Origin of the sequence: Dyella halodurans, from assembly GCF_026283925.1 — a bacterium.
Classification (GTDB): domain Bacteria; phylum Pseudomonadota; class Gammaproteobacteria; order Xanthomonadales; family Rhodanobacteraceae; genus Dyella; species Dyella halodurans.
Genome location: NZ_JAPDPF010000007.1, coordinates 162911 through 217998 on the forward strand (window position 1 = coordinate 162911; position 55088 = coordinate 217998).

At 63.9% G+C, this 55088-nt stretch carries 54 protein-coding genes, 3 tRNA genes, 1 other RNA gene and 1 riboswitch (2 of these 59 running past the window's edge); of the genes, 36 read left to right on the forward strand and 22 right to left on the reverse strand.

What is annotated here, in order from left to right:
* Positions 1–87 carry the final stretch of a cysteine synthase A gene (cysK, locus tag OUZ49_RS14985; protein ID WP_266151296.1) on the forward strand. Its footprint begins 855 nt before the window's first position, so the window shows 87 of its 942 coding nt (coding positions 856–942); the start codon falls outside the window, past its left edge; its stop codon occupies positions 85–87.
* 173 nt (positions 88–260) lie between these two features.
* On the opposite strand, the gene purB is transcribed toward cysK, so the two are convergent.
* Positions 261–1628, reverse strand: coding sequence for an adenylosuccinate lyase (gene purB / locus OUZ49_RS14990; RefSeq protein WP_266151297.1), 1368 nt, complete (start codon positions 1626–1628; stop codon positions 261–263).
* A 405-nt stretch (positions 1629–2033) separates the two neighbouring features.
* Between purB and OUZ49_RS14995 the strand changes: the two genes are divergently transcribed.
* Entirely contained in the window at positions 2034–3431 is a 1398-nt protein-coding gene (locus tag OUZ49_RS14995) for a class II fumarate hydratase (RefSeq protein WP_266151298.1), read from the forward strand.
* Between the two features lie 26 nt (positions 3432–3457).
* On the opposite strand, the gene OUZ49_RS15000 is transcribed toward OUZ49_RS14995, so the two are convergent.
* Complete coding sequence (locus OUZ49_RS15000; RefSeq protein WP_266151300.1) at positions 3458–4024, reverse strand: DUF2884 family protein; 567 nt, start codon at positions 4022–4024, stop codon at positions 3458–3460.
* 560 nt (positions 4025–4584) lie between these two features.
* On the opposite strand from OUZ49_RS15000, the gene OUZ49_RS15005 reads away from it, so the two are divergent.
* Complete coding sequence (locus OUZ49_RS15005) at positions 4585–4944, forward strand: outer membrane lipoprotein (protein ID WP_266151301.1); 360 nt, start codon at positions 4585–4587, stop codon at positions 4942–4944.
* Positions 4945–5043: 99 nt separating this feature from the next.
* On the opposite strand, the gene OUZ49_RS15010 is transcribed toward OUZ49_RS15005, so the two are convergent.
* From OUZ49_RS15010 to OUZ49_RS15025, 4 genes are read right to left on the reverse strand one after another with little or no spacing between them, the layout of a single operon-like run.
* Positions 5044–6012, reverse strand: coding sequence for a hypothetical protein (locus OUZ49_RS15010; RefSeq protein ID WP_266151302.1), 969 nt, complete (start codon positions 6010–6012; stop codon positions 5044–5046).
* On the reverse strand, positions 6009–6866 hold the full coding sequence (locus OUZ49_RS15015; RefSeq protein ID WP_266151303.1) for an ABC transporter ATP-binding protein: 858 nt from the start codon (positions 6864–6866) through the stop codon (positions 6009–6011). The genes OUZ49_RS15010 and OUZ49_RS15015 overlap by 4 nt, the downstream gene beginning before the upstream one ends.
* Positions 6863–7249, reverse strand: a complete 387-nt coding sequence (locus OUZ49_RS15020; RefSeq protein WP_266151304.1) for a GntR family transcriptional regulator — start codon at positions 7247–7249, stop codon at positions 6863–6865. Before OUZ49_RS15020 ends, OUZ49_RS15015 begins: the two co-directional genes overlap by 4 nt.
* Before the next feature lie 6 nt (positions 7250–7255).
* A complete protein-coding gene (locus tag OUZ49_RS15025) occupies positions 7256–7573 on the reverse strand; it encodes a hypothetical protein (protein ID WP_266151305.1) in 318 nt (105 codons plus the stop codon).
* A 288-nt stretch (positions 7574–7861) separates the two neighbouring features.
* Between OUZ49_RS15025 and OUZ49_RS15030 the strand changes: the two genes are divergently transcribed.
* Positions 7862–8647, forward strand: coding sequence for an SDR family NAD(P)-dependent oxidoreductase (locus OUZ49_RS15030; RefSeq protein WP_266151306.1), 786 nt, complete (start codon positions 7862–7864; stop codon positions 8645–8647).
* Between the two features lie 208 nt (positions 8648–8855).
* Here the strand turns inward: OUZ49_RS15030 and OUZ49_RS15035 are convergent, their stop codons facing one another.
* The 3 genes from OUZ49_RS15035 to ssrA form a co-directional block, all read right to left on the reverse strand.
* The gene (locus OUZ49_RS15035) at positions 8856–9194 is read right to left on the reverse strand and encodes a hypothetical protein (RefSeq protein WP_266151307.1); all 339 of its coding nucleotides are present in this window, start codon (positions 9192–9194) and stop codon (positions 8856–8858) included.
* A gap of 520 nt (positions 9195–9714) precedes the next feature.
* Positions 9715–9936, reverse strand: coding sequence for a TonB-dependent receptor (locus OUZ49_RS15040; protein WP_266151308.1), 222 nt, complete (start codon positions 9934–9936; stop codon positions 9715–9717).
* A 215-nt stretch (positions 9937–10151) separates the two neighbouring features.
* Positions 10152–10542: a transfer-messenger RNA gene (ssrA, locus tag OUZ49_RS15045) on the reverse strand.
* Between the two features lie 120 nt (positions 10543–10662).
* Here ssrA and OUZ49_RS15050 point away from each other — a divergent pair.
* Positions 10663–11115 carry a GNAT family N-acetyltransferase gene (locus OUZ49_RS15050; RefSeq protein WP_266151310.1) on the forward strand — a complete coding sequence of 151 codons (453 nt, stop codon included), beginning with the start codon at positions 10663–10665 and terminating at the stop codon, positions 11113–11115.
* Positions 11116–11130: 15 nt separating this feature from the next.
* On the opposite strand, the gene smpB is transcribed toward OUZ49_RS15050, so the two are convergent.
* Entirely contained in the window at positions 11131–11619 is a 489-nt protein-coding gene (gene smpB / locus OUZ49_RS15055; protein ID WP_266151311.1) for an SsrA-binding protein SmpB, read from the reverse strand.
* 81 nt (positions 11620–11700) lie between these two features.
* Here smpB and OUZ49_RS15060 point away from each other — a divergent pair, with 81 nt between their 5' ends.
* Together OUZ49_RS15060 and OUZ49_RS15065 are read left to right on the forward strand one after the other, a co-directional pair.
* A complete protein-coding gene (locus OUZ49_RS15060; RefSeq protein WP_266151436.1) occupies positions 11701–12132 on the forward strand; it encodes a type II toxin-antitoxin system RatA family toxin in 432 nt (143 codons plus the stop codon).
* Positions 12125–12406, forward strand: a complete 282-nt coding sequence (locus tag OUZ49_RS15065; RefSeq protein ID WP_266151313.1) for an RnfH family protein — start codon at positions 12125–12127, stop codon at positions 12404–12406. The genes OUZ49_RS15060 and OUZ49_RS15065 overlap by 8 nt, the downstream gene beginning before the upstream one ends.
* Positions 12407–12427: 21 nt before the next feature.
* On the opposite strand, the gene OUZ49_RS15070 is transcribed toward OUZ49_RS15065, so the two are convergent.
* Positions 12428–12877, reverse strand: a complete 450-nt coding sequence (locus tag OUZ49_RS15070; RefSeq protein ID WP_266151315.1) for an outer membrane protein assembly factor BamE — start codon at positions 12875–12877, stop codon at positions 12428–12430.
* A gap of 76 nt (positions 12878–12953) precedes the next feature.
* Between OUZ49_RS15070 and fur the strand changes: the two genes are divergently transcribed.
* A complete protein-coding gene (fur, locus tag OUZ49_RS15075) occupies positions 12954–13370 on the forward strand; it encodes a ferric iron uptake transcriptional regulator (RefSeq protein ID WP_266151316.1) in 417 nt (138 codons plus the stop codon).
* 342 nt (positions 13371–13712) lie between these two features.
* On the opposite strand, the gene OUZ49_RS15080 is transcribed toward fur, so the two are convergent.
* Positions 13713–15308 (reverse strand): MASE1 domain-containing sensor histidine kinase, encoded by a 1596-nt coding sequence (locus OUZ49_RS15080; protein WP_266151437.1) that lies wholly within the window; start codon positions 15306–15308, stop codon positions 13713–13715.
* 82 nt (positions 15309–15390) lie between these two features.
* Here OUZ49_RS15080 and OUZ49_RS15085 point away from each other — a divergent pair, with 82 nt between their 5' ends.
* Positions 15391–16026 (forward strand): response regulator transcription factor, encoded by a 636-nt coding sequence (locus OUZ49_RS15085; protein WP_266151317.1) that lies wholly within the window; start codon positions 15391–15393, stop codon positions 16024–16026.
* A gap of 168 nt (positions 16027–16194) precedes the next feature.
* Here OUZ49_RS15085 and recN read toward each other — a convergent pair whose 3' ends face one another.
* Entirely contained in the window at positions 16195–17865 is a 1671-nt protein-coding gene (recN, locus tag OUZ49_RS15090) for a DNA repair protein RecN (protein WP_266151318.1), read from the reverse strand.
* A gap of 120 nt (positions 17866–17985) precedes the next feature.
* On the opposite strand from recN, the gene hrcA reads away from it, so the two are divergent.
* The 6 genes from hrcA (at position 17986) to OUZ49_RS15120 (ending at position 25316) form a co-directional block, all read left to right on the forward strand.
* Positions 17986–19047 (forward strand): heat-inducible transcriptional repressor HrcA, encoded by a 1062-nt coding sequence (gene hrcA, locus OUZ49_RS15095; protein ID WP_266151319.1) that lies wholly within the window; start codon positions 17986–17988, stop codon positions 19045–19047.
* A gap of 88 nt (positions 19048–19135) precedes the next feature.
* Positions 19136–19654, forward strand: coding sequence for a nucleotide exchange factor GrpE (gene grpE, locus OUZ49_RS15100; protein ID WP_266151321.1), 519 nt, complete (start codon positions 19136–19138; stop codon positions 19652–19654).
* 157 nt (positions 19655–19811) lie between these two features.
* Positions 19812–21740 carry a molecular chaperone DnaK gene (gene dnaK / locus OUZ49_RS15105; RefSeq protein WP_266151322.1) on the forward strand — a complete coding sequence of 643 codons (1929 nt, stop codon included), beginning with the start codon at positions 19812–19814 and terminating at the stop codon, positions 21738–21740.
* A gap of 128 nt (positions 21741–21868) precedes the next feature.
* Complete coding sequence (gene dnaJ, locus OUZ49_RS15110) at positions 21869–22996, forward strand: molecular chaperone DnaJ (protein ID WP_266151323.1); 1128 nt, start codon at positions 21869–21871, stop codon at positions 22994–22996.
* A 124-nt stretch (positions 22997–23120) separates the two neighbouring features.
* On the forward strand, positions 23121–23924 hold the full coding sequence (gene dapB / locus OUZ49_RS15115; RefSeq protein WP_266151324.1) for a 4-hydroxy-tetrahydrodipicolinate reductase: 804 nt from the start codon (positions 23121–23123) through the stop codon (positions 23922–23924).
* 143 nt (positions 23925–24067) lie between these two features.
* Positions 24068–24260: riboswitch (yybP-ykoY riboswitch) on the forward strand.
* 48 nt (positions 24261–24308) lie between these two features.
* Positions 24309–25316 carry a sodium:calcium antiporter gene (locus tag OUZ49_RS15120; RefSeq protein WP_266151325.1) on the forward strand — a complete coding sequence of 336 codons (1008 nt, stop codon included), beginning with the start codon at positions 24309–24311 and terminating at the stop codon, positions 25314–25316.
* A gap of 24 nt (positions 25317–25340) precedes the next feature.
* Here OUZ49_RS15120 and OUZ49_RS15125 read toward each other — a convergent pair whose 3' ends face one another.
* Entirely contained in the window at positions 25341–26036 is a 696-nt protein-coding gene (locus tag OUZ49_RS15125; protein WP_266151326.1) for a 2OG-Fe(II) oxygenase, read from the reverse strand.
* A 212-nt stretch (positions 26037–26248) separates the two neighbouring features.
* Here OUZ49_RS15125 and carA point away from each other — a divergent pair, with 212 nt between their 5' ends.
* The 3 genes from carA to greA are packed head-to-tail and all read left to right on the forward strand — an operon-like array spanning position 26249 to position 31078.
* A complete protein-coding gene (gene carA / locus OUZ49_RS15130) occupies positions 26249–27376 on the forward strand; it encodes a glutamine-hydrolyzing carbamoyl-phosphate synthase small subunit (RefSeq protein WP_266151327.1) in 1128 nt (375 codons plus the stop codon).
* 1 nt (position 27377) lies between these two features.
* Positions 27378–30605: a carbamoyl-phosphate synthase large subunit gene (gene carB, locus OUZ49_RS15135; protein WP_266151328.1), complete on the forward strand. Its 3228-nt coding sequence runs from the start codon at positions 27378–27380 to the stop codon at positions 30603–30605.
* Positions 30602–31078: a transcription elongation factor GreA gene (greA, locus tag OUZ49_RS15140; protein WP_266151329.1), complete on the forward strand. Its 477-nt coding sequence runs from the start codon at positions 30602–30604 to the stop codon at positions 31076–31078. Before carB ends, greA begins: the two co-directional genes overlap by 4 nt.
* A 283-nt stretch (positions 31079–31361) precedes the next feature.
* Here the strand turns inward: greA and OUZ49_RS15145 are convergent, their stop codons facing one another.
* Positions 31362–32135: a CPBP family intramembrane glutamic endopeptidase gene (locus tag OUZ49_RS15145; protein WP_266151330.1), complete on the reverse strand. Its 774-nt coding sequence runs from the start codon at positions 32133–32135 to the stop codon at positions 31362–31364.
* Positions 32136–32203: 68 nt separating this feature from the next.
* Between OUZ49_RS15145 and OUZ49_RS15150 the strand changes: the two genes are divergently transcribed.
* Complete coding sequence (locus tag OUZ49_RS15150; protein ID WP_266151331.1) at positions 32204–32845, forward strand: TetR/AcrR family transcriptional regulator; 642 nt, start codon at positions 32204–32206, stop codon at positions 32843–32845.
* A 75-nt stretch (positions 32846–32920) separates the two neighbouring features.
* Here the strand turns inward: OUZ49_RS15150 and ykgO are convergent, their stop codons facing one another.
* From ykgO to OUZ49_RS15170, 4 genes are all read right to left on the reverse strand, one after another.
* A complete protein-coding gene (gene ykgO / locus OUZ49_RS15155; protein ID WP_029213509.1) occupies positions 32921–33046 on the reverse strand; it encodes a type B 50S ribosomal protein L36 in 126 nt (41 codons plus the stop codon).
* Between the two features lie 80 nt (positions 33047–33126).
* Positions 33127–34023: a LysR family transcriptional regulator gene (locus tag OUZ49_RS15160; RefSeq protein WP_266151338.1), complete on the reverse strand. Its 897-nt coding sequence runs from the start codon at positions 34021–34023 to the stop codon at positions 33127–33129.
* A gap of 239 nt (positions 34024–34262) precedes the next feature.
* Complete coding sequence (locus tag OUZ49_RS15165) at positions 34263–36281, reverse strand: NADPH-dependent 2,4-dienoyl-CoA reductase (protein ID WP_266151339.1); 2019 nt, start codon at positions 36279–36281, stop codon at positions 34263–34265.
* Positions 36282–36495: 214 nt separating this feature from the next.
* Positions 36496–36753, reverse strand: coding sequence for an acyl-CoA-binding protein (locus tag OUZ49_RS15170; protein WP_266151340.1), 258 nt, complete (start codon positions 36751–36753; stop codon positions 36496–36498).
* A 114-nt stretch (positions 36754–36867) separates the two neighbouring features.
* On the opposite strand from OUZ49_RS15170, the gene cmk reads away from it, so the two are divergent.
* From cmk to OUZ49_RS15220, 10 genes are all read left to right on the forward strand, one after another.
* Positions 36868–37548: a (d)CMP kinase gene (gene cmk, locus OUZ49_RS15175; protein ID WP_266151342.1), complete on the forward strand. Its 681-nt coding sequence runs from the start codon at positions 36868–36870 to the stop codon at positions 37546–37548.
* Positions 37549–37713: 165 nt separating this feature from the next.
* Positions 37714–39390 (forward strand): 30S ribosomal protein S1, encoded by a 1677-nt coding sequence (gene rpsA / locus OUZ49_RS15180; RefSeq protein ID WP_266151343.1) that lies wholly within the window; start codon positions 37714–37716, stop codon positions 39388–39390.
* A gap of 76 nt (positions 39391–39466) precedes the next feature.
* Positions 39467–39754 (forward strand): integration host factor subunit beta, encoded by a 288-nt coding sequence (locus OUZ49_RS15185; RefSeq protein ID WP_266151344.1) that lies wholly within the window; start codon positions 39467–39469, stop codon positions 39752–39754.
* A gap of 180 nt (positions 39755–39934) precedes the next feature.
* On the forward strand, positions 39935–40201 hold the full coding sequence (locus OUZ49_RS15190; RefSeq protein WP_266151345.1) for a LapA family protein: 267 nt from the start codon (positions 39935–39937) through the stop codon (positions 40199–40201).
* Positions 40198–41373: a lipopolysaccharide assembly protein LapB gene (gene lapB / locus OUZ49_RS15195; RefSeq protein ID WP_266151346.1), complete on the forward strand. Its 1176-nt coding sequence runs from the start codon at positions 40198–40200 to the stop codon at positions 41371–41373. The genes OUZ49_RS15190 and lapB overlap by 4 nt, the downstream gene beginning before the upstream one ends.
* Before the next feature lie 7 nt (positions 41374–41380).
* The gene (locus tag OUZ49_RS15200) at positions 41381–42409 is read left to right on the forward strand and encodes an MraY family glycosyltransferase (protein ID WP_266151347.1); all 1029 of its coding nucleotides are present in this window, start codon (positions 41381–41383) and stop codon (positions 42407–42409) included.
* Complete coding sequence (locus OUZ49_RS15205; protein ID WP_266151348.1) at positions 42399–44294, forward strand: polysaccharide biosynthesis protein; 1896 nt, start codon at positions 42399–42401, stop codon at positions 44292–44294. The genes OUZ49_RS15200 and OUZ49_RS15205 overlap by 11 nt, the downstream gene beginning before the upstream one ends.
* Positions 44295–45167, forward strand: a complete 873-nt coding sequence (gene galU / locus OUZ49_RS15210) for a UTP--glucose-1-phosphate uridylyltransferase GalU (RefSeq protein WP_266151349.1) — start codon at positions 44295–44297, stop codon at positions 45165–45167.
* Between the two features lie 329 nt (positions 45168–45496).
* Complete coding sequence (locus OUZ49_RS15215; RefSeq protein ID WP_266151350.1) at positions 45497–46786, forward strand: NAD(P)/FAD-dependent oxidoreductase; 1290 nt, start codon at positions 45497–45499, stop codon at positions 46784–46786.
* Entirely contained in the window at positions 46783–47139 is a 357-nt protein-coding gene (locus OUZ49_RS15220) for a tRNA-binding protein (protein WP_343214930.1), read from the forward strand. Before OUZ49_RS15215 ends, OUZ49_RS15220 begins: the two co-directional genes overlap by 4 nt.
* 18 nt (positions 47140–47157) lie before the next feature.
* Here OUZ49_RS15220 and OUZ49_RS15225 read toward each other — a convergent pair whose 3' ends face one another.
* Together OUZ49_RS15225 and OUZ49_RS15230 are read right to left on the reverse strand one after the other, a co-directional pair.
* On the reverse strand, positions 47158–48105 hold the full coding sequence (locus OUZ49_RS15225) for an MBL fold metallo-hydrolase (RefSeq protein WP_266151351.1): 948 nt from the start codon (positions 48103–48105) through the stop codon (positions 47158–47160).
* A 116-nt stretch (positions 48106–48221) separates the two neighbouring features.
* Positions 48222–48923, reverse strand: coding sequence for a pirin family protein (locus OUZ49_RS15230; protein WP_266151352.1), 702 nt, complete (start codon positions 48921–48923; stop codon positions 48222–48224).
* Between the two features lie 284 nt (positions 48924–49207).
* Between OUZ49_RS15230 and OUZ49_RS15235 the strand changes: the two genes are divergently transcribed.
* The 6 genes from OUZ49_RS15235 (at position 49208) to OUZ49_RS15260 (ending at position 51297) form a co-directional block, all read left to right on the forward strand.
* Positions 49208–49283 (forward strand) — tRNA-Gly (locus OUZ49_RS15235).
* Positions 49284–49367: 84 nt separating this feature from the next.
* Positions 49368–49441 (forward strand) — tRNA-Cys (locus OUZ49_RS15240).
* A 114-nt stretch (positions 49442–49555) separates the two neighbouring features.
* Positions 49556–49642 (forward strand) — tRNA-Leu (locus OUZ49_RS15245).
* Positions 49643–49657: 15 nt separating this feature from the next.
* Positions 49658–50005 carry a hypothetical protein gene (locus OUZ49_RS15250; RefSeq protein ID WP_266151353.1) on the forward strand — a complete coding sequence of 116 codons (348 nt, stop codon included), beginning with the start codon at positions 49658–49660 and terminating at the stop codon, positions 50003–50005.
* Positions 50006–50162: 157 nt separating this feature from the next.
* Positions 50163–50408: a hypothetical protein gene (locus OUZ49_RS15255; protein WP_266151355.1), complete on the forward strand. Its 246-nt coding sequence runs from the start codon at positions 50163–50165 to the stop codon at positions 50406–50408.
* Positions 50409–50643: 235 nt separating this feature from the next.
* A complete protein-coding gene (locus OUZ49_RS15260) occupies positions 50644–51297 on the forward strand; it encodes a response regulator (RefSeq protein ID WP_266151357.1) in 654 nt (217 codons plus the stop codon).
* Positions 51298–51376: 79 nt separating this feature from the next.
* Here the strand turns inward: OUZ49_RS15260 and OUZ49_RS15265 are convergent, their stop codons facing one another.
* Positions 51377–54541, reverse strand: a complete 3165-nt coding sequence (locus OUZ49_RS15265; RefSeq protein WP_266151358.1) for an Rne/Rng family ribonuclease — start codon at positions 54539–54541, stop codon at positions 51377–51379.
* Positions 54542–54894: 353 nt separating this feature from the next.
* On the opposite strand from OUZ49_RS15265, the gene OUZ49_RS15270 reads away from it, so the two are divergent.
* A protein-coding gene (locus tag OUZ49_RS15270; RefSeq protein WP_266151359.1) for an RluA family pseudouridine synthase crosses the window boundary here: on the forward strand, positions 54895–55088 show its beginning. Its footprint extends 820 nt past the window's final position; the window shows 194 of its 1014 coding nt (coding positions 1–194); the start codon lies at positions 54895–54897; its stop codon lies beyond the right edge, outside the window.

Sequence of the window (55088 nt, forward strand, 5' to 3'; positions counted from 1 at the left end):
CTGGCCATGCTGCCCGATACGGGCGAGCGTTATCTGTCGACGTTCCTGTTCGAAGGCGTCAACGAAGGATCAGACGAAGTGGAGTAGTGCTCCAGCTTCCTCTCCCCGTTGGGGAGAGGACTGAGGTGAGCCCCTAAAAGGGGGTAAAGGGAGGGTGCTCGCGGGAAGGTCTCAATAGAGCGCGCTTCGAGCATCTTCTGTTGCAAGATTGTCCCCTCACCCCAGCCCTCTCCCCGGAAGGGAGAGGGAGCAGTGCGGTTTCAGATATCCCGCGCCAACGGCTCCGCCAGGCCGATATAGCCACCTGGCGTGAGATCGAGCAGACGCTGCTTCGCATCGGCCGGCAGATCCAGGCCGGTGATGAAGGTGCGCATCGAATCCCTGGTGATGCCCTGGCCGCGCGTCAGTGCCTTGAGCTGCTCGTACGGCTCCGGCAGGCCATAGCGGCGCATCACGGTCTGCACGGCTTCGGCCAGCACTTCCCAGCTCGCGTCGAGGTCGGCAGCGAGGCGGTCGGCGTTGACGGTGAGCTTGCCCAGGCCCTTCTTCAGCGATTCCAGCGCCACCATGGTGTGACCGAACGCGGTGCCGAGCGCGCGCAGCACGGTGGAGTCGGTGAGGTCACGCTGCCAGCGGCTGATCGGCAGCTTCTCGGCGAAGTGGCCGAGCAGGGCATTGGCGAGGCCGAAGTTGCCTTCGGCGTTTTCGAAGTCGATCGGGTTGACCTTGTGCGGCATGGTCGAGGAACCGACTTCGCCGGCCTTCAGCGCCTGCTTGAAGTAGCCCAGCGAGATGTAACCCCACACGTCGCGCGCCAGGTCGATCAGGATGATGTTGGCGCGGCGCACGGCATCGCAGTACTCGGCGACGCCGTCATGCGGTTCGATCTGGGTGGTGTAGGCGTTGTAGTCCAGTCCCAGGCTTTCCACGAAGCGCTGCGAGAAGCCGCGCCAGTCCAGTTCCGGATAGGTGATCGCATGGGCGTTGTAGTTGCCCACGGCGCCGTTGATCTTGCCGGGCACTTCCAGCGCGGCGAGCTGCTTGCGCTGGCGTTCCAGGCGCGCGACCACGTTGGCGAGCTCCTTGCCCAGCGTGCTCGGCGAAGCGGTCTGGCCGTGCGTGCGCGACAGCATCGGCAGCGCGGCATTCGCATGCGACAGCTCGCGCAGCTTGGCGATGATGCCGTCGAAGGCCGGCAGCAGCACCTGCTCGCGTGCATCGCGCAGCATCAGCGCGTAGGACAGGTTGTTGATGTCCTCGCTGGTGCAGGCGAAATGCACGAATTCCTTGGCCTGGGCCAGCGACGCATCGTTGCCGATGCGCTCCTTGATGAAGTACTCCACCGCCTTGACGTCGTGGTTGGTGGTCGCCTCGATGGTCTTGATGCGCGCACCGTCATCCACGCTGAAATCCGCCGCGATCGCCTTGAGCTTGGCGATCTGCGCCGCTGAGAACGCCGGCAGCTCGACGATGCCCGGGTCGGCGGCCAGGGCCAGCAGCCACTCGATCTCCACGTGCACGCGGCGGTGCATGAGTCCGAATTCGCTGAAGATCGGGCGCAGCGTTTCGACCTTGCTGGCGTAGCGGCCGTCCAGCGGCGACAGGGCGGTCAGGGCATGGGAGGACATCGGGGGGTGTTCCAAAGGCGGGAAAGCGCTCATTTTACAACAGACTCCCGAAGCCCCGTCCGGGCCGCTCTTGGCGGCGCGCTAACGGCGCCGGGCCTATAGTGCCCCCAACTAAGGGTGCTCTGATCTATTCAACGAGGGTGGCATGATGTCCAGAAAGGCCGCAGGGTGTGGGGCGTGGCGCCGCGCAGGCTGGCTGCCTGGGCAAGCCGCGCACCGCACCCTGCGGCCTTTCTGGACATCACCCGCAGGGCCGGTTCTGTCTGCCCGCAGCTGCGCGCCGCGCCGCCTCGACAGGCAGCCAGCCTGCCTTCGCCGACGCAGCACACATCTGCGGGCAGACAGAACCGGTGACACCCTCGTTGAATAGATCAGAGCACCCTTAACGCCAGGAATCGCAAGGATATGAGTCAGTTCCGCATCGAACACGACAGCATGGGCGAATTGAAGGTGCCGACGAAGGCGCTGTATGGCGCCCAGACCCAGCGCGCCGTGGACAATTTCCCCATCTCTGGTCTGCACCTGCCGCGCAGCTTTATCCGCGCGCTGGGCCTGATCAAGGCCGCCGCGGCCGACGCCAACCTGGCGCTGGGCTACCTGAAGAAGACCCAGGCCACGGCGATACGGCGGGCCGCGCTGGCGGTGGCCGAGGGTGAGCACGACGAGCAGTTCCCGATCGATGTATTCCAGACCGGTTCGGGCACCAGCACCAATATGAATGCCAACGAGGTGATCGCCCATCTCGCCAACAAGGCGGGTGGCAGGATCCACCCGAACGATCACGTCAACTATGGGCAAAGCTCGAACGACGTGATTCCCACCGCGATCCATGTCAGCGCCACGCTCACCACCAGCGAGCAACTGCTGCCGGCGCTCAAGCATCTCAAGCGCACCATCGACCGCCGTGCGCGCGAACTGCGCAACGTGCCGAAGACGGGACGCACGCACTTGATGGACGCGATGCCGGTGACGTTTGGCCAGGAGTTGTCCGGCTGGGCCGCACAGATCGGCACGGCCATCGAACGCATCGACGACAGCCTCAAGCGCATGCGCCGGCTGCCGCTGGGTGGTACGGCCGTCGGCACCGGCATCAACGCCGATCCCAGGTTCGGCGCGGCGGTAGCGCGCGAGTTGAAGAAGCTCACCGGCATACGTTTCGAATCCGCCGAGAACTACTTCGAAGGCATGGCGGCACAGGACGCCGCGGTGGAACTGTCCGGCCAGCTGAAAACGCTGGCGGTGGCCTTGATGAAGATCGCCAACGACCTGCGCTGGATGAACTCGGGCCCGCTGGCCGGCCTGGGCGAAATCGAATTGCCGGCGCTGCAGCCGGGTTCGTCGATCATGCCGGGCAAGGTCAATCCGGTGATACCCGAAGCCACCGCGATGGTGGCCGCCCAGGTCATCGGCAACGATGCGGCGATTACCATTGCCGGCCAGTCGGGCAATTTCCAGCTCAACGTGATGTTGCCGCTGGTGGCGTATAACCTGCTGGAGTCGATCGGCATTCTCTCCAACGTCAGCGTCCTGCTGGCCGACAAGGCGATCGCCGGCTTCAAGGTCAACACGGCGCGGGTGAAGGAAGCCCTGGACAAGAACCCGATCCTGGTCACCGCGCTCAATCCGGTGATCGGTTACGAGAAGGGCGCCGCGACGGCCAAGCAGGCTTACAAGGAAAAGCGCCCGATCCTCGATGTGGCATTGGAAACCACAGGCTTGTCGAAGAGCGAGCTACAGAAACTGCTCGACCCGATGACGCTCACGCGCGGTGGCATCCATGGCGGAGGCGGTGGCGGCGGTTGAGTTACCCGCCGCGGTGCCGTGCGCCCTCAGTTCGAAGCATGCTCGCGGCACTTCTCGACATTCGCTTCGCCCAGTGCCGAGGCGTAGGGCTTGAACGCGTCGAGCTGGGTCGCCAATTGGTCCTGCGCCGCCTTCATGCTGGCCACGTCGTCGCAAATCTTCGCGGCGGCCAGCTTCACGTCGTTCGCTGCCGCCTCGATCTGATCGTGGGCGGTGGCTTTGTCTTCGTCGTTGCCGGCAAGCTTGCTCGCCACCGAGCCGACCGCCTTGGCCGCCGTTGCCGCGCCGGCTTTGCCGGTGGCGATGGCGTCCGCACGCATGGCCTGCGCCGATGCGTTGTAGCGCTGCAGCAAGGCGCGCTGCGCGTCGTTCACGGGCACCTCACGGCCGTCGATGCTGAGCTTGCCGCTGCCATCGACAACGGCATCCGGTACGCCTTCAGCGTGGACGGTGACCTGGCCGTCCTGCAGGGTGATGCGGTGGTTGATGATGTCGGTATGACCGCCGAACACCTGGGTATCGTTGGACGAGTTGCTGCAGGCGGCGATCACGCCGGCCATCGCCAACAAGCAGGGAAGACGTCGAAGGATCATGTGATGGCACTCCTTATCCGGGGTTCAAAACCTGAGCTCGGTGCAAGGTGGCTGCCGCTCCGGCCGATCATACGAGGTGTGGTTCAGCCCCTGCCACGGAAGGCGGGGCGAATGGGGTGTCGCAGGAACCATCGGCTATCGATCATGGCATGGCCATCCACCTTCGCGCCAACCAAATTTCGAGCGCAGGACATCGCTGAACGGGCGCCGGCGCGGGCATCCGCAGCCCAGGGCAACGCGCTTCGATAAACCGGAGGCAACCCGGCCATGGACCCGGCAGGAACGACCGCTCGCACACACCTTTTATGCACATTCGGTGTGCTCACTTAGCGCAGCACACTTGGCGTGCACGCATGTCCCGAACGGTTGACGCACCGAGGTTGCACCGCGAGCCGAAGCTTTACTTGCCGTCCATTTCACCTGCAGAAAGTGAGGAGATGACTTTTATGAATGCCAGTCTCAATGCGCTTCGCACCCTTTCGTTCGCGCTCTGTGTTGGACTGCTCGTTTCCGCTTGTGAGACGCAACCTAGCGCCAACAGGTTCAGTTCAAATCAGGCCATGACGGCGCAGAGCGTCGAGCTGGGCGTGGTGGAGACCGTGCGTGATGTGACGATTCAGCCGGGTAACTCCACCTTGGGTGCGGCGACGGGTGCCGTGCTGGGTGGCATCGTAGGTAGCAACATCGGCAGCGGCACCCGCGCCAATACGGCTGGTGCGGTGGCTGGCGCCGTCGGTGGCGGCCTGGCGGGCAATGCCATCGGTCGTGGCTCGAGTACGGCCGGTGTGGAAGTGGGCGTACTGCTGGATTCCGGTCGACGGTTGAACATCGTGCAACCGGGGACGTCGAATGATTTCCGCCCGGGTGACCGCGCGCGCGTCAGCTCCGGCGGTGGTACCACCCGCGTCGTCCGCGGGTGAGCTCTGGCGGTCGTACCACTCAGGCCATACGTCGATCTCAAAAGCTTGCCCCACCGGCACTCCGCATCCATGCGGAAGGTGCCGGTGGGGCAAAACACATCAGCTGTCGTCACGAACCCGGCGGAACCAGATGGCACCGGCGATGAGTGCGGCACCGGCCACCACGCCCAGCCACAGATTCGGGGTGGCCAGCAGGCCGTAGGTGTGACCGGGGGACAGCACGCTAAGCGGATCGTTGGAGTCCATGTCCGACATGGAGCTCAGGTTGTGGTCGCTGAACACGATGCTCGAACCGGGGAACACGCTGAGCAGTACGCGCTGTACGACATGGGTCCAGAACCAGGCCGTCGGCAGGTTGAACAAGCCCATGATGCCGAACCAGCTCACCATCAGGCCGACGACCACCGGCACCGCCATCGCCCACAGGAAAGGCTTGGTGCGTGACCAGGCCGAGCAGAACATCAGCCAGCCGACCGCGGGCAGGGCCCACAAGCTGTACAGCGGAACAGCGCTGAGCAAGCTGCCGATGACCCGGAACGGATGCGCCAGTGTCAGCAACTGCCAGATGTTCACGCCATGCAGCGACAGCACGACGGCGTAGATAAACAGTTGCATCACACCGCAGATGATACTCACGAACACCGCGATGACGGGTGCAATGACTGCTGCGCTGACCACTTTCGAGAGCACGGTGCTGGTGTTGGATACCGGCAGCGATTTCCAGAACAGCACGCTGCGGTCACGACGATCGTCGTACAGCGAACCCAGGCAGTAGAACAGCACCACCAGGCCCATGACGATGCCGATCAGGCTCATCGAAGAGAGCATCGCCACGTCCACGGCCGAGCCAATGTTGGCCAGGTCGCCGGCGTCCGCATGTTCGATCATCGTGCGGAAATCGTTGCCGCCGATCATCATGGCGCCATGGCGCGAGCCGAGCACTTCTGCGGTGATGATCGCCATCAGGTTGAGAATCAGGAACACCGCGCCGGTAATCACAGGGGCCCACAGCAGGCCGCCGCGATGCTCCCAGTATTCGCGTTTCATGAGCCAGTAGAAGGTCTTCATGCGTAAGTCCCCTTCATGGTGGCGACAAACAGGTCGCTGACTGTGGGGCGCCTGACTTCGCCCATGCGTTCCAGCACGGCGCGGTCGGCGCCATCGAACAGGAAGATGCTCTTGCCGAACACCTGGCGCTCATCCAGTGGTTTCAGCTGGCGCGCGGCCTCGGCCTTGTCGGCGCTGACCATGACTTCGGCGAAGCGCTCGCCCACGGCATCCATATCGGTATCCAGCACCAGCTTGCCGTCGCGAATGAACATCAGGTCGGTGAGGATGTGTTCGATTTCCTCGACCTGGTGCGTGGTGACGATGATGGTCTTGTTCTCGTCGAAGTAGTCCTCCAGCAGGCTCTGGTAGAACTGCTTGCGATAGAGAATGTCCAGGCCCAGCGTGGGTTCGTCCAGTACCAGCAGGCGCGCGTCGATGGCCATGACCAGGGCCAGGTGCAACTGCACGATCATGCCCTTGGACATCTGCTTCACGCGCTGGTCGGGCGTGAGTTTGGTGCGTGCCAGGAAAGCCTCGCACTTGGCGCGATTGAAGCGCGGGTGCACGTTGGCGACGAAATCGATGGCCTCGCGCACGCGGATCCAGCGCGGCAGCACCGCGACGTCGGCGATAAAGCACACCTGCTCCATCAGGCGGTCGCGCTGGCTGCGCGGATCGAAGCCAAGTACGTTCAGCTCGCCCCGGAAATCGGTCAGGCCGAGGATCGCCTTCAGCGCGGTGGTCTTGCCTGCGCCGTTGGGTCCGATCAACCCGACGATGCGGCCGGACTCGATCCGGAAGCTCACATCGTCCAGGGCGAGGGTGTTCTTGTATCGCTTGGTCAGACCAGTGGCCGTCACAACCGCGTTCATGACTGGTTCTCCCCGTTAGCCGGCGCGTGGTCCGGCGCTTCCCGCAGCAGGGTTTTCAGATCCAGCCCCAGGCGCTGCAGCCGGGCGAAGAGCGAGGGCCATTCCTCACGAAGGAAGCGCTCACGTTCGGACTTAAGCAGCGCTTCCCTGGCTCCATCAATGACGAACATGCCCAAACCCCTCCTTTTTTCCACCAGTTGATCATCGACCAGTTCCTGGTACGCCTTCGAAACAGTCAGCGGGTTGATTTGAAAGTCCGCTGCCACCTGGCGTACTGACGGCAGCGGGTCGCCCTCGTTCAAGGCGCCGTCCAGGATCATGGCCACTACGCGTTCGCGCAATTGGCGGTAGATCGGGACGCTGTCGTTCCAGGTGATGGTCATATGCATTTATTCCTTGCTGATACGGCCGAACGTGGTGCCAAACGAATAGTAGGGCATGGCCAACTGGGCCCCGAGCACACTGGCGTTGGCCGGGGAAGCCGGGCTCAGCAGGTGTGAGACCGTCGCGGTGGCCACGCCAGCCTCGCTCAGTGCCGCGGCGCGGAAATCTTCGGCGGTCGGGCGGACCTCGATCGGTGCCAGGGTTATAACCCGTACACCGTTGATTTCGCTGGCAGGAACGGCGTGGACATTGGAGTTGATGGCGGCCAGGCCTGCCGTGGTGAACAGGGCGGCGGCGGTCAGTGCTAGTAGGTTCGCTTTCATGGCTGTACTCCTTTAGTGACCTCGTGGACCGGTGTTGTAGTGAACTATAACACCAGATCTTTAGCTGTCAACAGGCGAGTCGGAAATTCGCAACATGACTGATGGCCTATAGGGCTGAACGAGCGATCCGGGCGGGCCATGGCGCCTGGAAGCCGGGGGAATGCTCCGCCGACCGAGCCCAGCAAGGCAGGGGCGGCCATCAGGCATCGCAGGTGACAGGCATCACCTCACGGCGCCTTGGTGAAGGTCGTGCTTCAATGGCCTTCCAGCTCCACCAGGAAGCAGTCCATGGATGTCGGTTTGAGCGGGCGTGTGGCGGTCGTCACCGGGGCCAGCAAGGGCATTGGCCTGGCGTGCGCCATGGCGTTTGCGCGCGAAGGTGCGAGAGTCGTGGGCATCTCGCGTGACCTCGCCCACCTGCATGCCGCCCAGCACGATCTGCAGCGCGAAGGACTGTCCATGGAGGTGGCAGCAGCCGACCTCACCGATAGCGTCGCCGCCCAGATGGTGACCGAGTACATCGAGAACGAGTTCGGTCCGATCGACGTCTTGGTCAATTGCGCCGGTGCAGCGAAGCGTACACCCGTCGCGGAGTTACATGCCGATGCGATGCATGCATCCATGCAGGCCAAATACTTTACCTACATGCATATCATCGACCCGGTGATCCGCCACATGTCAGCGCGCGGACGCGGAAGCATCGTCAACGTCGTGGGGCAGGGCGGACGCCAGGCGAACCCGATGCATATCGGCGGCGGTGCCGCCAACGCCGCACTTATGCTCGCTTCCGTGGGCTACGCCAGCGCTTATGCCGCGCAAGGCGTGCGCGTCAACGTGATCAATCCCGGCCTCACGCGCACCGGTCGTGCGCAGGAAGGCCTCAATGCCTCCTCACGCGCCACCGGTCGCCCAACCGATGAACTGCTCGCCGAGCAACTTGCGGAAATTCCCATGGGACGCATGGCCGAGCCTGCAGAAATCGCCAACGTCGCGGTGTTTCTCGCATCGTCGCTTTCGAGCTATGTCACGGGCGCCGTGATTCCGATGGATGGTGGCAAGACCAGCACGATTTGAATGCAGCGATACCCGGCCAAAGGTGGACCAGGCATCGGCGCGGCGGCCGGGTCAGAAGCATCCCAACCAGCTAGCGTTTTTCCTGAGCTGCCTGGCGGGCGGAGGTCGTGTTTCTTGAAGGAAAACTCTCACCGTCTGCCGTCCTTGATCGTCCAGGTGCGGCGCACCGTACTCATAACGCGGTACACCGCGGGGCGACCATAGGACTCTAGGACTCCATCATCGGCTCACGTCTGAGCAACTCGGCGTATTGATCGAGAAAGTGGATTGCGGCGGCCAGGTTTTGCGTGCAAACCTGCGGAAGCGGCCAACAGCCGGACCGCATGGATGCGCCGCGCGCGAGGGCTTTGCGCGCGGCCTCGCTTTCGATCACCAACAAAGCGATATCGTTCTTCGCCGCGTTGATGGCGTCTACGCGCAGGGCAAGCTGCTGCCGTGATTTCCCAAGCGTGTCCGCCGTACGATGCGGACGACCGAGAGATGGGATGGATTTGCCGCCATGGGGATTCAGCGGGCGAGCGAGTGCCTTATGATCCGGCATAGCCATGATCAACTCCTCCGTAGTTGGCTATGGTCAGCGGATTGCGTGAGCATGCAACTCATGCGATCCGCGCTACTTCACTACATCGCTGCAATGGTCACCGACGTAGCCCCACGAGAGACGGCGTTGATGATTGGCCGAAAGTAGCAAATAGTCTCACTCGTACCTGTAGGGCTTGGCCGCGTCGCCGTATGCGGCCATGCCGACAGGCGCTGACCGCACTTTGGCGGCAAGCGTCTTTGCTTCCCTAAAAGCGGTACCTGAAAGCGCGGCCGGATTGATTCACCACGTCCGGGTGCCCAGCGCTGAAAAGGAAGAGTGCGGAGGCAGGTGATCGGCAACCGCCAAACCGACCATGACTACATCGCCTGGCACGGACACTTTGCATATGTGTCGGCCCGATGCTTCGACGTGGCGTGGCTCCGTGCAAGTCGGTCTGGTGCCGTCTTGTCATGTCACCGAGCCGTTCGGCTTGTCGGCAGTCCAGCCCCGGAAAAGCCTCGACGTCGTGACGGAAACCACGGCCCTAATGCACGTTCACCCACACGCCTTCAATGTCATCCTTGACCGCGGTCTGCAAGTCGGCCGCCGGAAGCTTGGACGCGTCAAAGACCCTTCCGTGCCGCATGCCACGGTAGATTCCGTGAAAGCGAAACGTCGCCATCCAGCGCACGCTGCCGTTGGCCGAGGGCTCGTACTCGCCCTCATAGGCAAAGCCGTTCGAGGTCGTACCGAAAATATTAGCCATGATCCAAACCTCGCAATGCCCCAGTGCCTTGACGGTACTCCTGCGACGCGTTGGCAGTGTGAACCTTTTGGTGTGGATCCCGGCGCAAAGCCGGAGCCGGCTTGACCTGCTTTTGATCAGCTCGAATTTGCGGGCGGTGACTTCGTGGGCCGTCTCGTAGGGCATGAACGTCCAAACAAGAACGCCCGGCAATCACTTGCCGGGCGTTTTGCTATTGGTGGAGGTGGCGGGAGTCGAACCCGCGTCCGAAGGCGTTTGACGCCCGGTACTACATGCTTAGCTCACCGTTGGATCTCGCCCCGCGACAGCACGATGTGCAAAGCGCATCGAAGGGCCAGCCTGCTTGATTTAGCCCTGACCGACAGGCGGCAGTTTCGGGCGATTCCGTGATAGTGACCCAAATTGCTACGAGCACAGACACAAGTAGGTTTGGGGCTCGGTCTTAAGCGACCATGCCGTTATCGCAGCGTATTAGGCGGCGAGAGCGGTGGGAGCGTAGTTGTCGTCGTTGGCAACTATGAGTTTGCCGCTGGATTAACGAGGAAAGCTGCCCCCTCGGCATGCACCAAGCCATCTCACTACCCCCGTCGAAGCCAGGACACCCCCGGGGAAGATCGTATTGCTGGTCCGGCAGTATATGGAGGTTCGCGCGAATACATCAAGGCCGCGCACGGCGGACCGCCAGCCTCTATGGTGGGCAAGGCAACCATGCAGGGGAGGGGAAACATGTTGCGGATACGATTGGCGGGGTTGTCCGATGCGGGCTTGATGACCGACTTGCGTTGCACGTTTCTCGAGGAGCTCGGGCAGCGGCTGGAAGATGGCTTCGCGGACCACCTGCGCAGCTGGATCGACGAAGCCCTGGCCGATGGCCGCTTGCAGGTCTGGCTGGCGGAACTGGATGGCCGCGTGGCCGGTTGCGTCGCCGTCAATCCCTATCCGCGCATGCCCTCGGCTTACTACCCGCGTGGCCTCGGCTGGCACCTGCACAACGTGTACGTGAAACCGGCGCACCGCAAGGCAGGCATCGCGCTGGCCTTGTTGTCGGCCGTGGGTGCGGCGGCGCGCGAGCAGGGCGTGGATGTGTTGAGCCTGCGCACCGAGCCCCAGGCACGCGCGCTTTACGAGCGCTTCGGATTCAGCACTGCGGTCGATGCCATGAGCATGTCGCTCGTCTGAGCGACGAGCAGGCTCTTAGGCGCGATTGTGCGCGCGCATGGTGCGCTGCTTCTCGCGCTGCCAGTCGCGTTCCTTCTCGGCGTCGCGTTTGTCGTGATCCTGCTTGCCCTTGGCCAGGCCGATTTCCACCTTCACCTTGTTGCCCTTCCAGTACAGGGCCATGGGGATCAGCGTGTAGCCCTTGCGCTCGACGGCACCGATCAGCGTGTCGATCTCGGCGCGATGGAGCAGCAGTTTGCGCGTGCGGCGATCGTTCGCCACGACATGGGTGGAAGCACTGATCAGCGGCGGAATGGAGGTGCCTATAAGGAATATCTCGCCCCTGAGGACCATGGCGTAGCTGTCGCCGAAATTGATGCGACCGGCACGCAGCGACTTCACCTCCCAGCCCTGCAGCTCAAGCCCGGCCTCGAAGCGCTGGTCGATGTGATACTCGTGGCGCGCGCGCTTGTTGAGCGCGATGGTGCCGCCAGCCTTCTTGTCTTTGTCCTTAGCCTTGGCCATGTCCGTTAAACTTCGGGCTGTTTGCCCTGATGATGATCCGGCCATGTGGCCTGGATCCAGATGATTCCGAAAGAGGCTGATGTGATCGAGATCCGCCGCAGCGCCCTGGTGCGATATTCGCCAGCCCAGATGTTCGAGCTGGTCAACGAAGTCGAAGCATACCCAAAGCGTTTCCCCTGGTGTGTCGCCGCCGAGATACTCGAGCGCGGGGACGATGTGTTGGTGGCGCGGCTGGATCTCAAGTACGCCGGCTTTCGGCAGAGCTTTACCACGCGCAATACCACGGTGCGTCCGCAGCGACTGCATATGAGCCTGGTCGACGGGCCGTTCCGCAGCCTCGACGGCTTGTGGGAGTTCATCGCGCTAGGCGACGCGGGCTGCAAGGTGTCCTTTGCGCTCGACTTCGATTATGCCGGCCGTCTTGGAGGCACTGCGCTCAAGCTGGGCTTCCAGGGACTTGCCGGCCGCATGGTGGACGACTTTTGCCGCGAGGCTGAGCGCACCTATGGTTGAGCAGATCACGGTCAACGTCGTCTACGCGGAACCGGAACGCCAGTTCGTGCGTCGCCTGACCTTGCCGGCGGGCAGCACGGTGATGCAGGCGATCGAGGCTTCAGGCATCGCCCAGGCCGTACCAGGGTTGGTGATCGACCCGGCGCGCCTGGGGATTTTCTCCCGCAAGGCTGCGCCGGACCATGTGCTGGACGAGGGCGATCGGGTGGAAATCTACCGGCCGCTCACGCTCGATCCGAAGGAAGCGCGCCGGCGCCGGGCCCACGAGGGCTGATGCGGCGCCGGCAGGGCGACGTCAGTTGCCGCCGCCGTCCTTGCCGCTGTCCTTCTTGTCCGACCCGCCACCCGTGCTCTTGTCACCGGAGGTTTCATCGACCGGATAGCTGGCGTGGTACTTCTTGGTGTCGTTCACCAGCTTCTGCGCGTCTTCGGCAAAGAAGTCGCCATCGGTGCGGACCAGGGAGTCGTTATTGAAGGTCAGCGTCAGCGTGCGGATCTTGACCGGGCCGCCACGGTGCTGCTGGGTGGATACGTAGTTCCACTGGTTCTGGCTAAACGGCGAGTTCACCGACGGGGAACCCATCAACACCAGCACCTGACGCTTGGTCATGCCGGGCTGCAGCTGATCCACGGTTTTCTTGTCGAGCAGGTTGCCCTGGTACACGTCTGGGGTATAGATAAGACGGCAGCTGGCCAGAGAAAGGGCCAGCATGGCAAAACCCAGCGTGCGAATCAGCTTTTGCATGCGTGTTGCGTCCGGATCGTAAAGGTGTCGGATGATACACTAACGGCCCCGTGGCGCCGTGTGCGTGGAGTTGGCTATGGAACAGGAAACCAAAGAACTGCGCAAAGCCGGCCTCAAGGTGACGCACCCGCGCATGCGGATCCTGCAGATCTTCGAAGACGAGGAGGCTCACCACCTTACCGCCGAAGACATCTACAAACGCCTGCTGTCCCACCAGGAAGACATCGGCCTGGCCACGGTGTACCGCGTGCTGACCCAGTTCGAGGCAGCCGGTATCGTGGTCAAGCACAATTTCGAGGGTGGCCAGGCCGTCTACGAACTGGATCGCGGCAAACACCATGACCACATGATCGATGTGGACAGCGGAAAAGTGATTGAGTTCGTCAGCGAGGAGATCGAGCGGCTGCAGCACGAAATTGCGGCACGCCACGGTTACGTCATCGAGGACCACAGCCTGGTGCTCTACGTGCGTCCGAAGCATCGGACCAAGTAAGGCCCGATCAAGGCGTCGCAACGAGGGTCGGCGACGGGCGCGTTGCCGGCCTTTTTCTTTGGCGCCGCAGTCAGGCGTTCGCCCATAAAAAAAGCCGCGGGAGGACTCCTGTCCGCCCAACGGCTGATCCGTTACCGGATGGCTCCATATGAAGGCGAGTTGCTCGCTCAACCTGGCTATGCCACCGATTCCGGCGGAACGGCATCCTGCCGTCCTTCATGCCCACCGTCCCCACGGTTGACATGGCTCACCATCTTGCGATGGTGGCTCCCCCACATCGATGAACCGAGACTAACGAACCCTTCACGAAGCGGGTATCAGAAAATTTCCTATGCCTGTGCTCTAAGCCCGTGACAAATCGGCAATATTTGTGTTGCTGCGCAACAAAATACGCAGATGCACGCCCTGCGATTCGGGCCGCACGCGGAACAGGCCGCCCAGTGAGGTCACCCGGTCACGCATGCCCTGCATGCCCCTGCCACCACGCGGCATGCGCGCTGGCAGGCCAATGCCGTTATCCCTGATGTCGAGCAGGGCCATCGCCACGCCTTGTCGTTCACCGATACGCAGGCGCAGCTGGAACAGGTCCGCCTGGGCGTGCTTGACCGCGTTGGTGGCGCTCTCCTGCACCAGGCGATAGATCACCGTGCGGGTGTCGTCGTCGAGCAGGCGCGGGTCCCCGTGCAACTCGGTGTGATAGGCGACGCCAGCGGCGTTGAGCAAATCGCGGATCGGCCCTTCATCCAGGGCACGCAGCAGGCCGAACTCATCCAGTACGGCGGGGCGCAAGTCGTCCAGCAGCCGGTGCAGGGCGCGTCGCATGTGACCCAGGATGGCATTGATCGAGATGCCGATATCGTCCATGCCGGCCTGCGCCAGGCGCGATTGCGCCAGCTTGACGTGGGTCTGGATGGCGGTGAGGTTTTGGCCGAGCTCGTCGTGCAGCTCCGCGGCCATGTGGCGGCGCTGGTTTTCCTCGGCCTGCAGGTTGCCGCGTGCGGCGTCGCGTAGCTGGCGGGCGAGATGGTCCAGGCGTCGATTGACCGCCGCCAGATAAACGTTTTGTTCGGCGACACGCTCACTGCTGCGCCGCAACGCATCGGTGGCCGAGCCAAGCATCAGGGCGCCGGTGCCAGCCACGGCTAGGAACAGCTCGCCGGCGGCGCCAGGGGTACCGTGGCCCGATATGTGATCGACCACGGTCATGCCGAGGCTGGAAATCAGCATGGCCAGGCTGGCGCCGCGCCAGCCGTGCCGGAAGGCGAAGAACAGCACGGGTGCCAGCGACAGAACCCGGGCGAACTGGGGCTGCGGCGCACCGTGCGAGGACAACACCATCAGGATCGCCAACGACGGCAGCAGCACCAGCAGGCCGTCCATCAGCAGGCTGCCCAGGGCGCGTTTGCGCAGTCGCGCCCGCAGCAGCATGACCAGCAACGGCACGACCAGCAGCACGCCCACATAGTTGCCCAGCAGATCCTGGCCCATGGCCTGGACCAGCAGGTCCGAGGTGGGACTGGCGTGAACGAGGGCGAGCAGGACGGCGTCGGTAGCGGTGGTGGCCGCTACGGTGAACGCCGCCGAGAGCAGCAGGCGGGCAACGTCTTCCGGGTCGCGCAGGCTGGCGTGGAGATTGGCTCGCCGCATCAGCGACAGGCAGATCGTTACCACGATGGGTTCGGGAAACTCGCCCAAAAAGAAGCCCAGCCAGCCCAGGGGCAGGCCATTGGCGATGGCAATCAAGCCGGTAGCTGCGAACTCCGCGCCCAGCAGCCACGGCCACATGCGCATGGGCGCCAGCAACAGCGCACCGAAACGCAGGCCGTAAGGCAGCATCCAGTAGGGCTGTTCGGTCGGCCATAGCAGGAGCCAGAGCAGGAAATACGCCAGCCCGAGCATGAGGGTGGAACCGGGAATCGATAATGATTTCGATGGCATGCGCGGGATGTTACATGGCGCCCGGCGGCTGATACGCGCCGGGGTATAGGCGGCCATCACCGAGGCTGCTATACATGCGGTCATGTACAGCATTGTCCTGGTCGATGACCACGCCATCGTCCGCGAGGGGTTCAAGCGGCTGATCGAATTGGAACCGGATCTTGAGGTGGTGGCGGAGTGCCGCTGCGCCGATGATGCGGTGGAAGCGGTTGGCTTGCGGCGGCCTGATCTCGTGGCGCTCGATCTCTCACTGCCCGACGGCAGCGGGCTGCCGTTGATCGAGCACTTGCGCAGCGTCGCCGCGGACACGCGCATCGTGGTGCTGAGCATGCATGACGGTGAGCCTTACGTATCAGAGGCGCTGCGTCGCGGTGCGAGCGGCTACGTGACCAAGGGCGTGGCGCCGGAGGAACTGGTGGCCGGCCTGCGCGCCGTGATGCAGGGCGAATGCTTCCTCAGCTCCGATCTGCGCCGCCGTCGCGCCGAGCGACCGAGCGAGGGACTCGATCCGATTCATCGCCTGACCGCGCGCGAGCGCGAAGTGTTCCTGCTGCTGGCGGCCGGCCGAGCGCCCAAGCAGGTGGCTGGCGAACTCGGCATTGGCCAGAAGACGGTCTACATCCACCGCGCCAGCCTGATGGGCAAGCTGGGGGCGGGTTCGGAACTGGATCTGTACCGCATGGCGACTGAGCGGGGCATGTTGCCGCGGCGTGCCTAATGCCTTCCTCTCCCCACTGGGGAGAGGATTGAGGTGAGCCCCGAAAAGGGGGTAAAGGGCGGGTGCTCGCGATTCGGCATCTACTAGAGCCCGCTTCGAACCAGGTTTTGTCGCGAGATTGGCCCCTCACCCCAGCCCTCTCCCCGCAGGGGAGAGGGAGCACAAGCCCTAGGCCTGCGCCCGATCCAGCATCTGCTTGGCGTGCGCGCGCGTCTCACGGGTGATCTCCACGCCGCCCAGCATGCGTGCCAGCTCGTCGCGACGCCCGCCGGCATCCAGCTTCTCGATTTGCGTGCGGGTGGACTCGCCGTCGCTGGCCTTGCTGACGCGCAGATGCGCATGGCCTTGCGCGGCAACCTGCGGCAAATGGGTGACGCACAGTACCTGGCGTTGCCCGCCCAGGGCGCGCAGTTTCTGGCCGACGACTTCGGCGACGGCGCCGCCAATGCCGGTATCGACCTCGTCGAACACCATGGTGCCGACCGTGTCCTTGCCCAGCGTCGCCACTTCGATGGCCAGGCTGATGCGCGCCAGTTCGCCGCCCGACGCGACCTTGCGCAGTGGACGCGGCGGCTGGCCGGGGTTGGCGCTGACCAGGAGTTCGCAACGCTCGCGGCCCTGGGCATCGGGCTCATGCTCGTTCGATCCCTCCAGCTCGACCACGAGACGGCCGCCGCTCATGCCAAGCTCGGCCATCAGCACGCTCACTTCGCTGCCTAGCCGCGTCGCGGCATCGCGGCGCGATGCGCTGAGCCTGGAGGCGCTGGCGTCGTAGTCCTGCTGCAGCTGCTGGCGCCGGGCGGCAAGCTGCTCGAGCGCATCGCCGGCACCTTCCAGCTCCGTGAGCTCGGCCCGCAGCGACGACGCCTTGTCGTGCAATTCGACCACCGGCACGCGATGGCGCCGGGAAAGTTCGTGCAGCTTGGTGAGATGGGTGTCGACATCGGCGTAGCGCTCGGGGTCGAGGTCGACGTCCTGCGCATAACGCCCCAGCGCGTCGGCAGCTTCAGTGAGCTGGATCGAGGCGTTGTCCAGCAGCTCCAGCACCGGCGCCAATTTGTCGTCCAGGGCCGCCAGCTTGCCCAGTTCCATATGGGCCCGGCTCAACGCGCGACGCAAGGCAAACTCGCTGTCGCCATCGAGCAGCTCGACCACCCCGCTGGCGCCTTCGGCAAGGCGCCCGGCGTTGGCCAGCCGTTTGTGGCTGGCCTCCAGTTCGCTCAGTTCAGCGGCGGGCAGCGCCCATTTCTCAAGCTCACCCAACTCATGACTCAGGAGTTCGATGCGCTGTTCGCGATCGTCGCCACCGCTGAGCTTGCGGATGCGGGCACCCAGGTCGCGCCACTGCTGGGCCAGTTCGCGGATCTGCCCGACCAGCGTTTCGTTGCCGGCATAAGCGTCAAGCAGCTCCAGCTGATGGGCGCGCGACAGCAGGGCCTGATGCTCGTGCTGACCATGGATCTCGACCAGCAGGGTGGCCAGCTCGCCCAGCTGGCTGGCGTTGGCAGGACGGCCATTGATCCAGGCGCGCGAGCTGCCCTCGGCGCGGATGACCCGGCGCAGCTGGCAGGTGTCATCCTCGTCTAGTTCCTCGTTCTTTAGCCATGCGCGCGCTTCGGGCAGGTCATCGAGGCTGAACTCGGCGGTGAGCTCGGCCCGATCACTGCCGGCGCGCACCATCCCGCTGTCGGCGCGGGCGCCAGCCAGCAGCATCAATGCGTCGACCAGCAGGGATTTACCGGCACCCGTCTCGCCACTGACGACGGTAAGGCCCGGGCCGAAGGCGATCTCGGCTTCTTCAACGACGGCAAAATGGCGGACGTAGAGCGAAGTAAGCATGGGCGAGGGTATGGTGAAGTCGGTGGATTGTAGCGGTTGGTTGGACCGGTTAACCGTGTCCGGGCTTGCGCGCAGGCGCGAGAGACCTTATTTGTTCTCTATCTCACGGATTGCTACAGCATGCCTCTTTCCTTCGGCCACGAACTCGATGCCCGCGCGCGACGCCTGCTGCGCACATTGATTGCCCAGTATCTGGCCGACGGCGAGCCGGTGGGCTCGCGCACGCTGTCGCGCTCATCCGGATTGGACGTGAGTCCGGCCACCATCCGCAACATCATGGCCGATCTGGAAGAGGCCGGCCTGGTCGCCTCGCCGCATACGTCAGCGGGTCGCATACCCACACCTCGCGGCCTGCGCCTGTTCGTGGACAGCCTCATCGAGTTGCATCCGCTGCCGCTTGACGAGATGGCCCGGCTGCGCCGGGAGTTGCCCCCGGGGCCCACTACGACGCGCGACCTGCTGGGCAACGTGTCCTCGCTGCTGTCGGCGATGACGCATTTTGCGGGTGTGGTCACGGTGCCGCGGCAGGTTGATTTTCCACTGCGCCACATCGACTTTGTGCCGCTGCCGGACAGTCGCGTGCTGGTGATCCTGGTGTTTTCGGACAACCAGGTGCAGAACCGCATCGTGCAACTGGCCAAGCCCCTCGACGGCCGCGAACTGGAGCAGGCCGCCAACTACCTCAACAGCCAGTTCGCCGGCCTGCGCCTGGACGATATCCGCGCTCATTTGCTGCGCGAGCTGCGTGAGACCAGCGGGGAGCTCAACCAGTTGCTGTCTAGTGCCGTGGAGCTGGCGGCGGCTTCGTTTGCGCCACAGACCGAGAGCGACGACGTCCTGGTCAGTGGCCAGACCAACCTCATGGGCTATTCCGAGCTGGCCAACCTGGAGCGCCTGCGCGAGTTGTTCGAGGCGTTCCAGAAGAAGAATGAGCTGCTGCAGCTGATGGAGGTCTGCGCCAAGGCACCCGGCGTACGGCTTTTCATCGGCGAGGAATCGGGTTTCGCCGCGCTGGATGGCTGCAGCGTGGTGACGGCCAGTTACGGCGCGCAGGGGCGCGTGCTGGGGGCGGTCGGCGTCATTGGGCCCACCCGGATGGCCTACGAGCGGGTGATCCCGGTGGTCCAGGCGACGGCCGGTTTGCTCAGCGACGCCTTGAATCGCGCCGCCACGACCCTATAACGCGCCCGGGAGGCGGGATTTACCCGCAGTATTGATTGACGGCTGGCGCCCTGGGGGCACCGGCCACGGATAAGGCTTGGAGTTATTCATGCAGAGCAACGATCCACAGGCACCGAACGAGGCACAGGGCGAGTCGCCCCAGGCCGAACTGGAGGCACTCAAGGCGCGCATCGCCGAGCTCGAGGCCAGCAATGTCGAGCTGCGCGATACCGTGCTGCGCGAAAAGGCCGAGATTGAGAACCAGCGCCGCCGCCTGCAGCGTGATGTGGAGCAAGCCCGCCGCTTCGCCAATGAGAAGCTGTTGAACGAGCTGCTGCCGGTCTACGACGGCCTCGAGCGTGGCCTGGAAGTGGAGGGCGGCGACGTCGCCACGGTGCGCGAGGGCATCTCGCTCACGCTGAAGTCGCTGCTGAAGATTGCCGAGAACAATGGCCTGGTCCAGGTCGATCCGCTGGGCCAGCCGCTGGATCCGGAAAAGCATCACGCCGTCAGCATCGTCGATGCCCCGGGGGCTGCTCCCAATACCGTGGTGAACGTGCTGCAGAAGGGCTATGTGTTGAACGATCGACTGCTGCGCCCGGCGCTGGTGGCGGTCGCGAAGGATTGACGCCTTGCCGGGGGCGAGGACGCCTGAACCGCGTCCCCCTTCGGGCCTGGGCAGAAGCATCGGAGGTCTTGCCGGCATTGAGATGCCAGGCGTCGGGCCCCATCTGGAAACCAGTTGCGGCCGAGGGGTCGCTATAAAGCATTCGGGAGTAGACAACATGGGCAAAATCATCGGTATCGATCTGGGCACGACCAACTCGTGCGTCGCCGTGATGGATGGCACCACGGCCAAGGTCATCGAGAACTCGGAAGGCGATCGCACCACGCCGTCGATCGTGGCCTTCACCAAGGACAACGAAGTCCTGGTGGGCGCGCCGGCCAAGCGCCAGAGCGTGACCAACCCCAAGAACACCTTCTACGCGGTGAAGCGCCTGATCGGCCGCAAGTTCACCGACGCTGAAGTGCAGAAAGACCTGCACATCGTGCCCTACGGCATCGTCGCCCACGAAAACGGCGACGCCTGGGTGCAGACCGCCGACGGCAAGAAGATGGCGCCGCAGGAGATCTCGGCCAAGGTGCTGATGAAGATGAAGAAGACCGCCGAGGATTACCTCGGTGAGCCGGTCACGGAAGCCGTGATCACGGTGCCGGCCTACTTCAACGACAGCCAGCGCCAGGCCACCAAGGACGCCGGCCGCATCGCGGGCCTGGACGTCAAGCGCATCATCAACGAGCCGACCGCTGCCGCCCTGGCCTATGGCCTGGACAAGAAGGGCGGCGACCGCAAGATCGCCGTGTACGACCTTGGCGGCGGCACCTTCGACGTGTCGATCATCGAGATCGCCGAAGTCGACGGCGAGAAGCAGTTCGAAGTGCTGGCCACCAATGGCGACACCTTCCTCGGTGGCGAAGACTTCGACATGCGCGTCATCGACTACCTGGTCGAGGAGTTCAAGAAGGACCAGGGCATGGACCTGCGCAAGGATCCGCTGGCGCTGCAGCGTCTGAAGGACGCCGCCGAGCGCGCGAAGATCGAGCTCTCGTCCAGCCACCAGACCGAAGTGAACCTGCCGTACATCACGGCCGACGCCTCCGGTCCGAAGCACCTCAACATCAAGCTGACCCGCGCCAAGCTCGAGGCGCTGGTGGAAGACCTGGTCAAGCGCACCATCGATCCGTGCCGCACCGCCTTGAATGACGCCGGCCTGCGCGTGTCCGACATCAACGAGGTGATCCTCGTCGGTGGCCAGACCCGCATGCCCAAGGTGCAGGAGTCGGTGAAGGACTTCTTCGGCAAGGAGCCGCGCAAGGACGTCAACCCGGACGAGGCCGTCGCTGTCGGCGCCGCGATCCAGGGCGGCGTGCTGGGCGGTACCGTGAAGGACGTGCTGCTGCTGGACGTGACCCCGCTGTCGCTCGGTATCGAGACGATGGGCGGCGTGATGACCAAGCTGATCGAGAAGAACACCACCGTGCCGACCAAGGCTTCGCAGGTGTTCTCCACCGCCGACGACAACCAGACCGCGGTGACCGTGCACGTGCTGCAGGGTGAGCGCGAGCGCGCCAGCGCGAACAAGTCGCTGGGCAAGTTCGACCTGCAGGGTATCGACGCGGCTCCGCGCGGCATGCCGCAGATCGAGGTCACCTTCGACATCGACGCGAACGGCATCCTGCACGTGTCGGCCAAGGACAAGAAGACCGGCAAGGAGCAGAAGATCGAGATCAAGGCAGGCTCGGGCCTGTCCGAGGACGAGATCAACCGCATGGTCGCCGACGCCGAGGCGAACAAGGAAGAGGACAAGAAGTTCCACGAGCTGGTCAGCACCCGCAACAAGGCCGACCAGCTGGTGCACGCCACCCGCAGCGCGCTGAAGGAGCACGGCGGCAAGGTGCCGGCCGATCAGCTCAGCAGCATCGAAGGCGCATTGTCCGACCTGGAAAAGGTCAAGGACAGCGACGACAAGGGCGCCATCGAGTCCAAGATCGAAAAGCTCGAGCAGGTGGCCCAGGCGCTGTACGCAGCGGCCCAGGGCGGCGCCCAGGCTGACGCCGGTGCCCACCAGGCTGGCCCGCAAGGTCCGGCCGGCGGCCACCAGGACGACGTGGTCGACGCCGAGTTCACTGAAGTCAAGGACGACAAGAAGTAAGATGTCCCGGTCGGCGCTGCCGATCCAACGCAGCCCGCGCCCGGGACTCGACCCAGGCGCGGGCTGTTTGCTGAAGAGACATGGATCGCGCGATTCATGTAAGAGAGCGGTCCATGTCGGATGCAACAATGAGCAAGCGTGATTACTACGAAATCCTGAGCGTCGAACGCACGGTCACCGAGGCCGAGCTGAAGAAGTCGTTCCGCCGGCTGGCGATGAAGTTCCACCCGGACCGTTGCCCGGACGATCCGCACGCGCAGGAGAAGTTCAAGGAGGCCAAAGAGGCCTACGAAGTGCTGTCCGATCCGCAGAAGCGTGCGATGTACGACCAGCACGGCCATGCCGCCTTCGAGCACGGCATGGGCGGTGGTCGCGGTGGTGCCGGCTTCGGCGACATGGGCGACATCTTCGGCGATATTTTTGGCGACATCTTCGGCATGGGCGGCGGACGCGGTCGCGCGCGCCGTGGCTCGGACCTGCGCTACATCATGGAGCTCGACCTCGAGGAGGCCGTGTTCGGGGTCGAGCGCAAGTTCGAGATTCCCACCCAGGTCAACTGCCATCATTGCAATGGCTCGGGTTCGGCGGACGGCAAGACCGTGCAGTGCCGCACCTGCCAGGGTCATGGCCGCGTGCGCATGCAGAACGGCATCTTCTCGATCCAGCAGGCCTGCCCGCATTGCGGCGGCAGTGGCCAGGCGATCGAGAAGCCCTGCAAGGAATGCGACGGCGAAGGCCGCCTGCAGGAAACCCGCGCCTTGTCGGTGAATATTCCCGCAGGCGTGGACAATGGCGATCGCATCCGCCTGGCCGGACAGGGCGAAGCCGGCCCCGCCGGCAGCGAGGCGGGCGACCTGTATGTGGAAGTGCGCGTGCGCGAGCACGCGATCTTCCAGCGCGACGGCAACGACCTGCATTGCGAGCTGCCGATCCGTTTTTCGCAGGCTGCCCTGGGCGCCGAGCTGCAAGTGCCCACGCTGGAAGGCGAAGTGGCCATCACCATTCCGCCGGAAACGCAGACGGGCCAGCTGTTCCGCTTGCGCGGGCGTGGCGTGAAGTCGGTGCGCAGCAGTCGCACCGGCGATTTGATCTGCCGCGTGGTGGTGGAGACACCGGTGCGCCTGACCAAGGCGCAGCGCGAGCTGCTCGAGCAGCTCGAAGCCACCTTCTCCGCTAGCGATGCTGATCAGCACACGCCGCGCGCGAAGACCTGGGTGGACGGCGTCAAGCAGTTCTGGTCGCGCGTCACTTCGTAACTGTCTGCGCCTTCCCCGCCCAGGGAAGGCGCCCCCCATGCGGACTTGCCCGTGTACGCCGCTGCTGGCTGCCGTTAGCATCGCGTCTGCCGTCTTTGCTGCTACGCCCGGAAGGAGTCCACGCATGAGCCGTCCCGTTCGACTCGCCATCAATGGCGCCACTGGCCGCATGGGGCAGGCCTTGCTCGGCCTGGTCAGGGACGATGCACGCTTCAACCTGGTCGCTGCCATGACCTCGCCAGCTTCATCGCGTCTGGGGCAGCCGGTTTTTGTCGGTGACGACAGCTTGTGCTTCACGCATGGTTGGCCGGGCGCCAACACGCTCGATGTAGTAGTCGACTTCAGCGGTCCGGCGGGACTGGCCGAAGCCTTGACCTATTGCGAGTCGCATGAGGTGGCCTTGGTGACCGGTACGACCGGTGTCGATGCAAGCTTCAGCCAACGGCTGGCGTCGTCGGCGCAACGCATCGCGCTGCTGAGGGCCGCCAATTTCAGTCTCGGCGTCGCCGTGCTGACACGCTTGCTGCGTGAGGCTGCGGCAGCACTGCCTAATTGGGATCTGGACATCATCGAGGCGCATCACAATCGCAAGGAAGATGCTCCCTCGGGTACGGCGCTTGCATTGGGTGAAGCGGCCGCTGCTGCCCGTGCGACTTCACTCGCTGAAAGTGCCGTCTATGCGCGCGAAGGTCGCACGGGTCCGCGCGAACACGGCACAATTGGTTTTGCGGTCGTACGTGGTGGCGATATCGTCGGCGAGCACCTTGCCTTGCTGATGGGGCAGGGCGAACGCGTGGAACTCGCGCATCGCGCCACGGATCGCTCCATCTTCGCTCGTGGTGCATTGGAAGCGGCGCACTGGCTCAGCGGGCGCACGCCAGGGTCTTATGATCTCGATGCGATGCTGAGCGAACGCGCCGGGCGCTAACAGGGCGACCACACGGTGCCCCTGCCTTCATCACCCTCGTCATCCCAGCTTGACCAGCCCTTCGGCTGTCGAGAGCTGCTGGGATGACGGCAAGGGCGGGGCGCACGTCTTGCTTGTCTGCCTGGATGGTCGCCAGTACCATGCCAGGCATTGTCATTGGGGAGTAGCCATCCTCACCCCACTCGCAGGCGATGTCGGCCTGCGATTCCAGAGGAATCCGCGTCAACAGACTTGAAGCCCCGGCTTCATGGCGTGGATGGCCCACCGATCACCATCAGGTGTCGGTAGCCCGGCGAGACCTTTGGCCGCGACGCGCTTACCCTGCCGGGCGAGCTCGCGTCGTCGAGCCAATGGTTGTTCGCTCGCCCGGCCCTGGAAATACGCATGCTTACCGCGTTGTTGTTCCTGCTTTCGGCTAGTGCGATCTATCTCGCCTGCGAATTCTTCGTCAATGGCGTGGAATGGTTTGGCCGCAAGCTCAGCCTTGGTGCTACGGCCACCGGCTCGGTGCTGGCGGCATTCGGCACGGCCTTGCCCGAGAGCGCCGTCACCTTTGTTGCCGTGATCTTCGGCAAGACGCCGGAACAGAAAGACATTGGCGTGGGTGCCGCCTTGGGCGGGCCGCTCGTGCTCGCCACGATTGCCTATGCCGTGGTGGGCGTGGCGTTGTGGATGAATCGCCGCAAGTTGCAGCGCGTCGATGCCTTTGTTCGGGTCGAGCATGCCCGCCTGGCGCGGGACCAGTCGTGGTTCCTGGCGATCTTCGTGGTCAAGTGCGGCCTGGGTCTGGTGGCCTTTGCCTTCAAGCCCTGGTTGGGCGTGTTGTTTCTCTGCGCCTACGGGCTGTACGTGTGGCGTGAGCTGAAGGACGACAGCACCGCGCCGGAAGAGGAAGAGCTCGAGCCGCTGAAGCTTCGCCCTAAGGACGGCGACCCGGGCTTGTGGTGGATCGTGCTGCAGACCACGCTGGCCTTGCTGGTGATCGCGTTCGCTTCTCACACCTTCGTCAAACAGATCGAGACCATTGGCGTCGCCTTGCAGCTATCGCCGCACCTGGTAGCCCTGGTGCTGAGCCCGGTGGCCACCGAGTTGCCGGAGACGATGAATGCGCTGATCTGGGTACGCCAGGGCAAGGAGCGGCTCGCCCTGGCGAACATCTCCGGTGCCATGATGATCCAGGCGACCGTGCCAAGCGCGCTGGCGATCTTCGCCACCCCCTGGATCTTCGACGCGCCGCTGATGGTCTCTGGCCTGCTGACCGGCGTGGCCGTGATCTACCTGTGGTGGTTGTTCCGCAAGGGGCGTGTCGATGCCCGCTGGTTGCTGCCGGTCAGCGGGCTCTACGTGGTTTTCGCCGTCTATGTGGCCTGGTACTTCGGCAGTCGGCTCTGATCGGGCGTGCGAACCGGGCTTGCCTCAATCGCGATGCGACGCGTTGCGGTCGCGGTCGGCGCCGAGCTGGCGGTCGAGCGAACCGAAGATCCACTTGAAGGCGCGGGCGAACTTGCCGCGCCGGGTCTTGCGCAGCTTCTCCGCTTCGCTGGTGAGCCAGGCGACCTGGATCACGCGGCGTTCGCCTTCGTAGGGAAGATGGCCATGGAAGGAGTTGTCGCAGCGCTTGAACACGGCGAACTCGCCGTACAGTGGCTTCAGTTCGGGCGCGAGCACGCTGTCGATGCTGTCGATGCTGCCAAGAAAACGCAGGCAGCCATCGCTGGTGTCGGGCCACATCGGGTTGAGGTAGAGCAGGGCCGTCGCCACCTTCGACTTGCTGTCGGTGTGGATGGTGCCGTGCCGCTTGTTGAGCGACCGGCACAGCGTGATCAGGGTCGGGAACTGCCCGAGGTTCGGGATGCCCAGGCGCTGGCCGACCGCGCTGGCGAAATCAGCCGAGCTCAGGCGCTGCACCAGGGCATTGACCGAGGGCCCGCAATCGGCGGCGTCGTAAGGGAAGAAGCCGGCGCTGGCATAGCGCGGGAAATCGCGCTCCAGGTCGCCGCGCGCCTCGTCCGGCAACTGGCCGTGAGCGATCAGGAACGGGAACGGCTCCAGCCGAATATCCGTGTCCGGTCGGTCAAGGCGGGCGGGATCGAGCAGCACGGCTGAATTCATCGAGATCGGTCTGTGACTTGGCGGCGCTAGTGTAGCCTCCGGATTGGCCCGCATTGGACCCGTGCGCGGCGCTTCGTTCAGCTGTTTTTGGTGGACAGAAACGGCTCTTACACCTATCATTTCAACCCGCCCTACGACTTTCCTTGATCAAGGTCCACAAGCCTGCAACGTGCGGCTTGCGGACTTTGCTGCACCTAAAAGGCGGAATTCCCATGCCTATCCCCGCTCTGCTTGCCCTCGAAGACGGCAGCGTGTTTCACGGCTACGCCGTGGGCGCGACTGGTGAGACCGTTGGTGAGGTGGTTTTCAACACCGCCATGACCGGCTACCAGGAGATCCTTACCGATCCCTCGTACGCCAAACAGCTTGTCACCCTTACCTATCCCCATATCGGCAACACCGGCGTCAACGTCGAGGATGCCGAGTCGAACACGGTGCACGCCGCCGGCCTGATCGTGCGCGATGTGCCGCGCCGACACAGCAACTGGCGCAGCAGCGAGAGCCTGCCCGATTACCTGCAACGCCACGGTATCGTCGCCATCGCCGGCATCGACACCCGTCGCCTCACCCGCATCCTGCGTGACAAGGGTGCGCTGTCAGGCTGCATCGTCGCCGGCGAGCAGGTCGATGTGGACGCCGCCCTGGCCAAGGCGCGTGCCTTCCCCGGCCTCAACGGCATGGACCTGGCCAAGGTGGTCAGCGTCGGCGAGCCGTATACGTGGAACGAAGGCACCTACGACCTCGACAACAAGGCGTTCAATCAGCCGTCCAAACGCTACAAGGTGGTGGCTTACGACTTTGGCGTGAAGCACAACATCCTGCGCCTGCTGGCCGAGCAGGGCTGCGACATCACCGTCGTGCCTGCGCAGACCGCCGCGGCCGAAGTGCTGGCGATGAAGCCCGATGGCGTGTTCCTGTCCAATGGCCCTGGCGATCCGGCGGCCTGCGACTACGCCGTTGCGGCGACGCGCGAGTTCCTTGACGCGAAGATCCCGCTGTTCGGCATCTGCCTGGGTCACCAGATCATGGGCCTCGCCGTGGGCGCCAAGACGCTGAAGATGAAGTTCGGCCATCACGGCGCGAACCATCCGGTGAAGGATATCGACGACAGCCGCGTGCTGATCACCTCGCAGAACCATGGCTTCGCGGTCGATCCGGCCACGCTGCCGGCGAACGTGCGGGTGACCCACGTCTCGTTGTTCGATGGTTCGCTGCAGGGCTTCGCGCTCACCGACCGTCCCGCGTTCTGCTTCCAGGGTCACCCGGAAGCCAGCCCCGGCCCGCACGACATTGGCTACCTCTTTGACCGATTTGCCGCACTGATGCAGGAGGCCCGCTGAGATGGCTAAGCGTACCGATATCAAGAGCATCCTCATCATCGGCGCCGGCCCGATCGTCATCGGTCAGGCCTGCGAGTTCGACTACTCCGGCGCGCAGGCATGCAAGGCGCTGAAGGAAGAGGGTTACCGCGTCATCCTGGTGAACTCCAACCCCGCTACCATCATGACCGACCCGGAGACGGCGGACGCCGTCTACATCGAGCCGATCAACTGGCAGACGGTGGAGCGCATCATCGCCAAGGAGCGCCCGGACGCGGTGCTGCCGACGATGGGCGGCCAGACCGGCCTCAACTGTGCCCTCGACCTGGCCGACCACGGCGTGCTCGAGAAGTACAACGTCGAGCTGATCGGCGCTTCGCGCGAAGCCATCCGTATGGCCGAGGACCGCGAGCTGTTCCGCGTGGCCATGGCCGAGATCGGCCTGGAATGCCCGAAGGCCGAGGTCGTGCGCACGTTCGAGCAGGCGCTGGAAACCCAGGTGAAGGTGGGCTATCCGACCATCATCCGTCCCAGCTTCACGCTCGGCGGTTCCGGCGGCGGCATTGCCTACAACCGCGAGGAGTTCGAGGAGATCGTCAAGCGCGGTCTGGAACTCTCGCCGGTGGGCGAAGTGCTGGTCGAGGAATCCGTGCTCGGCTGGAAGGAATTCGAGATGGAAGTGGTCCGCGACAAGGCGGACAACTGCATCATCGTGTGCTCGATCGAGAACCTCGATCCGATGGGCGTGCACACCGGCGACTCGATCACGGTCGCGCCGGCGCAGACGCTCACCGACAAGGAATACCAGCGCCTGCGCGACGCCTCGATCGCGGTGCTGCGCAAGATCGGCGTGGACACCGGTGGCTCCAACGTGCAGTTCGGCATCAATGCCGAGAACGGCCGCGTGGTGGTCATCGAGATGAATCCGCGCGTGTCGCGTTCCTCCGCGCTGGCCTCCAAGGCCACCGGCTTCCCGATCGCCAAGATCGCCGCCAAGCTGGCCGTGGGCTACACGCTGGACGAGCTCAAGAACGACATCACCGGCGGCCTCACGCCGGCCTCGTTCGAGCCGACTATCGACTACGTGGTCACCAAGATCCCGCGCTTCGCGTTCGAGAAGTTCCCCTCGGCCGATGCCCGCCTCACCACCCAGATGAAGTCGGTGGGCGAAGTGATGGCGATGGGTCGCACCTTCCACGAGTCGCTGCAGAAAGCGCTGCGCGGCCTGGAGATCGGCAAGACCGGCCTCAACCCGACCGGCCTGGACCTGACCACGGAAGATGGCCTGGCCGTGCTCAAGCGCGAGCTGCGCGAGCCGCGCCCGGATCGTGTCTTCCATCTCGCCGATGCGTTCCGCGCCGGGCTGTCGCTGGAAGAGGTGTACAACCTCAGCCGCGTCGACCCCTGGTTCCTCGCTGCCTTCGAAGACATCGTGCTGACCGAGGGCGAGGTGAAGACGCAGGGTCTCACCGCGCTCGACGCACCTCGCATGCGCGAACTGAAGCGCATGGGTTTCTCCGATGCCCGCGTGGCCGAATTGACCGGTACCGACGAGGCCGCCGTACGTCACCTGCGCCACACGCTGGGCGTGCGCCCGGTGTACAAGCGCGTCGACTCCTGCGCCGCCGAGTTCGCCACGACCACGGCATACATGTACTCGACCTATGAGGAAGAGTGCGAGGCCGCGCCGACCAATCGCGACAAGATCATCGTGCTCGGCGGTGGCCCGAACCGTATCGGCCAGGGCATCGAGTTCGATTACTGCTGCGTGCACGCCGCGCTGGCGCTGCGTGAGGACGGGTTCGAGACCATCATGGTCAACTGCAACCCGGAGACGGTTTCGACCGACTATGACACCTCCGATCGCCTGTACTTCGAGCCGCTGACCCTGGAAGACGTGCTGGAAATCGTCGACCTGGAGAAGCCCAAGGGCGTGATCGTGCAGTACGGCGGCCAGACCCCGTTGAAGTTGGCGCGCGCGCTCGAGGCCGCCGGTGCGCCGGTGATCGGCACCTCGCCGGATTCGATCGACCTGGCCGAGGACCGCGAGCGCTTCCAGCAGATGATCGTCAAGCTGGGCCTGATCCAGCCGCCGAACCGCACCGCCCGCACCGCGGACGAGGCGCTGGCGCTGGCGCGCGAGATCGGCTATCCGCTGGTGGTGCGTCCGAGCTACGTGCTGGGCGGCCGCGCCATGGAAGTGGTGTATGACGACGCCGACCTCTCGCGCTATATCCGCGAGGCGGTGCAGGTGTCGAACGATTCGCCGGTGCTGCTCGATCGCTTCCTCGACCATGCGGTCGAGGTCGACGTCGACATCATTGCCGACGCCGAAGGCAACGTGCTGATCGGCGGCATCATGGAGCATATCGAAGAGGCCGGTGTGCATTCCGGCGACTCCTCCTGCTCGCTGCCGCCGTATTCGCTGTCGGCCGAGGTGCAGGACGAGATGCGCCGCCAGGTCGCCGCGATGGCCAAGGAGCTGAAGGTCATCGGCCTGATGAATACGCAGTTCGCGATCCAGGGCGACACCGTGTTCATCCTGGAAGTGAACCCGCGCGCCTCGCGCACGGTGCCGTTCGTGTCCAAGGCCACCGGCGTGCCGCTGGCCAAGATCGCGGCGCGCGCCATGGCCGGCAAGTCGCTGCTGGCGCAGGGCACGACGCGTGAGGTCATCCCGGGTTACTACTCGGTCAAGGAAGCGATCTTCCCGTTCCTGAAGTTCCAGAACGTTGATCCCATCCTCGGCCCCGAGATGCGTTCCACCGGTGAGGTGATGGGCGTGGGTCGCAGCTTCGGCGCCGCGTTCGCACGCGGTCACGACGCGGCCGGCATCAAGACGCCGCCGAAGGGCAAGGTCTTCGTGTCGGTGCGCGATGCCGACAAGGATCGCCTGCTGCCGGTTGCGCGCGAAGTGCTGGAGCGCGGTTTCAGCCTGGTCGCCACCGAAGGCACGGCCGCCTATCTCGACAAGCACGGCGTCGCCTGCGAGCGCATCAACAAGGTGATCGAAGGCCGCCCGCATATCGTCGACCTGATCAAGAACGGCGAAATTGTCTATATCGTCAACACGACCGAGGGCAAGCAGGCGATCGCCGACTCGTTCTCGATCCGGCGTGAGGCCCTGCAGCGGCGCGTCACGTACTCCACCACGGTGGCAGGCGCGCGCGCGCTGGTGCATTCGCTGGATTACCACGGCGACGACCAGGTCAACAGCCTGCAGGAACTGCATGAGGAATTGAAGGCATGAGTCGAGCTCCCATCACCAAGACGGGATCAGAGCGTCTGCGTAGCGAGCTGGAAAAACTGAAGTTCACCGATCGGCCGCGCATCATCGCGGCCATTGCCGAGGCGCGTGCTCACGGCGACCTGAAGGAGAACGCCGAGTACCACGCGGCGCGTGAACAGCAGAGCTTTACCGAAGGCCGCATCGCCGAGCTGGAAGCGGCACTGTCCACCGCGGAAGTGATCGACGTCAGCCGCCTCACCGCAGGCAGCCGCGTGGTGTTCGGGGCAACCGTCGACCTGGAAGACGAGGACAGCGGCGAAGCCGTAACCTACCAGATCGTGGGCGACCTCGAAGCCGACATCAAGCAGCGCCTGATCGCCGTGTCGTCGCCGATCGCGCGTGCGTTGATTGGCAAGAGCTCGGGCGACAGCTTCGAGTTCAAGGCGCCGAACGGTGTGAAGCGTTACGAGATCACCGGCGTGCGTTACCAGTAAGATAGAACGCACTGACCTGATCATCCGAGCCCCGCTTTCCCTGGAAGCGGGGCTTCGTTTTTTTGGCTTGTCCAAGCGCCTGTTCAAGATTTCGTTGCAGGGAACAAGTTCGTTGTCGTCATTCCAGCGAACGCTGGAATCCAGCGCCTTCGTGCCTCCATGAAGTCACTGGATCCCAGCGTTCGCTGGGATGACGATTTAGGGGAAGGTGTCGTTTTGGCAACTTCTGCGCTCATTACCGAGGTTTTGAACAGGCGTTCATCCGATCAATTCCGCTGGCGAACTACTCGCAATTGCAGCCCGCCGTCAGCGCGGCGGCCTCTTCTGGCGCGTCAATCTCGGGGTGATATATCGCGAGTACCTGCAAGTCGATGAGGCAGTGCAGCAGGATCGGCAACACAAGGTTTCCGGTCAGAATGGCAAGCAGGCCAAAGGCCAAGCCCGCGGAGGCGGTCCGCATTATGCCGACCCATCCCTGGTAGGCGTGGCCGATGCCAAAAGCTACAGAACTCAGGAGCCATGCCAGCGTCAGACTCAGATGCGGTCCGCCATCCAGGTGGCCGCGCAGGTATTCAAGGAGGAAGCCCCGGAAGAGCAACTCTTCGGTCACGCCGGCGGTTACGCTCACCACGATCCACCAACGACGCTCCTTGCGCGACACGGGCGAGATGAAGCGCAATGATCTTATGGCTTTCGCGTATCGCGGCCGCATTCGGCGATTGAGCATGCAATGCAGACCAGGCCACAAAGCGAGCGAAAAATAGACGGCCATCAATGCGGTGGCGAATGCGTATAGCCAAGGCCGGCCATCGAGCCAGGGCAGGTCGCCGGGATATCTGGGAATGACAAACAACCGTTGGTATCCCGAGCATGCGACGACGGTAGCTAGGGCGATCCAGGTTTTCGCGATGCCATGGCGGTACAGGCTCATTCGCGCCTGGCTGCTACTGTGCCGCTTGAGTTGCCGCGTCCTTGGCAAGTCGATGAATGGCAGGACGAGCACGATGGCGAGGGCGCAGATCGCTTGGGCCAATCCGGCGGTCATCGGTAATGACATGGCCTTTCCTTGGTCGTAAATGTAAATTTACTTTCACATAATAATGATCGACCTGTCCAGAGGCGACGATGTCCAAAGTCCTGTCCACGCGTGAACCCAAGCAGCAACGCAGTCGAGAAACCTTGGAACGGCTGCTCAGAGCCACGATCAAGGTGCTCGACGAAGAGGGGCTGGATGGAGCGGTCGTTCCGAAAATCGCGGCGATGGCCGAAGTGGCTCCGGCCAGCATCTACCGTCGTTTCGTAGACAAGGACGCGCTGTTGAAAGCGGCCTTTATGCACATGCTGCGGATCAGCAACAAAGCGAATCGGAGCCGCCTGAAGAAGGCCTTGTTGCGCGATACCTTGGAGGCGACTGCAGAGCGCTTAATGGCGCTGTTGCACGACCAATATCGGCGCTTTCCAACTTTGTTCCGGGCATTGTCGCGATTCATGGATGGCGAGGCCGATAGCGAATTCGGTCGCGAAGCGCGATCGCATGTCGCGGAAAACGTCAACCTGGTCGTCGACGTTCTGATGGCTTTCAGCAGCGAAATAAAGCACGGTTCTCCTCGGCGCTCACTGCAATTTGCTGTGCTTTCCGCGGTGAGTTCGATGGAGGTCCATACCCTGGAACCTGCATCGTTATGGCATGCGGTGTTGCCGCTTTCCCACAAGGAGCTCAAGGCCGAATTGGCGCGCGGCTTTGTGGCCTATCTGCGATCGCCGTGACGGCCGCGCCGTCCACGATGGACAATAAAAAAGGCCGCTTGCGCGGCCTTTTCGTCACTCATCGCTGCTGAAGGATCAGCGCTGACGAGCCTTGAAACGCGGATTGCTCTTGCAGATCACGAACACTTTGCCGCGACGGCGCACAACCTTGCAGTCACGGTGCCGCGACTTGGCGGACTTCAAAGAGGAAAGCACCTTCACGGCCAGCTCCTGAAACTATAGAAAGAAAAAATACAAGAACGGAATTGTAACTGGCTGTTTCGCTTGTTACAAGTCTCAGGCTATTGCGGTTCAGTCATGGCGCTCAGGAAGCGCCTGACCACGGGCGAGGGATTGTCCGCCCGGCTGGCCAGGGCCAGCAGCATATAGGCATCCGGATCCTCCAGGCGCAGGTAGCTGACCCCGGCCAGGCTCACCGATTTCATCGAAGCCGGTACCAGCGCCAGCCCCATCCCGGCCGCCACCAGGACCAGCAGGCCATTGATCTGCTGCGCATGCTGGCGGATCAACGGGTGGAAGTTGGCCTTGGCGGCAATCTGGGTAAGGCGGTCATACAGCGTGGCGGCGAGTTCACGCGGCTGCACCACAAAGGCCTCCATGGCCACTTCGCGCAGCCAGATGCTTTCCTTCTGCGCCATCGGGTGTCCGGAGGGCAGGGCGAGCAACAAGGGTTCGTGGTCGATCACGTCCAGGCGTATGTCCTTGGCGATGCTTTCGTGCCCCGGCATGTCGCGCACGAAGCCCACGTCGAGGTCGCCGGATAACAGGGCGGCATACTGTGCCTCCGTGTACATCTCGCTGAGGATCAGCCGCACCTGGGGCGCGAAACGGCGGTAGCGCAACAGGGTCTGGGGCAGGGCGGGATGGAAGGTGACGGACACGGTGTAGGCCAGGCGCAACTTGCCGCTGAACCCGGTGGCGGCATCGGCCATCTGGATGCGGGCCTCTTCGGCCTTGTCGAGGATCTGGCGGGCCTGGTCCAGGAACAGCTTTCCCGGCTCGGTCAGCGCCACGTGCCGCTTGGTGCGCTCCAGTAGCCGCACCCCCAGATCTGCCTCAAGTGCCTGGATTTGCTGCGAAAGTGGTGGCTGCGAGATGTGCAGGCGCTGGGCCGCCCGGGTAAAGCTGAGCTCCTCGGCCACGGTCACGAAGTAGCGAAGCTGACGGAAATCGAACATATATATGGAAACCGAATAAGTGACGGCCTAAATATATATTTGTTTCTATAACCTGTCGTTCGTATTATTGCCTCCGTCGCGCCACCGTCCCCTCCCCCCAGGTGGCGCCGACCCTCGCCCCGCGGCGACGCCATCCCCCCGATATCTGGTCTTCCTCCCCCCTGACCCATATCGGCGCGTCGCTTAGCGGGGCGCTTTCTTTTCCAGACACGCCCGGCCTTGGCCGGGCGTCGTCGTTTCTAGAGGGCGGTTGCCAGGCGGGTGCCCTGGTCGATGGCCCGCTTGGCGTCGAGTTCGGCCGCCACGTCGGCGCCGCCGATGAGGTGCGTCTTGATGCCGGCCGCGGTCAGGGCGTCAGCCAGGGCGCGGTTCGGCTCCTGGCCGGCACAGATCACCACGTTGTCCGCAGGCAGCAGCTGCGGCTTGCCATCGACCGTGATATGCAGGCCCTGCTCATCGAAGCGGTCATAGCTCACGCCACCGAGCATGCTCACGCGCTTGGCCTTGAGCGTGGCGCGATGGACCCAGCCGGTGGTCTTGTTGAGGCGTGCGCCGGGGCGACCCTCGGTCCGCTGCAGCAGCCATACCTGTCGGGCCGGGGCCTCAGGCTGGGGTGGAGCCAGTCCGCCACGGGTATCGAGGCGCATGTCGACGCCCCATTCGCGGGTCCAGCGAGCGACATCCAGGGCGGGCGAGGGCGGGTGCTCGACCAGGAATTCCGCCACATCGAAACCAATGCCGCCCGCGCCGATGATGGCGACGCGCGGCCCTACGGGTTTGCCACGGGCAAGTACGTCCAGGTAGCTCAGCACGCGCTGGCCGTCGCTGCCCGGGAAGCTGACGCGACGCGGCGTGATGCCGGTGGCCACCACCACTTCGTCATAACCGGCGGCAGCCAGCGTGTCGGCATCGGCAGGCTGGCCGAGCTGCACGTCGACGCCGGCATCCTCGAGCCGGTGGCGGAAATAGCGCAGCGTCTCGTGGAACTCCTCCTTGCCGGGAATGCGCTTGGCGACATTGAACTGGCCGCCGATCTCGTTGGCCTGATCGATCAGGGTGACCTGATGGCCGCGCTCGGCCAGCGTGCTGGCGCAGGCGAGTCCGGCCGGGCCGGCGCCGATCACGGCGAAGCGTTTGCGCGTGGTGGCCGGCGTGATCGCCAGTTCGGTTTCGTGGCAGGCGCGAGGATTGACCAGGCAGCTGGCACGTCGGTTCTGGAACACGTGGTCCAGGCAGGCCTGGTTGCAGGCGATGCAGGTGTTGATGCGGTCGCTGCGTCCCGTCTTCGCCTTGTGTGCCCAGGCCGGATCGGCCAGCAGCGGGCGCGCCATCGATACCATGTCGGCCTCGCCGCTGGCGAGAATCTGCTCCGCCACGTCAGGCATGTTGATGCGATTGGTGGTGATCAGCGGGATCGCTACCTCGCCCTTGAGCTTCCGGGTGACCCAGGCAAAGCCCGCGCGCGGCACGCTGGTGACGATGGTGGGCACGCGCGCTTCATGCCAGCCGATGCCGGTGTTGATGATGCTGGCGCCGGCTGCCTCGATGGCCTTGGCCAGCGTCACGATCTCGCTCCAGTCCTGGCCGTTTTCCACCAGGTCCAGCATCGACAGGCGGTAGATGATGATGAAATCGCGGCCGACGGCTTCGCGCGTGCGACGCACGATTTCCACCGGGAAGCGCATGCGTCGCGATGCATCACCGCCCCAGTGGTCGCTGCGTTGATTGGTCCGCGCCACCAGGAACTGGTTGATCAAATAGCCTTCCGAACCCATCACCTCGATGCCGTCGTAACCGGCCTCCTGGGCGAGCTTCGCGCAACGCACGAAATCCTTGATGGTGCGCTCGACCCCGCTGCTGGAAAGCGCGCTGGGCGTGAAGGGCGTGATCGGCGACTTGATCTTCGATGGCGCCACCGACAGCGGGTGATAGCCATAACGGCCCGCATGCAGGATCTGCATGCACAACTTGCCGCCTTCGGCTTGCACGGCGCGGGTGAGCTTGCGGTGCCGCGCCACATGCCAGGGCATCGACAGGCGGCCGCCGAACGGCTTCAGCCAGCCCTGGATGCTGGGCGCGATACCGCCAGTCACCATCAGCCCCACGCCGCCACGCGCGCGCTCGGCGAAGTAGGCCGCCAACTTGTCGTAGTCGGCGGACTTGTCTTCCAGGCCCGTATGCATCGAGCCCATCAGGATGCGGTTGGGCAGGGTGGTGTGCCCAAGGTCGAGCGGGGCGAACAAATGGGGATAATTCATACGGGCCGGTGAGTTCAAACGGTCGTATGAATGTGCCCGGTCTGGGCGTTTGAAAGCAAGGGCGGGGCGAGGGACGAGTAGCGAGGGCGCAAACTCCGCCGCCTGGGGTAAGCATGGGGTCGCCGACAGAGAGCTGTCGTCCAGCTTAAGGGTTACCTCTGGTGGCAGGCTTGGGCGCCCTCGCTACTCATCCCTCGCCCCTAGATCATCCGCCTCAGTCCAGCAGCTCCCGCACCAGCTCGATATAGCGCCGCTGCGCCTCATCCCGCGGCGTACCGCGCAGTTGGGCCCAGGCCTCGTACTTGGCGGTGCCGACGAAATCGAAGAAACCGGGTTGATTGCTATGCACATCGCCTTCCGAGCCCTGCTTGTAGAGCGCGTACAGCTTGAGCAGCGTGTCGTTGTCAGGTCGCTGGCCGTACCGCTGGATATCTTCGGCGGCCTGTTCGAATTCGCGACTGAGATCATTCATGGTTAAAGCTTGCATGGGCCTGGCGGACTAAGAGAAGCGACTGGGTATCACGCGTTCCATGCGAGACCAACGCGATAGCATAGGCGTTTTCGTCCGCCACCGTCAGGAGTCCCCATGAGCCCATCGTCGTCCGTTCCCATCCTCACCATCGACGGGCCGTCGGGATCGGGCAAGGGGACCATCAGCCGGCTGGTGGCGGAAAAGCTGGGTTGGCGGCTGCTGGACTCGGGGGCGCTGTATCGGGCGGTGGGCTATGCGGCAGGCATGGAGGGGTTGGACCTGTCCGACGCCGAGGCGGTGACCCGCTGCGCCCAGACCACCAAGATCCGCTTCCAGGCGGCCACCGATGGCAGCGACACCCGGGTGCTGGTCAACGGCCATGACGCCACCGATGAATTACGGACCGAGACGGCGGGCGCGGCGGCCTCGGCGATTGCCTCAATTCCTTCGGTGCGTCAGGCACTTGTCGAGATGCAGCTGGGTTTTCGCAAGGCCCCCGGCCTGGTCGCCGATGGCCGGGACATGGGCACGGTGATCTTCCCCGACGCCCCGTTCAAGGTGTTCCTGACCGCAAGTGCGGCCGAACGTGCGAAAAGACGCTATAAGCAGTTGAAGGAAAAGGGGCTGAGCGTTACACTTGCCACCCTTCAGCGCGAGATCGAAGCGCGTGACGCCCGCGATGCATCGCGAACCGTCGCGCCGCTCAAGCCGGCCGCAGATGCGGTTTTCATCGATACCACCGGCATGGGCATCGACATTGTCGTCGCGAAAGTATTGGCTGTCGCGCAGTCCTGAGGGCTGCCGACGGCTGTTCGTGCCCCTACCGCGGTTGGGGTTTTGGTCAACGGTGCCGACGGAACCATCCGAAGGACACCCATAACCGGTGGGCCGATTGTCCGTGCGCTTTTCTTCCGACGGCGCGCACAGGACTTAAGGCCTTTTCTCATTTCTGGAATCAACATGACTGAAAGTTTTGCCGAACTGTTTGAACAGAGCCAACAGGCTATCTCCAAGCTGAAGCCGGGCGCGATCGTCACGGGCATCGTTGTGGAAATCCGCAACGACGTCGTCGTGATCAACGCTGGCCTGAAGAGCGAAGGCATCGTCCCGATCGAGCAGTTCAAGGACGAGAGCGGAGAGCTGGAAGTGCAGGTGGGCGACGAGGTGAAGGTTGCCCTCGACGCACTGGAAGACGGTTTCGGCGAGACCAAGCTCTCCCGTGAGAAGGCCAAGCGTTCCATGGTATGGGACGACCTCGAGCAGGCCTTCGACAAGGAAGAGACCATCACCGGCAAGATCTCCGGCAAGGTCAAGGGTGGTTTCACCGTCGACATCAAGGACGTCCGCGCATTCCTGCCGGGCTCGCTGGTCGACGTCCGTCCGGTCCGCGATCCGGTTTACCTGGAAGGCAAGGACCTCGAGTTCAAGATCATCAAGCTCGACCGCAAGCGCAACAACGTGGTCGTCAGCCGCCGTGCCGTCGTCGAGACCGAGTTCTCCGAGGAGCGCGAGAAGCTGCTTGAGCGCCTGACCGAAGGCGCGGTGGTCAAGGGCACCGTCAAGAACCTCACCGACTACGGCGCGTTCGTGGACCTGGGTGGCATCGACGGCCTGCTGCACATCACCGACATGGCGTGGAAGCGCGTGCGTCATCCGTCCGAAGTCGTCAACGTCGGCGACGAGCTGGACGTCCGCGTGCTGAAGTACGACCGCGAGCGCAACCGCGTGTCGCTGGGCCTGAAGCAGCTGGGCGACGATCCGTGGGTCGCCATCGCCCGCCGCTACCCGGTCGGCAGCCGCCTGTTCGGCAAGGTCTCCAACGTCACCGATTACGGTTGCTTCGTCGAGATCGAGCCGGGCGTCGAAGGCCTCGTGCACGTGTCCGAAATGGATTGGACCAACAAGAACGTCAACCCGGCCAAGGTGGTGCAGGTCGGTGACGAGACCGAGGTCATGGTGCTGGACGTGGATGAAGAGCGTCGCCGCATCTCGCTGGGTATCAAGCAGACCCGCTCGAACCCGTGGGAAGCCTTCGCAGCGATGCACAAGAAGGGCGACAAGGTGTCCGGTCAGATCAAGTCGATCACCGACTTCGGCATCTTCATCGGCCTGGACGGCGGCATCGACGGCCTGGTCCACCTGTCCGACATCTCCTGGCAGGTTTCCGGCGAAGACCTCGTGCGCAACTTCAAGAAGGGCGACGAGATCGAGGCCGTGGTGTTGGCCGTTGATCCGGAGCGCGAGCGCATCTCCCTCGGCATCAAGCAGATGGAGCAGGATCCGTTCGGTCAGTTCATGGCGACCAATCCGCGCGGCACCATCGTCAATGGCACCGTGAAGGAAGTCGACGCCAAGGGTGCGGTGATCGACCTGGGCGAGGGCGTCGAGGGTTACCTGCGCGCCAACGACATCGCCAAGGAGCGCATCGACGATGCCACGCAGCATCTGAAGGTGGGCGACAAGGTCGAAGCCAAGTTCACCGGCATGGACCGCAAGGGCCGCCAGCTGCAGCTGTCGATCCGCGCCAAGGACGAAGAGGAGCTGCACGACGCCATGGCGGAGTACTCCTCGAACGCCTCCAGCGGTACGACCAAGCTCGGTGCGCTGCTCAAGGAACAGCTCAACAAGGCTGACTAAGCTTGTAGCAAGCGTAAGTACGGCGGGGCGGCGTTCGGCCGCCCCGTTTGGTTCACGTCACGGACATTGGGGACCCATGACCAAATCCGAACTGATCGAGGCGCTGGCGCGGCGTCAGACCCACCTTGCGTTCGCCGACGTGGAGTTGGCGGTCAAAAGCGTGATCGAACAGATGAGCCACGCCCTTTCGAGTGGCGAGCGCATCGAGGTGCGCGGTTTCGGCAGCTTCGCGCTGCACTACCGTCCGCCGCGCATGGGCCGCAACCCCAAGACCGGTGATGCCGTGGCCCTGCCGGGCAAGCATGTACCGCATTTCAAGCCGGGCAAGGAATTGCGCGAGCGAGTCAATATGGACCTGGATTGATCTCCCGCCTGGCGGGGCTCACGACAGGTAGATGAAGGCAGGCGGCGTTGAGCCGTTCCTGCCTTCTTTTTTTGCGGGGTCGTAAGGTTGCTGCTGAAAACGATGACGGCCCGCAGGGTTCCTGAAGAAGACCTAAGTGCACGCCTGTGACGGTCATGGGCAATCGGGTAAAGTCGCCGCATGCGACTGATCGTGACGTTGATCCTCCTGCTGTTCATTGCCGCCGGCATCGTGCTGGGCGCACTCAACGCTGATCTCATTGGCTATGACCTGGGCTTCACCCGTGTCGAGCTGCCCAAGGGAGCGGCCCTGCTGCTGGCCCTGGTGATCGGCTGGCTGCTTGGTGGGCTTACCGCCTGGCTCGGGGTCAGCAGCAAGCATCGCCGCCTGCGGCGCCGGGCATCGTCTGGCGCCGACAAGGCCAAAACCTCGTCGGCTGGTGCATGAGCGCTCTTCTGTATGTCCTCCTCCTGCTGGTACCTGCGGCGTTCGCCAGTGGCTGGTGGACGGCCCGCCGGGCCGGCGTCAGGCGTTCCGGCGCCCAGGTCAGCGAGCTCTCTTCGGATTACTTCCGCGGCCTGAACTACCTGCTCAATGAAGAGCAGGACAAAGCGATCGAGGTTTTCCTCAAGCTGGCCGAATACAACCGCGACACGGTGGAAACGCACCTGGCGCTGGGCAATCTGTTTCGCCGTCGTGGCGAGGTGGATCGCGCGATTCGCCTGCATCAGCATCTGGTATCGCGTCCCGGCCTATCCGACGCCATGAAGACCGTCGCCTTGCTCGAGCTTGGCGAGGACTATATGCGCGCGGGCTTGCTTGATCGCGCCGAGACCTTGTTCTCGGACCTGGTCGCGATGGACGCGCATGCGCCGTCGGCACTGCGCCATCTGATCGCGATCTACCAGCACGAGCGCGACTGGCACAAGGCCATCGAGCATGCGCGCCGGCTGGAGGCGATGACCGGCGAAGACGAGGCCGGCATGATCGCGCAGTTCTACTGCGAGCTGGCCGAGCAGTCGCGGCAGCATGGCGCCCGCCAGGAAGCCCGCGAGTACCTGCGGCAGGCCTTCACCTGCCAGGCCGATTGCGTGCGTGCCTTCATGCTCACCGGTCGGCTGTATGCCGAGGAAGGGCAGCATGCGGAGGCGGCCAAGGTTTATGAGCAGGCAGTCGAGGCCGATATCGCCTTCGTGCCCGAAATTCTGCCGCCCTTGCTCAACAGCTATGCGCGCTCCCAGCAAATGGAGCACGCCGAACATTTTCTGCGGGAAATCCTCGAGCGCTATCACGGCATCTCGCCGGTGCTCGCGCTCACCCGCTTGTACCAGCAGCGCGATGGCGAACGGACGGCCATCGAGTTCCTTACCTCGCAGTTGCGCCAGCGCCCCTCCGTGCGCGGTCTGATGGCCTTGATCGACGCGACCATGGACAAGATCGAGGGTGAGGCGCGCGAGAACTTCCTGATCCTGCGCGATCTCACCAAGAAGTTGCTCGAGGGCCAGGCCATGTACCGCTGCAGCCGCTGCGGTTTTGGCGCCAAGGCCCATCACTGGCAGTGCCCGAGCTGCAAGAGCTGGAGCACGATTCGTCCGATCCACGGCGTCGCCAACGAATGAGGTCGGCATGACGTCTTCCTCGCTGGCGATAGGGATGGTGCTGGCTTCGTTGTCGATCGCCTTGCTGGTGGTGCGCGGCGCGATTGCCTATGCCCATCGGCAGGGCTTGATGGACCTGCCCGGGCAGCGTCGCTCGCATTCGATTCCTACGCCTCGTGGCGGCGGCATCGGCATCGTGGTCGCCGCGTTGCTGACGATGCCGGCCAGCTTTTACCTGCTGCCCGAGGCATGGCCGGCGCTCGTCGCCCTGGCGCTGGCGGTTTCCACGATCATGGTCGCCGCCGTGGGTTGGTGGGACGATCACCGTTCCTTGCCGGTCTTGCCGCGCCTGGGCATCCAGCTGCTGTCGTCGGCGCTGTTCGGGGTGGCCTTGGCCGCCACCGGCTTGTCGTGGTGGTGGCTGCCGCTGCTGATGCTCGCAGGAGCCTGGAGCATCAACCTGCACAATTTCATGGATGGCATCGACGGCCTGCTGGCCCAACAGGTGATCTTTGTCGGCAGCGGCCTGGCCCTGCTGGCATGGGCAGTATCCCAAACGGCCCTGGCGGTGGCTGCCGCATGCCTGGCGGCGGCAGCGCTGGGCTTCTGGCGCTACAACCGGCCGCGGGCGCGGATTTTCATGGGGGACGTGGGCAGCGGCACCATGGGGTTCCTGCTGTTTGCCCTTACCGGGCTGCTCTGGCGGGTGGATACCAGCCTGTTATGGCCGGCCGCGATCCTCAGTTCATCTTTTGTAGTAGATGCCAGCCTTACTCTCTTGGGCCGTATGGTAAGTGGCCGTCGTTGGTACACTGCGCATCGCGAACACCTTTATCAATGGCTGGTTCGCAGTGGATTCACGCACGCGTCCGGGGGCGCGTGCTATCTGGCGTGGAACGTGTTGGTTGCGGCCCCGTTGGCGGCGCTGGCATGGTCCTGGCCTGAGGGGGCGGCGCTGATTTGCGTGGGTGCGTACCTGGTAGCGATCACTGTATGGATACTCATGAAACGTCAGTGTTTAAAGCGCGTTTTGCACAAGGGCGGGCATGTCGCTTAACAAGCTAATCGGGGTCATTCATCCGCGCACCGCCGTGGTGCTGCATGACCTGTTCATGGCGGCGCTGGCCTGGTGGGTAGCCAAGGCGCTTCGATATGCCTTGATCGACGATTCGGCGATCAGCTTTCATTTGCTTGAGTTCCCGCTGGTATTGCTGGTGCAGGGCGCGGTGCTGAGCTGGACCGGCCTGTACAAAGGCGTCTGGCGCTTCGCCAGCCTGCCGGACCTGTGGAACATCCTGCGCGCGGCGATTCTTGGCGCCTTGGCCATTGCGGCGGCCCTGATCCTGTATAACCGCCTGGCCGACGTGCCGCGCTCGGTGCTGCTGCTTTACCCGATGGTTCTGGCCGTCCTGCTCGGCGCGCCGCGACTGGCCTATCGCTACTGGAAGGACAGCCGGGGCGAGCTGTTGCAGGCGAAGCCTCTGCAGCGCGTGCTGATTGTCGGTGCCGACCGCGCGGGCGAGGCGTTGTCGCGCGACGTGCAGCGCGACAACGGCTACACCGTCGTGGGCTTTGTCGACGACAAGGAAAGCCTGCGTGGCGCGAGCATCAACGGTCGCCCGGTGCTTGGGCGCATCGATCAGCTGCCCGAACTGGTGCGCGAAGTGGCCGCCCAGATGCTGCTGATCGCCATGCCAGGCGCGTCCACCCAGGAAATGCGCCGCGTGGTCGAGCTTTGCGATCAGAGTGGCCTTCCTTATCGCACCATTCCCAAGCTCGAGGATGTCGTCTCGGGGCGCGCGCATTTCAACGAGATCAAGGAAGTCGCCATCGAGGATCTGCTCGGCCGCGACACGGTCGAGCTGGATTGGACGGCCATTCGCGTCACGCTCACCGATCGCCGCGTGCTGGTGACCGGCGGCGGTGGCTCGATTGGTTCGGAACTGTGCCGCCAGATCGCGCGGCTGGGGGCGCAGTCGCTGTGCGTGGTCGACAACAGCGAGTTCAATCTCTACAAGATCTCGCAGGAGTTGCGCGCCGAATATCCGGAGCTGATCTACGAAAGCATTCTGGCGGACTGCGGCGACGCCGCCGCGATGCGCAAGCTCTTTGTCGAATACAAGCCGCAGGTGGTGTTCCATGCCGCGGCCTACAAGCATGTGCCGATGTTGCAGGGGCAGGTGCGCGCCGCATTCCGCAACAACGTGCTGGCCACGCGCAACGTCGCCGACCTGTCCGATCGTCATCAGGTTGAATGCTTCGTCCTGATCTCCACCGACAAGGCCGTCAACCCGACCAGCGTGATGGGTGCCTGCAAGCGCATGGCGGAGATCTGGTGCCAGAATCTCAACGAGCACTCGAGCACGCATTTCATCACGGTGCGATTCGGCAATGTGCTGGATTCGGCGGGCTCGGTGGTGCCGTTGTTCCGTCAGCAGATCCGCAATGGCGGCCCGGTGACGATCACCCATCCGGAGATCTCGCGTTACTTCATGACCATTCCCGAGGCTTGCCAGCTCATCCTGCAGGCGGCCAGCCTGGGCAAGGGCGGCGAGATTTTCGCGCTGGACATGGGCGAGCCGATCAAGATCCGCGACCTGGCCGAACAGATGATTCGTCTTGCGGGACGCAAGCCCGGTACCGAGATACCCATCATCTATACCGGTCTTCGCGCCGGCGAGAAGCTGTTCGAGGAACTGTTCCATCCCCTGGAGAACTACAGCGAGACGACGCACGCGAAGATCTTCCTCGCGCAGTATCGCCCGGTGAGTTGGGACCTGTTGAATGTACAGATGGCCAAGGCGGCCGAGGCCGTGACGGCCTATGACGAGGACACGTTGCGCCACTGCGTATCCACCTTGTTGCCGACGTTCCGCTGGAGCGATTCGGTGCAAACGGGCAATGTGGTGTCGCTGCGTCGCAATGAATCAGGAGAGAAGTAAGTGAGCAAGCCTTTGCGCAAGGTGGTTTTCCCCGTTGCCGGCCTCGGCACGCGTTTCCTGCCCGCTACCAAGGTGGTGGCCAAGGAAATGTTGCCGGTGTTGGACCGACCGCTTATCCAGTACGCGGTAGACGAAGCGGTGGACGCCGGCGCCGACACGCTGATCTTCGTGACGAATCGCTACAAGCACGCTATTGCCGACTATTTCGACAAGGCTTATGAGCTCGAGGCGAAGCTGCAGGAGAAGCGCAAGGACGAGCTGTTGGCGCTGGTGCAGGGCACCTTGCCCAGGCATGTCCGTGCGATCTTCGTCACCCAGCCTGAGGCGCTTGGCCTCGGCCACGCCGTGCTTTGTGCCAAGCCGGTGGTCGGTGACGAGCCGTTTGGCGTGGTGCTTCCCGACGACCTTATCTGGAACCAGGGCAAGGGCGCCTTGCGTCAGATGGCCGAGCTGGCAGAAAAGCAGGACGCTGGCGTGATTGCCGTGGAAGAAGTTCCGCCAAGCGATACCGACAAGTACGGCATCGTCGATGCCACGCCTGTCGACGAGCGTAGTGCGCGGATTCGGCACATGGTGGAAAAGCCGAAGCCGGCCGACGCGCCGTCGAATCTGGCGGTCGTGGGCCGCTACGTCCTGCCCGGTCGCATCTTCGAGCTGCTGGAGCAGACCACGCCGGGTGCGGGTGGCGAAATCCAGCTGACCGATGCCATCGAGGCCTTGCTCAAGGAGCAGGGCAAGGTCTTGGCCTATCGCTTCGAAGGCACCCGCTTCGACTGCGGCAACAAGGCTGGCCTGGTGCGCGCCACTATGCATATGGCCATGCAGGATCCCAAGCTTGCCCCCGTGGTACGCGAGTTCATTGCCGAACTCTGAGGCTCATGCTCGGTAACCGCCACCGCCCCTCGGAGGTCGGTGGCGCGACTGGCTATCTTCTTGGCCTCAATCACGAGCCAGTCAACTTGCCGTAGGCGAGGCGGTGGACGCTTGTGCAAGCGTCAGGCGCGTCCAATCGCCGCTTTGACGAACGCAATCTGCATGAACGCGGTGCCCGACCTGCGCGCCAGAGGCTCGACTCCGACACAGCGACAGGGACGGACAAGGGCCTGGCCCCGGCGCGACCATGCCAGGCGTGACGTCGTGGCCGGCTCACTCGCCTGCGTTATGCTTGCCCGTCTTCACCGAGGCAGGAACGCGCACGACGCATGACCCCGTCACCGGCACCTTCTTACTATCGCGCCACCGCAACGCGTTATGAGCCCTTTGCGCCACTGCAAGGGCAGGCCGATGCACGAGTGGCCATCATCGGTGGCGGCTATGCGGGCCTGCATACAGCGCTTGGCCTGGCCGAGCGTGGTGTGCGCGACGTTGTCCTGCTGGAGCGCGAGCAGATTGGCTTCGGCGCGTCCGGTCGCAATGGCGGCTTCGTCTTCGGTGGTTACTCGCTCGGCGAACAATCGTTGTTCGACCAACGTGGCGAGGCGAGGGCACAAGCGCTGTTCAAGCTCACCACGAATGCAGTGGAGCGCATTCGTCAGCAGGTGGCCCGCTATGCCATTCCCTGCGATGCCGTCGACCAGGGGGTGATCTGGGCCAACTGGTTCAGAGACCCTGCCGTGTTGCGTGTACGCCAGGAGTTGCTGGCCAGGCACTACGGCGTGGAGTGGGATTGGCTGGCTCAGGACGAGTTGCGCGAACGCATCCGGACGCAGCGCTATTTCGACGGACTCTACGAGCGCAACGCGCTGCATTTGCATCCGCTCAACTTCGCGATCGGGCTGGCCGGCGCTGCCGCGGCGCAGGGCGTGCGCATTCACGAGAATACGGATGTGTGGAAATTGTGCCGCGATGGCAATCGCTGGCGGATCGAAACGGCCCAGGGCGCGGTCCACGCGGACCAGGTCGTACTCGCCTGTGGCGGTTACCTGGCTGGACTGCGACGGCAGGTCGACCGGGCCATCCTGCCGATCGCCACGTACGTGATGGTAACCGAGCCACTGGGTGATCGCCTGGCCGAATGCCTGCACACGCAGTCCGCCATTTACGACACGCGCTTCGCCTTCGACTACTACCGGCCATTGCCCGACACGCGCTTGCTGTGGGGAGGGCGTATTTCCGTCCGCGATCGCTCGCCGGGGGCGGTGCAAAAACTACTCATGCGTGACCTGCTGCGGGTATTTCCACAGCTGAAGGGAACCCGGGTCGATTACGCCTGGTCGGGACTGATGAGCTACGCCCGCCACCAGATGCCACAGATAGGCGCGACCGAGGATGGCCTGTGGTGGGCGCAGGCGTTTGGAGGTCATGGCCTGGCACCCACCTGCGCTGCTGGCGACCTGTTGGCTTCCGCCATCGCAGAGGGTGATGACCGCTGGAAGCAGTTTTCCGACTACGGACTGGCGCGCACTTATCGGCCATTCGGCTATCTCGGCGCACAGTCGACTTACTGGTGGGAGCAAGGCAAGGACTGGTTCAAGACGAGGCTGGAAGGATGAGTGAAGCAAATACGCCCGCCCTGGCGGAAATCAGTTGGGCCGATTTCGAAAAAGTGCTGCTGGTCGTCGGCACGGTTGTCCGCGTGGAACCGTTCCCGGAAGCGCGCAAGCCGGCTTGGAAGGTGTGGGTCGATTTCGGTGCCTATGGTGAAAAGAAAACCAGCGCGCAGATCGCCCAGCTTTACGCTGCCGAGGATTTGCTGGGTCGACAGATCGTAGGCGTGATCAACTTTGCCGAGAAACAAATCGGTCCGTTCCGCTCGCAGTTCCTGTTGACCGGTTTCCATACCGACGAAGGCGTCGTGATCACGGCGGTTGAGCGCCCCGTGCCGAACGGCACGCGACTGGCTTGATCCGTCGCCTGCTGCGTGCTACCGGCTTCGCTCCTGCGTACTGTCCAGCCAGACACCCAAGCCCTGCGCATTGAGCTCGATGTCCATGCCCAAAATTTCAAGCAGTGCGGCGCGGTCACCGTGCCAGCCATGCGTGCGTGCGCGAGTGCCATACAGGTCGCTGAGTGCCGACCGCATCCGCTGGTGCCGTTGCGTGGCATCGCCGCCATCCTGTTGTGCGGCATGAGCGATCGCTACCATGGCGTCTATCTGCGCGTGCAAGTCAAGCGCCAGCCGCTCGACGTCCGTCACGCGACCATAGTGCGTGAGGTACATCGCTTCCGGCTTCAGCGCTACGAGTCGACGGAGGGACGCATGCAAGGCGTCGGGATCGAACTGCACCGGCGACGTGGTTGGCAGGACGAACGGTCCCTTCGCCGTATCGAACTCGCGATAAGACAAACCAAAGGTGTCCCCGGTGAAGCAGGCGTTTGCCTGTTCGTCATAAACGCATAGATGATGGCGGGCATGTCCTGGCGTATCCAGGCAAAGCAGCTTGCGTCCGGCGAGTTCCACGACATGGCCAGCGGGGGCCTCCACCACCCGATCGGCGGGGATCGGGCGCAACCGTCCGTACGTCGATTCCATCACCGATTCGCCATAGACTGCGCTGGCACCAGCCCATAGTTGGCTCGGGTCCACCATGTGGCGAGCACCGCGCGGATGCACCAGCACTTTGGCAGCAGGCAACCGCGCCATCAGCTCACCGGCGCCACCGGCGTGATCAAGATGCACGTGAGTGAGAATCAGCCAATCGACATCGGCGGGGGCCAGCCCAGCATCCTGCAATGCATTGAGCATGCGCGGCACGCCATGATTGGTTCCGCAGTCGATAAAGGCGCCGCGTCCGTGTTCAACCATGAGATAGGCCGCATCGAACTGTGGACGGACAAAGCCGGTATCGATGGTGTGAATGCCGTGGCTCATGGCTGACCTCGCGGGGGACGATTCAAGCGAGGTTAGCAAGCTACGCCTTGTGAGGCACCCCCAGTTGATCGAGCGCCGGCAAGCAGAACACCTGCCGGCCCTGACGGGTATGACGATTACGGGGCTGTATCGACCAGTACCAGTTCGGCATCGTCGAGTGCCGTGACAGTCAGCGTCGATTCGTCACGAATGGCGGCCCCGTCGCGCGTGTCGAGCGTTACGCCATTGACCTCAACCCTGCCTTTGGACGGCACCAGATACGCGAGGCGTTTCGGACCAAGCTGATACTCCGCCTTCTCGCCGGCCTTGAGTGTCGCGCCGAGTACGCGCGCATCCGTACGCAGGGGCAGGGCATCCGCGTCGTCCTTGAAGCCGCTGGCGAGCGCGACGAAGCGACCCGAGCGTTCGCCAACCGGGAACGGCTTGGTACCCCACGACGGCGGGTTGCCCTGCTGGTTCGGAATGATCCAGATCTGGAAGATGCGCGTGGTGCCGGGTTCAAGGTTGTACTCCGCATGCGTGATGCCGGTGCCCGCACTCATCACCTGCACGTCGCCCGCGATCGTGCGGCCCTTGTTGCCCAGGTTGTCCTGATGGGTGATGGCGCCCTCCCGTACATAGGTGATGATCTCCATGTCGCTATGAGGATGCGGCGGAAATCCTGTCTGCGGCGCAATCGTGTCGTCGTTCCAGACACGCAGCGCGCCCCAGCCCATGCGGGAAGCATCGTAGAAATTGGCAAAGGAGAAATGATGCTTGGCGTTGAGCCAGCCGTGGTCAGCTCCGCCCAGGGCATCGAAGGGTCGACGTTCGATCATGCTGTACTCCTTTGAACTGGCTGCGCCGGATTGGCAAGGCACCAAGATAAGGTGCCGCACGCACAACACCAACGGTTGTTCGAGGAACGGACTGTTGCGAAAAGCACGCCCAATGCGCAGCCTTGCCGAGCATTTGCGATGCTGTCGTGAAAGCCGTCGGGCGATGGTGGCGTTTACGCGCGCCGGCGGGTCCTCCTCGTCTCGGTGGACGCCAGCCAGGCATGAAAAATTGCCTCCAGACCCTTCACAAATCCGATCGATCTGCTATTATTTCTGACTCTGATGCGGGAATAGCTCAGTTGGTAGAGCACGACCTTGCCAAGGTCGGGGTCGCGAGTTCGAGTCTCGTTTCCCGCTCCAGTTTCCAGCAAACCTCGGCCTTCCCGGGGTTTTGTTTTTTAAGCGGGTAGTGACCACGTTTTCAGGTTACGATCCGTGCGCGATGGCCTGGTGGCAGAGTGGTCATGCAGCGGCCTGCAAAGCCGTGTACGCCGGTTCGATTCCGACCCAGGCCTCCATTGCGCAGCGAGCAAAAACCCGCCCAACGGCGGGTTTTTTGTGGCCAGGGTGACGGCGGCTTTGCCCTAGGCTGGACGCGGGCGCATGTTAGGATGCGCAGCCTCAAGCATCCCGCCCGGATGGCGAAATTGGTAGACGCAAGGGACTTAAAATCCCTCAACCGCAAGGTTATGCGGGTTCGACCCCCGCTCCGGGCACCAAGTAGTCCTCCAAGGATGTTCACCATGCGTATCGGAATAGCAGTCTTCGTGGCTGTGACGATGGTGGGGTGCGCCAGTGCCGGTGGCCTTGAGCAACGCAAGCCGACGTTTGAGGCCAGCACGACAAAGGCTGACAAGGCGTACGCCATGTGCGTCGTCGCTCACTGGATCAAGATCGCGCCTGCGGCGCACGCCGTGGAGGCCGAAGACGGTTTCCGGGTGATCGTTCCCGATCCCGCGGCCGGCATCGATGAGCTCCTTATCGTGCGCAGCAGGGCGAATGGGGCTGACGTGGCACTACACGAACGCATCGAGATTCTTGCCATGAGGGCGTACCGCGATACGGCGCGGGCCTGTCTTTGAGCACCTGCGAGCAGCGTCGAGGGGCAAGCCCATGCCGGCCCGGGGAAGGGAGCCGGACTAAAGACGGCAGCTGGCTCCGCCTGAACGTAGGTGGCAGTGTGCAGTTCCCTTGGGCACCGCGTAGGATGTCTGCCCGATGTAAATTGCAGGAGCAATCATGTCAGTGGTGAGGCTTCTCGGACCCTACGATGATCGCGTCGCCGCCGAACTGGCCGAGGGCTATGTGGTCGGCACCTGTGCGGGCGACTGCGTGATTGGGCAGGGAGCATCCATCACGGGTGTCTTTCGGCGCCTCGGCGAGCAGCGATGGACCGATGGGCATGGTCAAGCCATCGTCGTGAATGTCGAGGATTTCGACCTTGACGAGGCTGCTCTCAGGAACTGGGCGACGGGAGTGGAGTAAGCGCTCCACGCGTGGACGCATGCGTCGTAAGTTGGCAATAGCATCCGACCGACCCACCGCAAGGTCATGGTCCCGTGGAAGGGCATCTCCGGATGCTCCAACGAAAGTCGTTGTAGGCGAATGCTCCATCGCGACGTAGGATTCAATCGTAAATTAGCTTCGTGGTCGCTCTGGTGGCTTGCGCAAAGCCATCTCGCAGCCTATGTTCAAAGGCTCAACCCACGGAGGGAATCCGGTGATCAAGGTAGTTTTGATCGACGATCACGAGCTGGTGCGCACGGGATTCAGGATGATCCTGCAGCAGCAGCCGGACATCATCATCAGCGGCGAAGCGGGCACGGCCGAGGAGGGCATGCGCCTGATTCGGGCCAAGGCCCCGGACATCGCCCTGGTCGACGTACACATGCCTGGCATGAGTGGCATCGAGCTTACCGAGCGCGTCGCACGCTCCAAGCTGCCGACCCACATCATTATTGTGACCGTCGTGGACGATGCGCGCTTCCCAAAGCGCCTGCTCGACGCGGGCGCGCTCGGTTACCTGACCAAGGGTTGCGCATCCGAGGAACTGCTGGACGCCGTGCGTCAGGTGGCCGTCGGGCGTCGTTACCTGGCGCCGACGGTGGCGCAACAGCTGGCGCTGGCGACCCTCGACGGCGAAGGCTCGCCGTTCGATGCCTTGTCCAGCCGCGAACTCGAGGTAGCCATGATGCTGGTACGTGGCAAACCGCTCACCACCATCGGCGAGCAGTTGAATCTCAGTCCCAAGACCGTCTCCACCTACAAACAACGCCTGATGGAGAAGCTGAAAGTGGACCATGTGATCAGCCTGGCACACTTGATGACCATTCATGGGCTACTGGACACGCATAACAACCACGTCGGCGGCTAGGCTGATCAAGCAGCTAGGGGCATGAAAAAAGCCGGACATGAGTCCGGCTTTTTTGTGTGGCATGAACGGGGCACGGTGGTCAGCCGTGCGACGCGTCCTTCTTCACCGGATCAGTCTCTTCGCCCGTCGCGGTCTCTTCCTTCGCGGGGACGACTGCGGCGGCTGGAACGTCGGCGTGAGCCAGCAGATCACCTTGGGCAGGCGCGATCGGTGCGGCTGGCTCGATCGTGGCATGTGCCTCGTGTGGCACGGTCACGCTGTCCGGGGTCGCCTGCGCTGCAGCATGCCGGCTCGGTTCCTCGATCCGGGCCACGGTTTCCAGATGGGTATGGAAATCGATGCTGGTGCTCGCCACCGTCGGTGCGGGCTCAACGGCCGGCGCGCTGGCGACATGAGCATGTACCACGGTCGCCTCGACGTCAGGCGTGACCGTCGTCGGCGTCGGCACTGCGGCGATCTCTTCGGTCACCGTCACCTGAGCTGCCGCGACGGCAACCGGCGTGATCGTCGTCACCGGCTCGGCCGCAGAAGCTTCGACCTTGACGATTTCCGCGTCGACTTTCTCAGCCGTTGCTTCCGGAATCGGTGGCAGCGTCGGCAGGTTGAAGGACGCCGGCGCCACGGCGCTCAGCACGGGCTCGTGCGCCGGTTCCGCGTGGACAGGCACGGATGTCACGCTGACGGTTTCAGCCAGCGGGGCGGGGCGGAGCGACGGCTCGGCCGTCTCCACTGATGCCACCGTTGCAACCGCCGCAGCCGCCGCAGCCGCAGCCGCAGCCACGGGCGCGACCGGCGGGTTCACGACGGCCGGGCGAGCGATCGCCGCGGGAGTTGCAGCATCCTGACTACGATCCTCGTCGTCCAGGTCGAAGCCGTCCTCGGCACCTTCCTGGGGCAGCGCACCGGCCTGTGCCGTGTCCTCATGGCGGCGACGGCGACGGCCACCGCGACGACCGCGACGGCGACGCGACTGGCTGCCTTCGGTCTCGGGGCTGTTCTCATTGGCCAGCTCGGTATTCGTGATGGCCTCGGCCACCGGCTTGGCGGCAGCAGCTTCCTTGGCGGCTTCGGCGGCCGGTGCGGCTAGCGGACGCTGCTCGTCGGCCTGAGCGGGCGGTGCCGGCTGCGTTGCGGCCGCTGGCTGTTGTGCACGCGGCGGCCGCTGCTCCTGTCGTGGCTGCTGCGACGGCTGCTTGCGCTCAGACTGGGCCTGGCCGCTGGTAGCGTCGGTGGCAGCCTTTTGTTGCTGCTGGCGCTGCTCCTGCTTGGCCGTCTGGTTCTGGCCTTGTTGCTGACGCTGCTGCTGGGCCTGGTCATTGCCACGCTGGCGATTGCCCTTGGCCTGCTGCTGGCCTTTCTGTCCTTGCTGTTGCGGCTGCTGTTCGCGACGCTGCTGTTGCGGCTGGCGGGTACCCGGCTGGCCACCCTGAGCCTGGCGGCCGCGTTCATCGCGGCGGTTGGCGCGGGCGTTGGCCGGCGTGGGCTCGGTCTTGGCGGCCGGCACGGGCGCCGCTGGCGCTGCCCCGCTGCGGAACCAGCCGAGCAGGCGCGAGATGACGCCGCCAGTCGGTGCCGGCGTAGCAGCGGCCTGGCGTGCAGGCTGGGCCTGCGCCACGGGCGCCGCCGTCTCTTCGCGAACCGGAGCAGGCGTCGACGGCACGATGCCACTGACCGCTGGCTGCTCGCCGCTGCCCAGGGCCTGGCCCATCTTCGGCAAGGTCGAGGGCTCGACCGCGGTGAGACGCTCGTAGCTGGGCTTGCTGTGCTCGCCCATGTCCGCTTCGCGGATGCGCTGGATCTCGATATGCGGCGTTTCGAGCTTGTCGTCCGCCACGATCACCACGTGCACCTTGTTGCGTAGTTCGATCTCAACCACGCTGGCACGCTTCTCGTTGAGCATGAAGTTCGCCACGGCAGGCGGGACCTGCACCAGCACCTGGCCGGTGTTGTCCTTCATGGCGTGTTCTTCGATCAGTCGCAGGGTCGACAGCGCCAGCGATTCCACGCCGCGGATGTGGCCGTGGCCTTCGCAGCGCGGGCAGACGATCTGGGTCGCTTCGCCCAGCGACGGGCGCAGGCGCTGGCGCGACATCTCCAGCAGGCCGAAGCGCGAGATGCGGCCGATCTGCACGCGGGCGCGGTCCAGCTTCAGGGCGTCCTTGAGACGCTCCTCCACTTCGCGCTGGTGCTTGGGACTGTCCATGTCGATGAAGTCGATCACGATCAGGCCGCCGGCGTCGCGGATGCGTAGCTGGCGCGCGATTTCCACCGCCGCTTCGCAGTTGGTGTTGAACGCCGTTTCCTCGATGTCGCTGCCCTTGGTTGCCTTCGACGAGTTGATATCGATGGCGGTCAGCGCTTCGGTCTGGTCGATCACGATGGAGCCGCCCGACGGCAGGCGCACCTGGCGGTCGAACGCGCTCTCGATCTGGGTCTCGATCTGGTAGCGCGAGAACAGCGGGGTGTCGTCCCGGTACAGCTTGAGCTTGCGCAGGGCATTGGGCATGACCTGCTGCATGAACTCGCGCGCGTCGTTATACAGCGACTCCTCATCGATGAGGATTTCGCCGATGTCGTTGCGCAGGTAGTCGCGCAGGGCGCGGATGAACAGCTTCGATTCCTGGTAGATCAGGAACGGCGCCTTCTGGGCGCTGGCGGCGTTGGAGATCGCCTTCCACAGCTGCAGGAGGTAGTCCAGGTCCCACTGCAGCTCTTCGGCGTCGCGGCCCATGCCGGCGGTACGCACGATCAGGCCGACGTCGTCGGGAACGGTGAGGTGCTCGAGCGCTTCCTTCAGTGCCTGCCGGTCCTCGCCTTCGATCCGGCGCGAGACGCCGCCGGCCTTCGGGTTGTTCGGCATCAGCACCATGTAGCGGCCGGCCAGGCTGATGAAGGTGGTGAGAGCCGCGCCCTTGTTGCCGCGCTCTTCCTTCTCGACCTGCACGACCACTTCCTGACCTTCCTTCAGAAGGTCACGGATGTTCGATTTGTTCGGATCCAGGCCCTGCGTGAAGTACTCGCGGGCGATTTCTTTCAGCGGGAGGAAGCCGTGGCGTTCGGCGCCGTAGTCGATGAAACAGGCTTCGAGAGACGGTTCAACGCGGGTGATGCGGCCTTTGTAGATGTTGGCCTTTTTCTGTTCGCGGGACGGGATTTCGATGTCGAGATCGTAAAGGTTCTGGCCGTCGACGATGGCCACACGCAACTCTTCACGCTGAGTTGCGTTGATCAGCATACGTTTCATTGTAGTTTTTCCTCAGCTTGCCGCGCGTCGCGTGCCCCAGTGGCGCCGTAACTTCGGCGGCCTGCCGGGGATCGCGCCGCTGCGGTTAAGCGGCAAATGACGGCATCGTTTCCGGTGCCGGGGTGATTCGGGCAATGCGTTCGTCGCCCCGGAACCCCATGGAACCGGACAAACGACAGCCCAAACCGTTACGATGAAAGGGAGCAGCGACCGGCTGCCGTACAGGCGACCGGCGCTATCCTCGCCGACGTCGCGGGCGGGCGCCCCCCGATTCCATCCGAAGTATCCATTCGAACTTCGGCAGGAGGGGACATAACGCCGGCCGAGTATCCTATTTCGTCAGGTTTTTTTCAATGCAGACGGCAACTTCCCCCGACGCACCTCACGGTGTGCGTCAAGTCGAGATCGGACCCGAGCGGGACGGTCAGCGTATCGATAATGCGCTGATGACCCTGCTCAAGGGGGTGCCCAAGAGCATGATTTACCGCATCCTGCGCACCGGCCAGGTGCGCGTGAACGGCAAGCGTGCCAAGCCCGATACGCGTCT

What these genes read in the sequence shown, in the direction of transcription:
- OUZ49_RS15205 (WP_266151348.1), top strand. Translation starts at nt 42,399, where the DNA reads ATGTCGCTTAACAAGCTAATCGGGGTCATTCATCCGCGCACCGCCGTG.
- cmk (WP_266151342.1), top strand. Translation starts at nt 36,868, where the DNA reads ATGAGCCCATCGTCGTCCGTTCCCATCCTCACCATCGACGGGCCGTCG.
- OUZ49_RS15050 (WP_266151310.1), top strand. Translation starts at nt 10,663, where the DNA reads ATGTTGCGGATACGATTGGCGGGGTTGTCCGATGCGGGCTTGATGACC.
- OUZ49_RS15020 (WP_266151304.1), bottom strand. Translation starts at nt 7,249, where the DNA reads ATGACCATCACCTGGAACGACAGCGTCCCGATCTACCGCCAATTGCGC.
- OUZ49_RS15080 (WP_266151437.1), bottom strand. Translation starts at nt 15,308, where the DNA reads ATGCCATCGAAATCATTATCGATTCCCGGTTCCACCCTCATGCTCGGG.
- greA (WP_266151329.1), top strand. Translation starts at nt 30,602, where the DNA reads ATGAGTCGAGCTCCCATCACCAAGACGGGATCAGAGCGTCTGCGTAGC.
- rpsA (WP_266151343.1), top strand. Translation starts at nt 37,714, where the DNA reads ATGACTGAAAGTTTTGCCGAACTGTTTGAACAGAGCCAACAGGCTATC.
- OUZ49_RS15165 (WP_266151339.1), bottom strand. Translation starts at nt 36,281, where the DNA reads ATGAATTATCCCCATTTGTTCGCCCCGCTCGACCTTGGGCACACCACC.
- OUZ49_RS15065 (WP_266151313.1), top strand. Translation starts at nt 12,125, where the DNA reads ATGGTTGAGCAGATCACGGTCAACGTCGTCTACGCGGAACCGGAACGC.
- OUZ49_RS15255 (WP_266151355.1), top strand. Translation starts at nt 50,163, where the DNA reads ATGTCAGTGGTGAGGCTTCTCGGACCCTACGATGATCGCGTCGCCGCC.
- OUZ49_RS15250 (WP_266151353.1), top strand. Translation starts at nt 49,658, where the DNA reads ATGTTCACCATGCGTATCGGAATAGCAGTCTTCGTGGCTGTGACGATG.
- OUZ49_RS15185 (WP_266151344.1), top strand. Translation starts at nt 39,467, where the DNA reads ATGACCAAATCCGAACTGATCGAGGCGCTGGCGCGGCGTCAGACCCAC.
- OUZ49_RS15085 (WP_266151317.1), top strand. Translation starts at nt 15,391, where the DNA reads ATGTACAGCATTGTCCTGGTCGATGACCACGCCATCGTCCGCGAGGGG.
- carB (WP_266151328.1), top strand. Translation starts at nt 27,378, where the DNA reads ATGGCTAAGCGTACCGATATCAAGAGCATCCTCATCATCGGCGCCGGC.
- lapB (WP_266151346.1), top strand. Translation starts at nt 40,198, where the DNA reads ATGAGCGCTCTTCTGTATGTCCTCCTCCTGCTGGTACCTGCGGCGTTC.
- OUZ49_RS15225 (WP_266151351.1), bottom strand. Translation starts at nt 48,105, where the DNA reads ATGAGCCACGGCATTCACACCATCGATACCGGCTTTGTCCGTCCACAG.
- smpB (WP_266151311.1), bottom strand. Translation starts at nt 11,619, where the DNA reads ATGGCCAAGGCTAAGGACAAAGACAAGAAGGCTGGCGGCACCATCGCG.
- OUZ49_RS15170 (WP_266151340.1), bottom strand. Translation starts at nt 36,753, where the DNA reads ATGAATGATCTCAGTCGCGAATTCGAACAGGCCGCCGAAGATATCCAG.
- OUZ49_RS15145 (WP_266151330.1), bottom strand. Translation starts at nt 32,135, where the DNA reads ATGTCATTACCGATGACCGCCGGATTGGCCCAAGCGATCTGCGCCCTC.
- OUZ49_RS15125 (WP_266151326.1), bottom strand. Translation starts at nt 26,036, where the DNA reads ATGAATTCAGCCGTGCTGCTCGATCCCGCCCGCCTTGACCGACCGGAC.
- dapB (WP_266151324.1), top strand. Translation starts at nt 23,121, where the DNA reads ATGAGCCGTCCCGTTCGACTCGCCATCAATGGCGCCACTGGCCGCATG.
- OUZ49_RS15070 (WP_266151315.1), bottom strand. Translation starts at nt 12,877, where the DNA reads ATGCAAAAGCTGATTCGCACGCTGGGTTTTGCCATGCTGGCCCTTTCT.
- fur (WP_266151316.1), top strand. Translation starts at nt 12,954, where the DNA reads ATGGAACAGGAAACCAAAGAACTGCGCAAAGCCGGCCTCAAGGTGACG.
- grpE (WP_266151321.1), top strand. Translation starts at nt 19,136, where the DNA reads ATGCAGAGCAACGATCCACAGGCACCGAACGAGGCACAGGGCGAGTCG.
- OUZ49_RS15040 (WP_266151308.1), bottom strand. Translation starts at nt 9,936, where the DNA reads ATGGCTAATATTTTCGGTACGACCTCGAACGGCTTTGCCTATGAGGGC.
- recN (WP_266151318.1), bottom strand. Translation starts at nt 17,865, where the DNA reads ATGCTTACTTCGCTCTACGTCCGCCATTTTGCCGTCGTTGAAGAAGCC.
- OUZ49_RS15200 (WP_266151347.1), top strand. Translation starts at nt 41,381, where the DNA reads ATGACGTCTTCCTCGCTGGCGATAGGGATGGTGCTGGCTTCGTTGTCG.
- OUZ49_RS15025 (WP_266151305.1), bottom strand. Translation starts at nt 7,573, where the DNA reads ATGAAAGCGAACCTACTAGCACTGACCGCCGCCGCCCTGTTCACCACG.
- OUZ49_RS15035 (WP_266151307.1), bottom strand. Translation starts at nt 9,194, where the DNA reads ATGGCTATGCCGGATCATAAGGCACTCGCTCGCCCGCTGAATCCCCAT.
- purB (WP_266151297.1), bottom strand. Translation starts at nt 1,628, where the DNA reads ATGTCCTCCCATGCCCTGACCGCCCTGTCGCCGCTGGACGGCCGCTAC.
- OUZ49_RS15215 (WP_266151350.1), top strand. Translation starts at nt 45,497, where the DNA reads ATGACCCCGTCACCGGCACCTTCTTACTATCGCGCCACCGCAACGCGT.
- OUZ49_RS15030 (WP_266151306.1), top strand. Translation starts at nt 7,862, where the DNA reads ATGGATGTCGGTTTGAGCGGGCGTGTGGCGGTCGTCACCGGGGCCAGC.
- dnaJ (WP_266151323.1), top strand. Translation starts at nt 21,869, where the DNA reads ATGAGCAAGCGTGATTACTACGAAATCCTGAGCGTCGAACGCACGGTC.
- OUZ49_RS15120 (WP_266151325.1), top strand. Translation starts at nt 24,309, where the DNA reads ATGCTTACCGCGTTGTTGTTCCTGCTTTCGGCTAGTGCGATCTATCTC.
- OUZ49_RS14995 (WP_266151298.1), top strand. Translation starts at nt 2,034, where the DNA reads ATGAGTCAGTTCCGCATCGAACACGACAGCATGGGCGAATTGAAGGTG.
- hrcA (WP_266151319.1), top strand. Translation starts at nt 17,986, where the DNA reads ATGCCTCTTTCCTTCGGCCACGAACTCGATGCCCGCGCGCGACGCCTG.
- OUZ49_RS15190 (WP_266151345.1), top strand. Translation starts at nt 39,935, where the DNA reads ATGCGACTGATCGTGACGTTGATCCTCCTGCTGTTCATTGCCGCCGGC.
- OUZ49_RS15010 (WP_266151302.1), bottom strand. Translation starts at nt 6,012, where the DNA reads ATGAAGACCTTCTACTGGCTCATGAAACGCGAATACTGGGAGCATCGC.
- OUZ49_RS15015 (WP_266151303.1), bottom strand. Translation starts at nt 6,866, where the DNA reads ATGAACGCGGTTGTGACGGCCACTGGTCTGACCAAGCGATACAAGAAC.
- OUZ49_RS15265 (WP_266151358.1), bottom strand. Translation starts at nt 54,541, where the DNA reads ATGAAACGTATGCTGATCAACGCAACTCAGCGTGAAGAGTTGCGTGTG.
- dnaK (WP_266151322.1), top strand. Translation starts at nt 19,812, where the DNA reads ATGGGCAAAATCATCGGTATCGATCTGGGCACGACCAACTCGTGCGTC.
- OUZ49_RS15150 (WP_266151331.1), top strand. Translation starts at nt 32,204, where the DNA reads ATGTCCAAAGTCCTGTCCACGCGTGAACCCAAGCAGCAACGCAGTCGA.
- OUZ49_RS15160 (WP_266151338.1), bottom strand. Translation starts at nt 34,023, where the DNA reads ATGTTCGATTTCCGTCAGCTTCGCTACTTCGTGACCGTGGCCGAGGAG.
- carA (WP_266151327.1), top strand. Translation starts at nt 26,249, where the DNA reads ATGCCTATCCCCGCTCTGCTTGCCCTCGAAGACGGCAGCGTGTTTCAC.
- OUZ49_RS15005 (WP_266151301.1), top strand. Translation starts at nt 4,585, where the DNA reads ATGACGGCGCAGAGCGTCGAGCTGGGCGTGGTGGAGACCGTGCGTGAT.
- OUZ49_RS15230 (WP_266151352.1), bottom strand. Translation starts at nt 48,923, where the DNA reads ATGATCGAACGTCGACCCTTCGATGCCCTGGGCGGAGCTGACCACGGC.
- OUZ49_RS15220 (WP_343214930.1), top strand. Translation starts at nt 46,783, where the DNA reads ATGAGTGAAGCAAATACGCCCGCCCTGGCGGAAATCAGTTGGGCCGAT.
- OUZ49_RS15000 (WP_266151300.1), bottom strand. Translation starts at nt 4,024, where the DNA reads ATGATCCTTCGACGTCTTCCCTGCTTGTTGGCGATGGCCGGCGTGATC.